General features: G+C 51.8%; 40 protein-coding genes (1 of these 40 only partly in view). 34 read left to right on the top strand and 6 right to left on the bottom strand.

Annotation, left to right across the window (positions count from 1 at the left end):
• The 26 genes from AADEFJLK_RS11435 to AADEFJLK_RS11310 all read left to right on the top strand — a co-directional run.
• Positions 1-532, top strand: partial view of an NAD(P)H-dependent oxidoreductase subunit E gene (locus AADEFJLK_RS11435; protein ID WP_103974348.1) — the end only. Its footprint begins 1,256 nt before the window's first position; 532 of the gene's 1,788 nt are visible here — the last part of the coding sequence; the start codon falls outside the window, past its left edge; it ends in the stop codon at positions 530-532.
• Positions 525-1,241, top strand: coding sequence for a 2Fe-2S iron-sulfur cluster-binding protein (locus AADEFJLK_RS11430; RefSeq protein WP_088617712.1), 717 nt, complete (start codon positions 525-527; stop codon positions 1,239-1,241). The genes AADEFJLK_RS11435 and AADEFJLK_RS11430 overlap by 8 nt, the downstream gene beginning before the upstream one ends.
• Complete coding sequence (locus AADEFJLK_RS11425; protein WP_103974347.1) at positions 1,231-1,770, top strand: NADH-quinone oxidoreductase subunit B family protein; 540 nt, start codon at positions 1,231-1,233, stop codon at positions 1,768-1,770. Before AADEFJLK_RS11430 ends, AADEFJLK_RS11425 begins: the two co-directional genes overlap by 11 nt.
• A 31-nt stretch (positions 1,771-1,801) precedes the next feature.
• The gene (locus AADEFJLK_RS11420; RefSeq protein WP_103974346.1) at positions 1,802-2,026 is read left to right on the top strand and encodes a hypothetical protein; all 225 of its coding nucleotides are present in this window, start codon (positions 1,802-1,804) and stop codon (positions 2,024-2,026) included.
• Positions 2,019-2,444 carry a type II toxin-antitoxin system VapC family toxin gene (locus tag AADEFJLK_RS11415; protein WP_211299200.1) on the top strand — a complete coding sequence of 142 codons (426 nt, stop codon included), beginning with the start codon at positions 2,019-2,021 and terminating at the stop codon, positions 2,442-2,444. Before AADEFJLK_RS11420 ends, AADEFJLK_RS11415 begins: the two co-directional genes overlap by 8 nt.
• A gap of 62 nt (positions 2,445-2,506) precedes the next feature.
• A complete protein-coding gene (locus AADEFJLK_RS11410) occupies positions 2,507-4,000 on the top strand; it encodes a Ni/Fe hydrogenase subunit alpha (RefSeq protein ID WP_103974345.1) in 1,494 nt (497 codons plus the stop codon).
• Between the two features lie 197 nt (positions 4,001-4,197).
• Positions 4,198-4,638, top strand: a complete 441-nt coding sequence (locus AADEFJLK_RS11405; protein ID WP_103974344.1) for a cupin domain-containing protein — start codon at positions 4,198-4,200, stop codon at positions 4,636-4,638.
• A gap of 41 nt (positions 4,639-4,679) precedes the next feature.
• Positions 4,680-5,159 carry a hydrogenase maturation protease gene (locus tag AADEFJLK_RS11400; RefSeq protein WP_103974343.1) on the top strand — a complete coding sequence of 160 codons (480 nt, stop codon included), beginning with the start codon at positions 4,680-4,682 and terminating at the stop codon, positions 5,157-5,159.
• Between the two features lie 33 nt (positions 5,160-5,192).
• Positions 5,193-6,368, top strand: a complete 1,176-nt coding sequence (locus AADEFJLK_RS11395) for a GTPase family protein (RefSeq protein WP_103974342.1) — start codon at positions 5,193-5,195, stop codon at positions 6,366-6,368.
• A gap of 1 nt (position 6,369) precedes the next feature.
• Entirely contained in the window at positions 6,370-7,896 is a 1,527-nt protein-coding gene (locus AADEFJLK_RS11390; protein WP_103974341.1) for a GTPase family protein, read from the top strand.
• A 68-nt stretch (positions 7,897-7,964) separates the two neighbouring features.
• Positions 7,965-8,840, top strand: coding sequence for an aldo/keto reductase family protein (locus tag AADEFJLK_RS11385; RefSeq protein WP_103974340.1), 876 nt, complete (start codon positions 7,965-7,967; stop codon positions 8,838-8,840).
• On the top strand, positions 8,837-9,568 hold the full coding sequence (locus AADEFJLK_RS11380) for a retropepsin-like aspartic protease family protein (protein WP_103974339.1): 732 nt from the start codon (positions 8,837-8,839) through the stop codon (positions 9,566-9,568). The genes AADEFJLK_RS11385 and AADEFJLK_RS11380 overlap by 4 nt, the downstream gene beginning before the upstream one ends.
• A 38-nt stretch (positions 9,569-9,606) precedes the next feature.
• The gene (locus AADEFJLK_RS11375) at positions 9,607-10,353 is read left to right on the top strand and encodes a TorF family putative porin (RefSeq protein ID WP_103974338.1); all 747 of its coding nucleotides are present in this window, start codon (positions 9,607-9,609) and stop codon (positions 10,351-10,353) included.
• An 86-nt stretch (positions 10,354-10,439) separates the two neighbouring features.
• Positions 10,440-11,021: an RNA polymerase sigma factor gene (locus tag AADEFJLK_RS11370; protein WP_103974337.1), complete on the top strand. Its 582-nt coding sequence runs from the start codon at positions 10,440-10,442 to the stop codon at positions 11,019-11,021.
• A 14-nt stretch (positions 11,022-11,035) separates the two neighbouring features.
• Positions 11,036-11,716 (top strand): anti-sigma factor family protein, encoded by a 681-nt coding sequence (locus AADEFJLK_RS11365; RefSeq protein WP_170065090.1) that lies wholly within the window; start codon positions 11,036-11,038, stop codon positions 11,714-11,716.
• Between the two features lie 7 nt (positions 11,717-11,723).
• Complete coding sequence (locus AADEFJLK_RS11360; protein ID WP_103974335.1) at positions 11,724-12,959, top strand: S8 family peptidase; 1,236 nt, start codon at positions 11,724-11,726, stop codon at positions 12,957-12,959.
• Between the two features lie 790 nt (positions 12,960-13,749).
• Positions 13,750-15,438, top strand: coding sequence for a hypothetical protein (locus AADEFJLK_RS11355; protein ID WP_088621458.1), 1,689 nt, complete (start codon positions 13,750-13,752; stop codon positions 15,436-15,438).
• Between the two features lie 559 nt (positions 15,439-15,997).
• Positions 15,998-17,677 carry a hypothetical protein gene (locus tag AADEFJLK_RS11350; RefSeq protein WP_103974334.1) on the top strand — a complete coding sequence of 560 codons (1,680 nt, stop codon included), beginning with the start codon at positions 15,998-16,000 and terminating at the stop codon, positions 17,675-17,677.
• A gap of 380 nt (positions 17,678-18,057) precedes the next feature.
• Complete coding sequence (locus tag AADEFJLK_RS11345) at positions 18,058-19,668, top strand: ShlB/FhaC/HecB family hemolysin secretion/activation protein (RefSeq protein WP_088621457.1); 1,611 nt, start codon at positions 18,058-18,060, stop codon at positions 19,666-19,668.
• A gap of 9 nt (positions 19,669-19,677) precedes the next feature.
• Entirely contained in the window at positions 19,678-30,198 is a 10,521-nt protein-coding gene (locus tag AADEFJLK_RS11340; protein WP_103974333.1) for a filamentous haemagglutinin family protein, read from the top strand.
• Between the two features lie 56 nt (positions 30,199-30,254).
• Positions 30,255-32,150 (top strand): DUF2341 domain-containing protein, encoded by a 1,896-nt coding sequence (locus AADEFJLK_RS11335; protein ID WP_103974332.1) that lies wholly within the window; start codon positions 30,255-30,257, stop codon positions 32,148-32,150.
• Positions 32,147-32,551 (top strand): ExbD/TolR family protein, encoded by a 405-nt coding sequence (locus AADEFJLK_RS11330; protein ID WP_088617694.1) that lies wholly within the window; start codon positions 32,147-32,149, stop codon positions 32,549-32,551. Before AADEFJLK_RS11335 ends, AADEFJLK_RS11330 begins: the two co-directional genes overlap by 4 nt.
• Before the next feature lie 6 nt (positions 32,552-32,557).
• On the top strand, positions 32,558-33,232 hold the full coding sequence (locus AADEFJLK_RS11325; protein WP_103974331.1) for an energy transducer TonB family protein: 675 nt from the start codon (positions 32,558-32,560) through the stop codon (positions 33,230-33,232).
• A gap of 95 nt (positions 33,233-33,327) precedes the next feature.
• Entirely contained in the window at positions 33,328-35,124 is a 1,797-nt protein-coding gene (locus tag AADEFJLK_RS11320) for a putative porin (RefSeq protein ID WP_249028024.1), read from the top strand.
• 12 nt (positions 35,125-35,136) lie between these two features.
• Complete coding sequence (locus tag AADEFJLK_RS11315; RefSeq protein ID WP_211299199.1) at positions 35,137-35,811, top strand: hypothetical protein; 675 nt, start codon at positions 35,137-35,139, stop codon at positions 35,809-35,811.
• A 19-nt stretch (positions 35,812-35,830) separates the two neighbouring features.
• On the top strand, positions 35,831-37,084 hold the full coding sequence (locus AADEFJLK_RS11310) for a hypothetical protein (RefSeq protein WP_103974330.1): 1,254 nt from the start codon (positions 35,831-35,833) through the stop codon (positions 37,082-37,084).
• On the opposite strand, the gene rtcA is transcribed toward AADEFJLK_RS11310, so the two are convergent.
• Together rtcA and AADEFJLK_RS11300 are read right to left on the bottom strand one after the other, a co-directional pair.
• Positions 37,067-38,116, bottom strand: coding sequence for an RNA 3'-terminal phosphate cyclase (gene rtcA / locus AADEFJLK_RS11305; RefSeq protein WP_103974329.1), 1,050 nt, complete (start codon positions 38,114-38,116; stop codon positions 37,067-37,069). The two genes, AADEFJLK_RS11310 and rtcA, sit on opposite strands and share 18 nt — an antisense overlap.
• Positions 38,103-39,332 (bottom strand): RtcB family protein, encoded by a 1,230-nt coding sequence (locus AADEFJLK_RS11300; RefSeq protein WP_088617689.1) that lies wholly within the window; start codon positions 39,330-39,332, stop codon positions 38,103-38,105. The genes rtcA and AADEFJLK_RS11300 overlap by 14 nt, the downstream gene beginning before the upstream one ends.
• A gap of 263 nt (positions 39,333-39,595) precedes the next feature.
• Here AADEFJLK_RS11300 and rtcR point away from each other — a divergent pair, with 263 nt between their 5' ends.
• Positions 39,596-41,197: an RNA repair transcriptional activator RtcR gene (rtcR, locus tag AADEFJLK_RS11295; protein ID WP_103974328.1), complete on the top strand. Its 1,602-nt coding sequence runs from the start codon at positions 39,596-39,598 to the stop codon at positions 41,195-41,197.
• Positions 41,198-41,312: 115 nt separating this feature from the next.
• Here rtcR and pncB read toward each other — a convergent pair whose 3' ends face one another.
• Positions 41,313-42,494, bottom strand: a complete 1,182-nt coding sequence (gene pncB / locus AADEFJLK_RS11290; protein WP_249028023.1) for a nicotinate phosphoribosyltransferase — start codon at positions 42,492-42,494, stop codon at positions 41,313-41,315.
• A 9-nt stretch (positions 42,495-42,503) separates the two neighbouring features.
• Positions 42,504-43,334, bottom strand: a complete 831-nt coding sequence (locus AADEFJLK_RS11285; protein ID WP_103974326.1) for a cysteine hydrolase family protein — start codon at positions 43,332-43,334, stop codon at positions 42,504-42,506.
• Between the two features lie 166 nt (positions 43,335-43,500).
• Between AADEFJLK_RS11285 and AADEFJLK_RS11280 the strand changes: the two genes are divergently transcribed.
• Both AADEFJLK_RS11280 and AADEFJLK_RS11275 read left to right on the top strand, forming a co-directional pair.
• Positions 43,501-44,169 (top strand): NUDIX hydrolase, encoded by a 669-nt coding sequence (locus AADEFJLK_RS11280; protein ID WP_088617685.1) that lies wholly within the window; start codon positions 43,501-43,503, stop codon positions 44,167-44,169.
• A 65-nt stretch (positions 44,170-44,234) separates the two neighbouring features.
• Positions 44,235-45,116: a LysR substrate-binding domain-containing protein gene (locus tag AADEFJLK_RS11275; protein WP_103974325.1), complete on the top strand. Its 882-nt coding sequence runs from the start codon at positions 44,235-44,237 to the stop codon at positions 45,114-45,116.
• A 20-nt stretch (positions 45,117-45,136) separates the two neighbouring features.
• On the opposite strand, the gene AADEFJLK_RS11270 is transcribed toward AADEFJLK_RS11275, so the two are convergent.
• Positions 45,137-45,976 carry a peptidylprolyl isomerase gene (locus tag AADEFJLK_RS11270; RefSeq protein ID WP_103974324.1) on the bottom strand — a complete coding sequence of 280 codons (840 nt, stop codon included), beginning with the start codon at positions 45,974-45,976 and terminating at the stop codon, positions 45,137-45,139.
• A 284-nt stretch (positions 45,977-46,260) separates the two neighbouring features.
• Positions 46,261-50,172, bottom strand: a complete 3,912-nt coding sequence (locus tag AADEFJLK_RS11265) for a DUF3683 domain-containing protein (RefSeq protein ID WP_103974323.1) — start codon at positions 50,170-50,172, stop codon at positions 46,261-46,263.
• 661 nt (positions 50,173-50,833) lie between these two features.
• Between AADEFJLK_RS11265 and AADEFJLK_RS11260 the strand changes: the two genes are divergently transcribed.
• From AADEFJLK_RS11260 to AADEFJLK_RS11240, 5 genes are read left to right on the top strand one after another with little or no spacing between them, the layout of a single operon-like run.
• On the top strand, positions 50,834-53,785 hold the full coding sequence (locus AADEFJLK_RS11260; protein ID WP_103974322.1) for an ABC transporter substrate-binding protein: 2,952 nt from the start codon (positions 50,834-50,836) through the stop codon (positions 53,783-53,785).
• Positions 53,786-53,812: 27 nt separating this feature from the next.
• Entirely contained in the window at positions 53,813-55,048 is a 1,236-nt protein-coding gene (locus AADEFJLK_RS11255) for an STAS domain-containing protein (RefSeq protein WP_103974321.1), read from the top strand.
• A complete protein-coding gene (locus AADEFJLK_RS11250) occupies positions 55,045-55,980 on the top strand; it encodes an ABC transporter permease (protein ID WP_103974320.1) in 936 nt (311 codons plus the stop codon). Before AADEFJLK_RS11255 ends, AADEFJLK_RS11250 begins: the two co-directional genes overlap by 4 nt.
• Positions 55,977-56,822, top strand: coding sequence for an ABC transporter ATP-binding protein (locus AADEFJLK_RS11245; protein WP_211299198.1), 846 nt, complete (start codon positions 55,977-55,979; stop codon positions 56,820-56,822). The genes AADEFJLK_RS11250 and AADEFJLK_RS11245 overlap by 4 nt, the downstream gene beginning before the upstream one ends.
• A gap of 23 nt (positions 56,823-56,845) precedes the next feature.
• Entirely contained in the window at positions 56,846-57,232 is a 387-nt protein-coding gene (locus AADEFJLK_RS11240; RefSeq protein WP_088617678.1) for a response regulator transcription factor, read from the top strand.
• Positions 57,233-57,671 lie beyond the last annotated feature (439 nt).

Raw genomic sequence — 57,671 nt, 5'->3', positions numbered from 1 at the left:
TAACGACTGCGGCGCGGACGACGTGTTGGGCGTACAAGTCGGCGGGCCGTCGGGGACGTTCATTTCCGCCCAAGAGCTGCACCGTCTGTTGGCGTTTGAAGATTTGGCGACGGGCGGCTCGTTTATTATCTTTAACACCCGCCGTAACCTGCTTGATATTGTCAATAATTTCACCCACTTTTTCGCCCACGAAAGCTGCGGCTTTTGTACGCCCTGCCGGGTCGGCACGTCTTTGCTGAAAAAACAACTGGATAAAATTGTTAGCGGCCATGGCTCGGCGGGTGATGTGGTGGCTTTAGAAGAGCTTTGCCAATTGGTCAAAAACCAGAGCCATTGTGGGCTAGGACAAACCGCCGCCAACCCCATTTTAACGACCTTGGAACGCTTCCCCGAAGTCTACCAAAGCCAATTGAAAAAAATCAGTTATGAACCGGGCTTTGATCTGGATGCGGCCTTAGAGACCGCCCGGCGCATGGCGAACCGCAACGACCCCGCTGCGCATCTGGCACAAATAGAGGCAGAACATGACTAAGACTATCACTTTGGACGGAAAAGCCATTCCGTTTGCAGACGGGCAGACCATTATGCAGGCGGCCACCGCCGCCGGGGTTTATATCCCGCATTTATGCCATCATCCTGAATTTACCCCGCACGGCAGTTGCAAGCTTTGTACCGTCAATGTCAATGGGCGTAACTGTTCTGCCTGCACTTTCCCCGCCGCTGAAGGCCAGGATGTGTTGAACAACACCCAAGAGCTGAATGCCGATAGGCAAAAAATCACCCAAATGCTCTTTGTCGAAGGCAACCATTTTTGCCCGTCTTGCGAAAAGACCGGCAACTGCCAATTACAGGCCGTGGCTTACCATCTGAATATGCTCGACGACCATTTTCCGCTATTTTATCCCCACCGCCAGATGGACGCATCGCACCCCGATGTCCTGATTGACCATAACCGCTGCATTTTTTGTACCCTGTGCGTGCGGGCCAGCCAACAGCACGACGGCAAAAATGTCTTCGCCATCAGCGGGCGCGGCATTAACAAGCATCTGATCGTCAATGCCGAAAGCGGCTTGCTGAAAGATACCGATTTGGCCGTCACCGACAAGGCCACGCATATCTGCCCGACCGGGGCGATTATCAGCAAGCGCACCGCCTATCAAGTGCCGATAGGGCAACGTGTTTATGACCATCAGGACATTGATGCCGTCAGTTTGGCAACGGAGCAAGCGCATGGCGAATAAAATTAAAATAGCCACCACTTCACTGGCGGGCTGCTTCGGTTGCCACATGTCGTTTTTGGATATTGACGAGCGCATTATCCAACTCGCCGAATTGGTTGAGTTCGACCGCTCGCCCCTAACTGACATAGAGCATTGTGGCCCTTGTGATGTCGGCCTGATAGAAGGCGGCGTGTGCAATTCCGAAAACGTCCATACCCTGCGCGAATTCCGCAAACAATGCAAAATCCTGGTTGCGGTCGGCGCTTGTGCTATCAACGGTGGCTTACCCGCCATGCGTAACTTCATCCCGTTAGAAGAATGTTTGGCCGAAGCCTATCTGGACGGCATCGGTGTAGAAAACCCACAAATCCCCAACGATGTTGAACTGCCGCTATTATTGGATAAGGTACGCCCGATACACGAGGTGGTGAAGATAGATTACTACCTACCCGGTTGCCCTCCCTCAGCGGATGTGTTTTGGGCGTTTTTGACCGATTTGTTGGCGGGCAGGGAGCCGAAATTGGATTATGGGTTGGTGCATTATGATTAAGCCACATTGTTTTTAATAATCAGGTGAAAATATGAATATTACCATTGACATACCCGACGAAATTAATCGGCAGTTATCAGAAATGAATAATATAAATGCCTTTGTCGTCAGTGCCTTAGAAATGGCTTTGACAATGCAAGCACAGACGGCTACTGATGACCCGTTGTTACAGCTTAGCGGTATGTTAACGTTTGGGCCGGGTGATATTGGTGAAAATCATGACGATTATATTGGGCAATCTATAAGAAATGACTAGACAAGCATTGTTTATGGATACTTCAGGTTGGGCTAATTACCTGATAAAAACAGAACCCTTTCATGTTCAGACTAGCCAATTGCTACAGCAATGTTTTATGAATAAAGCCGGATTAGTAACCAGTAATTATGTCCTTGCAGAGCTTATCGCTTTGCTTTATAGCCCATTACGGATAACTAAACCGCAGCAGATAAAAATCATGGAAACGATTAAGGCCGCATTTTGGGTAAAGGTTATCCATATCGATCAAGTGAAGGAACAGCAGGCTTATCAATTGTGGAAATCGCGGCCTGATAAAAAATGGAGTCTGGTTGATTGCAGTAGCTTTGTCCTAATGCAAGACGAACGGATTACGGCTGCAATAACATCTGACCATCATTTTGAACAGGCCGGATTTATACGGCTTTTGAAAATGTAATGATAATAGGCTGGGTTTTGCCGAACTGAGCCATTTTTCGAGATATACCATCGGGATAAACCATGTACGAACATTTAGAAACCGCCGAAAACCGTGACAGTCTGAAACGTGTCGTTGTTGACCCCGTGTCCCGTGTCGAAGGGCATGGTAAGGTCACTTTATTGCTCGATGCCGACAATAAAGTCCAGCAAGCACGGCTGCACATTGTCGAATTTCGTGGCTTTGAACGCTTTATCCAAGGCCGCCCTTATTGGGAATTGCCCGTCTTAGTGCAACGCCTGTGCGGCATTTGCCCGGTCAGCCATCATTTGGCGGCGGCGAAGGCGATAGACCAATTGGTCGGCATTGACCCTGAAAACCTACCCGTGTCCGCCGATAAGTTGCGCCGTTTGCTGCATTTCGGGCAGGTGCTGCAATCACACGCGCTGCATTTTTTCCATTTGTCCAGCCCCGACTTATTGTTCGGCTTTGAAAGCGACATCGGCAAACGTAATATTATCGGCGTGTTGGCGGATTATCCCGATATTGCCGTGCAAGGCGTTAAGCTGCGCAAATACGGGCAAGAAGTGATCCGCATGGTATCGGGTAAACGCATACATGGCACGGGGGCGATTCCGGGCGGCATGAACAAGGCCTTGAACAAAGCCGAGCGGGATTATTTATTGGCGGATATAGACCAAATTATCAGTTGGTCTGTCCAAGCTGTGGCCTTAGTCAAAAAAGTCCATTGCGCCAATTTGCCGTATTATGATGAATTTGCCACCATCCGCAGCAATTATTTAGGCCTGATTAAACCGGACGGGGCTTTGGAACTGTATCACGGCGGTATCCGCGCCAATAACGCGGCGGGCGAAGCCATTATGGATCATGTCGATTATTGCCGCTATAACGAATTTATCCATGAAGAAGTCCGCTCATGGACGTATATGAAATTTCCGTATCTGTTGGCGTTGGGTAAGGAGGCGGGTTGGTATCGCGTCGGGCCCTTGGCGCGGGTCAATAATTGCGATTTTATCAACACGCCCTTAGCCGAAGCGGCTCGGCTGGACTTTAAGGCGCACAGCCCCGAAGCCATGGTGCATAGCACTTTGGCTTTCCATTGGGCGCGGCTGATTGAAGCGCTGCATTGTGCGGAAAGCATTAAAGAGTTGTTGCACGATGCTGACTTGTTGGGCGGCGAATTGGTGGCGCAGGGCGAAAAACGTTACGAAGGCATAGGCGTTATCGAAGCCCCACGCGGCACCTTATTCCACCATTATCAAGTCGATGAAAATGATATTGTCACCAAAGCCAATTTAATCGTCTCCACCACCAGCAATAACCAGGCGATGAACGAATCGGTGCGGCAAGTGGCGGCGGAGTATTTGTCTGGGCGGGAATTGACCGAACCCTTATTGAACAATCTGGAAGTGGCTATCCGTGCTTACGACCCCTGCTTGTCCTGCGCCACTCATGCGGTCGGCAAAATGCCCCTGCAATTGGAATTGCTGGATGCCGAAGGGCGGTTGCTGGATAAGCTAGTGAAGCATAGCGACGGCGGTATCGAACGGGTTTAGTGGGTTGTTCAGGCATTATTAAGCGCTCAGCGTGGAGTGCAATGGTCTTTAGCCATTGCACGATGCCCTAGTAACCTGCCATTTGCTTAATGCTGGGTTCTATATGCGCTGCACGTCTGGCTCAAAACACTGCTCGCCATGATGTAAAAAGCGTGTTTCAATGCGCCTTATCCTTATTAACCTACCCTACCCTTTTCATGTCCAAGCCTTTTTTCCCATTAGTCGCCGCTTTTGTATTGAGCGCTTGCGCGACTACTACCCCAACCAACCCGCCGATAAAAGTCACCCCGATGATTAAAAGCAGCCACACTTGGGACGGCAAGGCCATTGCCTATCCTAACGGCACTGCCGAAGTGACCGGGCTATTAATAGAAATTGCCCCCGATGCCGAAACGGGCTGGCATTATCATCCGATGCCGTCTTTTGAACTGCTGATTGAAGGCACCTTGGAAGTGACCTTAACAGACGGCACGAAAAAACGCATCGAAGCGGGCGAAACCTTTTTTGAAGTGGTTAACACCGCGCATAACGGCAAAAACATCGGTACTGTTCCGGCAAAAATCTTGGCGTTTTATGCGGGTACGGTTAATATGCCCGTTTCCGTCAAAGTACCGCTAGCGGCTCCGGCGAGTAAATAATCGGCTTACTTTAGCTAAAGCCCTGACAGGAATAAACCTTTATGCCCAAACCCGTATTAATATTCGGCTATGGCAATCTTAGCCGTGGTGATGATGCCTTAGGGCCTTTGGCGTTGGCGTATATTGAAGGTCATGCCGATTTGGCTTCAGTGGACTTGCTCGATGATTTCCAACTCCAGATTGAACACGCGCTGGATTTGGAACAGCGGGCTTTAGTGTTATTTGTCGACGCTTCGGTCAACTGTAACGGCGCTTTCGCGTTTGCCGAACTCACCGCCGCTAAGGATGACAGTTATACGACCCACGCTATGAGCCCGGCGGCGGTATTAGCGGTGTACCAAACCATTAAACACCAACCGCCCCCGCCGTGTTTTTTGCTCAGCATCAAAGGCGAGCATTTTGAACTGGGCGAGGGCTTAAGCGCGGAAGCGGACGGGCATCTGGCGGAGGCCTGCCAGTTTTTGCAACGCTTATTGGCGGATTTAGACGTGGCGGCTTGGCGATGCTTGTTAAGCCCTTAACTCGGTAATAACTTTTCCATTCAATCAATTCCCATGACAATACTCGGTAAGTGGACGTGGCAAGGCTTGGGCGACGCGCTGTTTAGCCCTAAGGCCGACGGTGTGGAGGTGAAAATCAACGCGGTCAGGCAGAGTTTGCCGATTCCGGTATTTTGGCTATTGGGTAAAACCCAAGCGGGGAAAAGCTCGCTGATCCGAGCCTTGACGGGTAGCGATAAGGCGGCTATCGGCAATGGTTTCCAAGCCTGTACCCCACGTTCGCAGTTTTATGATTTCCCGTCCGCCAGCCATCCGTTGCTCAGATTTTTGGATACGCGCGGCTTGGGCGAAACGGCTTATAATCCCGAAGAGGATTTAGCGTGGTGCGCTAATCAGGCGCATTTGCTGATTGTCGTCCTCCGCGCTTTGGATATGAACCAAGCGGAAGTGGTCGCCACGGTGCAAGCCATTCATAAGCAACACCCTGATTGGCCGATCATTGTCGTGCAAACCACTTTGCATGAAGCCTATCAAGGTGATGCCGGGCATTTGCAACCTTACCCTTACCTGCAAAGCCCTTTCCCGCCGCAAGTGCCGCACGCTTTAGCGCAAGTCTTGCTATATCAGCGGAGTTGGTTTAACGGCTTGCCCGCGCATTTTGTCGCTGTGGATTTCACCTTGCCGGAAGACGGTTTCGAACCTGCCGATTATGGCGGGGAGGCATTGTGGGATACGATTGAAACGGTCTTACCCAAGGGGGTGTTGGGCTTGTTACGCGGCACGGAACACCATAAGGCATTACTGGATTTTCATGCCCAACAAGCCCACCCGCATCTGATCGGTTACGCACTGTTAAATGTCGGCATGGGCGCAGTGCCGTTGGCGGGTTTGCCTTTGGTGCTGGCGGTACAGGCCAAGCTGTTCCATAGCATCGCCTCGATTTATGGCTTGGAGCTGACCCGTAGGCTGTATGCCGAATTTACTAGCCTGATAGGCGTGAGTGTCGGTCTGGGGTTATTAGGGCGCGAGTTGCTGAAATTAGTCCCGGTGTACGGCTCGGCGGTGGCGGGTGTGTATTCAGGGGCGATGACCTATGCCTTAGGCAAAGCTTTTTGTGTGTATTTATACGGTGTCGAGCGCGGTGCCTTACCGACTGCCGAAACCATAAAAGCCACTTATAACGAGGCGTTTAGCCAAGCCCGGCACTTTCTTAAGCAGAAGGATAGCTGATATGCCGGTCTCCATCACCCGTTTTGGCATTTTTGTCGCCGTTTTGGCGTTACTGCCCGTGTTGGGCTTGGTCGGTTTGGGGGGCTATTGGTTATGGCAACAGGGCTGGCTTTATCAAGGCATGGTAGCGTTATCGGCTAACTTCGCTTTGATTTATGCGCTGTTGTACTGGCGTAGCCATGCCGCCCAGCCGATTATTGTCGACGCGTTCAGCAACCCCGCCAATCCTAATTGGTCAGATACCGCGCAATCGGCTTGGCAAGCCTTGGAACCCTTGACGCAACGCTGGCAAAGCCAAACCGATGTGCTGACCGATCCCCGCCAAGCCCTAAAGCTAAGCAATGAAGTGTTGGCCGTGGTTGCCAGACACTTTCACGCCGATTCTAAGTATCCCGTGTTAGAGTTTCCCTTGCCGTACTTGCTCAAGCTGATTGTGTTGGTTTGCGAAGACCTTCAGCGTGAGGTGTTGGATAAAATTCCGGGTAGCCATGCCGTGCGGGTCGGCGATCTGCTCCGCCTGCAACAGGCGGCGGTTAACCTGAATAAATTCAAAGCGGTTTTTAATATCGGTAACTGGTTGTTCAATTGGTCGGGGGCGGCTCTGGCGGCGGCGCGGGGGGTATTAGTCAGCAAGGGTGTAAGTACCGTCACCAAAGAATTATCGCAACGCCTCATCACGGCGTATATTAATAAACTGGGCTATTACGCCATCCAACTGTACAGCGGCCAGATCAGCTTGGATGATATGGTGACGGTTGGGCAGTTAACGCCCGATTCCAGGGCAGACCTTGCCGAAACCGCCGCCCAGGTGCAAGCGCTGGAGCCGTTGCGGTTTTTGGTGTTAGGGCAAGTCAGCAGCGGCAAGTCCAGCCTGATTAACGCCTTGTTTGGGGAAATAAAAACTGCCGCCAGCTTATTGCCCAGCACCAGCGAAATCACGCCTTATGCGTTGGAACGCGATGGTTTGCAACAAGCCATTATTCTCGACAGTGCCGGGTATGCCGGATTGGCGCACCCCGAAGCCCCGATGGCGTTACTGCACGAATGGGCGAAAGTCGATGTGATTCTGTTGGTCTGCTCTGCCACCCAAGCGGCCCGCGCCGCCGATGCCGGGCAATTGGCTAAGATACGCCGTTACTTTCAGGAGCAACGCCCACACCAAGCCTTGCCTGTGATCCTCGCCGTAGTGACCCAAATCGACCGCCTCCGGCCTATCCGGGATTGGCAACCGCCGTACAATATCCAGCAGCCGGATACCCCCAAAGCTCAGCACATCCGTCAAGCTTGCGAAGCCATTGCCGAGGATTTGCAATTGCCGTTAGCGTCTGTCGTGCCTGTGTGTTTGGCGCCGGACAAAGCCGTTTACAATATTGAAGACGGCCTAATACCCTTGCTGCATGAGCATCTCGACCAAGCCCAGCGGGTGCGGTATTTACGTTGCTTACGCCACCAACAAAGCCAAAGCTATTGGCAACACTGGCGCAAGCAGGCCATACAAGCGGGGCGGCTGGTGTTGGATAGGCTTTAAGGCTATTGCCAATTGGCCTTTAATCATAGAAACTGTTGTCTATCTTTCAGACCTCAGCGAAAACTGTCATGAGCCAACCACAATTATCCATCAGCCCGCTTATCGACCATAGAGGCGTAAGCGTTCCAACCTTCCTGTACGGTACGGCCTGGAAAGAGGAGCGCACCGAAGCGTTGACATACCAAGCGCTTAAGGCAGGATTTTTAGGTATCGACACCGCCAACCAACGCCGCCATTATTATGAAGCGGCGGTTGGCAAGGCCGTCCAACAGGCGGTGGTGGATGGGTTGTGCCAACGCAGCGGGCTGTTTTTACAAAGTAAATTCACGTTTGTCTCCAGCCAAGACCACCGTTTGCCTTACGACCCTAAGGCGGATTACAGCACCCAAGTCCGGCAATCGCTGGCCAGTTCTTTAGAGCATTTACAGACCGATTATCTGGACGCTTTCATCCTGCATGGCCCGGCGGCGCGGCAGGGTTTGGTGGATGCGGATTGGCAAGTGTGGCGGACGATGGAAAATTTATGCCACACAGGCGTTGTGAAATTATTGGGCATTTCTAATGTCAGTTTCGGGCAATTGCATAGCCTGTTGGCGGAAGCCGAGATTAAACCGGCTTTTGTCCAAAACCGCTGTTATGCGCGTAGCCAATGGGATGCGGAAATACGCGCTTTATGCGAGGCTAATGGAATATGTTACCAAGGCTTCTCGTTATTAACGGCCAACTCGACCGAACTACAGCAAGCCCCGATACTTAAGATGGCGCAACGCTTAGGCTGTACGGTAGCGCAACTGGTGTTCCGCTTCGCCTTGCAAATCGGCATGATACCGCTGACCGGCAGCAGCAACGCGCAACATTTGCACGATGATTTGGCCAGTTACCGTCTGCCCGAATTGAATCCGGCGGATAGGGCAACTATCGAACAGATAGGCGTGCAGCCATGACCCTGTTTAGCGGGCTTAACCGCCCCCATAACACGTTGCGTTTGCTGGCCGTTATCAGCTTAATGGGGGTAGTTTTAACGGCACGGGCGCAAGCCACGCTGGAAGGTGACGATCTGTTTGGGCAAATCCAGTCGCTACAAGAACAGATGCACATCGAAGTCAGCGGCTTGGAACGCATCCAGAATGAAGCGAAAGTGCGTGCTTATGGCAATTTAGACCAGCAACTGACCCAATTGCTGGTGGGGTTTAACTATATCACCAGCCGCAACAAGCAAGGTAAATTGGCGCACATTGCTATTATCAACAAAAAAACCGCCCGCGAAAATCGGGGCATTGTCTTGCCGACCCGTCAGGAAGGCAAGCATCTGATGGTTTCCGTCGCCCTTTCCGGTGATGGCAGGCTATGGCAAACGGTGGATATGCTGATCGATACCGGAGCCGATTTGGTGGTCTTACCCGAATCCATGATCGCCCCTTTAGGCCTGAGTGAGAACCAATTTACGCTACAAAAAATGCAAACCGCCAATGGCCTGAGCGATGCCAAGATAGGGGTGTTGCAGGAATTGAAAATTGCCGGGGAGACCGTGTTTAATGTGGAAGTGGCCTTTGTCGCTGATCGGCTGTTAGGCAATACCCGCCTGTTGGGCATGAGCGTGTTAGGCCGTTACCAAATGGCGATTGATGATAATTTACAGGCGATTACGCTAATAAAAAAGGCGGCGCGGTGAGCGCGGCTGTTCTGGTTTTTAAGTAAGGCCAGACCTCCATGAAACTGACGGCTACGTTGGGAAAACCGCCACAACATCTGTTTTTGTGGTACTTAGGCTTGTCGCTTTACCTGCCGCCTGTTGGGGCGGAGTGGCACGGTAAAGTGCGCCTGTTGAGCGACTATGTGTATCGGGGGTATTCTAAAAGCCGAGGGGATCCGGTTGGCCAAGGCCAATTCGATTACCAAAACCAGAGCGGATGGTTTGCGGGTTTGGGGGTATCGCCAGTCGCCTTGAGTAGCATTTATTATAAAGGGACTGCCGAGTTTGAAGCGAGGCCTTATACGGGTTGGCGGTTGCCAATTACTACAGATTGGCAAATGGCGGTAGCGGCGACAGGTTATATATACGACGGGACAGTATTTGCCCAAACCGCTGACTATGCGGAATATTCCGCCGCCCTGCATTATCAGGACAGCATCAGTGCGAAAATTTCCGTGGCGCCAAATGCTTACCAACGTCATGCCACAACGGTCAATTATGAATTGGACTACCGCCGGGATATTGCCGATACTGTGCAGGTGTCGGCGGGTCTGGCTTATGCCCAAATGGGGCAATTGCTGGGGCAGGACTATTTTTATTGGAATGCAGGCCTATCTTGGTTTGTGACCAGCTCTTTGAGCCTCGATTTGCGCTATGTCGATACCCAGTTAGGCGGTAACTATTGGGCAAATTACCACTATGGCTGGTTCCAGCCCTCGCCTATGGCGAACCAGTATTTGCTGTCAATGAGTCTGGGGTTTTAAGAAATTATTAGCGGCGATTGAACCTTTAGCCGATTTATCAGGATATAGGAGAGAAGCAAACCCAGATTAGCAAAGGAAAAGTGGCAATGTTGCGTTTAGTGCGAACCCGCGAAAAACCGCCGATACCGGAACCCAGCCCGGCCGAAGATGAAAACACGCTGTTCCAACGCCTTAAGGCGGGCGATATGGCGGCCTTTGAGGCCTTTTATAAGCTCTATTACCCCCGGTTGTTCCGTTTTATCCAACGCATTAGCCGCCAACCCGAAACCGTTGAGGAAATTATCCAAGAAACGTTATTAGTGGTTTGGCAAAAACCGGAGGGGTTTAACTATACCAGTAAACTGTCCACTTGGGTCTTTGGCATTGCTTACAATAAGACCTTGAAAGCCCTAGACCATAATGCGCGTAACGCCCATGCCGACAGTGACGATTGGCTGGCGGAAGTGGCCGATCCGGCCGCTAATTTGGCGCAACGCCATGAAAACGAAGATTGGCTCAATTGCGCCCTTGCCTCGTTACCGCCAGACCAACGGGCGGTTATCGAACTGGCTTTTTACCATGGCTTGCCTTACCAAGACATCGCCCATATCCTCAACTGCCCTGAAAATACCGTGAAGACCCGTATGTTCCATGCGCGTAAAAGGCTTCAGTCATTTTCAAACAACTAATGGAGCGTAATGACATGAATACAGCCGACTTATTGGCAAAAGAACCACACCAAGCCTTAGCGGAGCTGTTGCCTTGGTATGTCAACGGCACATTGGCGGCAGACGAGCGGCAACAAGTCGAACGGCATCTGCGCACTTGTTTGGTATGCAAACAGGAATTGCAGTTTTTACATAAATTGGCAGATACCGTACAGCAAACCAAGGTACTGGATATTGCCGCCGAAGGCTCTTTTGCCAGTTTACGGACAAAATTGCAAACTGGCCCAGTAGCCGCACAGGCCTGTCCGCAACAACCCGGCTTGGTGGTGTTATCGGCTAACCGTGGACGGCGCAGGCGGTGGCGGTGGGTCAGCGTGCCGTTGTCCGCCGCTCTGCTGCTCCTGTTAGTGCTCATACCGCAAGGGACACAGACGTGGCGGTTGGCACCTGCCGATTATTACACTTTATCTGCCGCCCCCCCTGTGTCTATTGGCGGCACCAAGCTGCATGTCGTGTTTGCGGATAAGCAAGCCGATCTGCGTATTAACGCTTTGTTGGCGCAAATCCACGGGCAACGGATCGGTGAGCCGAATAGTGTCGGCGCTTATACCGTCCTTCTGGAAGTCGTACCGGACAGCCCCGATATGGCGGCTGCTTTGGCAATGTTACGCGCCCAGCCTGATGTGTTGTTCGCCGAACCCATTATCACCCCCTGATACCGCCATGTCATTATTTCTTAGCCGCCTTGTTTTGCTGAGCTTATGGCTGAGTTTGGCGGCTTGTTCCCATATTACCGACTTTAGCCGGGTCGGCGACAATGCCGCCGATCAACGCCGTTTGCTGGTGACGTTTGTAGACCAGACCATCGGGCGTACTGTGTCCGGCAACGCGCTTGACAATTACCCTACCGGCGGCCAATACCAAAACTCAGGTTGGAGCGGGCGGGTGGCGCGGGCGTTGGCGGAACGCCACCATTTACAGGTTGTCGCCCAATGGCCGGTTACGGAATTAGGGGTTAGTTGCGTACTTTACGAAGTCCCCGAAGGTTTGCCATTATCTGCCGTCATGAGCGCCCTGAATAAAGACCGCCAAGTAGCCGCAGTACAAGCCCTACAGCATTTTCGGGTACTGGGCGGCGACCCTGTGCCAATGGCTTCCGACCCTTATGTGCATTTGCAGACTGGTTTCCAAGCCTTAGGCATCGCCGAGTTACACCGCACCACCACCGGACGGGGTGTGCGTATCGCCTTGATCGACACGGGTGTTGACAGCAGCCATCCTGATTTACAAGGACAAATCAATTATTCGGAAAATATGGCGCCAGAACCTGCCGACCATAATATGGCCGATCTCCACGGTACGGCGGTAGCGGGGGTGCTGGTGGCACGTCCTGACAATGGCATCGGCATAGCTGGTATCGCCCCTGATGCTAAGCTGTTTGCTTTTCGGGCTTGCTGGCCTAGCAAGCCTCAGGCCTTGGCGGCGAGCTGCAATAGTTTTACGTTGGCGTTCGCGCTCAACCAAGCTTTGCGCATGGGTTGCGGTATCATTAATCTTAGCCTAAGCGGCCCGGATGATCCGTTATTACGGCAATTAGTGGACAAAGCTTTAGCGCAAGGCACGTTGGTGGTCGCCGCCATGCCGAAACTAGGCCAAATCGGCGGTTTTCCGGCCAATGTTAAGGGTGTGATAGCCGTCGGCGAAGATGACAGTAACCATCCCGCCATTGTCGCCCCCGGCAAAGACATCCTGACGACCGTACCCCAACAAAGCTATAACTTCATGAACGGCAGTTCCTTCGCCGCCCCCCACGTCGCCGGGGTCGCGGCATTAGCGATGCAACTGCACCCCGACTGGCGCAGTGCCGACATCCTGCACCTATTGCGTAGCAGTTCCCACAACTTAGCCGCCCAACTACCTGCCATCACCGCCGCCCTTAGGTTAGAGAGTAGCCGATAGGCTATAAGCCACAATCAGCAATATACCTGTCATTCCGGCATACCCTTAGGGGCAGAGATTCGCTATTATCGCGTACTCGTAGGCCAAGCAAGAGAATCCAATTCGCAGGAATGAGCGCATTAATCTCACAAGAAAACTGGCGGAAATTGAATAAAATCCGATCATTTTCAACGGTACGAAATTGACAGATGGCATCCGTGGCATCTGGATTTACTGACATGATAACGGCTTGGGCAATCCTTTGTAAGCATCTTATGGGATGCCCGTCTGGGTGCAATAGTTGCCAACCCTTTAAATCTCATAGACGCAGTCATTGGTATAGATTATGGTGATTATCTATATCAGTTTTGAAATAAAAATAATTTTTACACCTTTAAAGTGAAAAATATATTTTATTTTTGGTGCAGTTTGAAATGAGAAGCCAGCACGATGTGGGAAGAAAAACCATAAGATTGGACAGGGTGTGTAGCAAAAAGACGATCAGGCTGTTTTGTCTTCTGCAACAGCGGACTACCATCAATTTTTGGCCGGCTATCAGAACACATCCAAAGCATCATGGTTTATGAAGGCAAATGATGCGGCTGGATAGCGCAACTGTTTTTAAAAATACACCACACCAACAGCACCCTGTTTGTCTGCCAACACCTCTTTGAAACTTTAAAAATAAAAATCATTTAAAATCAATAGATTAAATATTGGCACAATGAGTGCAATAGCTTATTCAGCAGAATCCTTCCCTGCAAGCTATCTGCATAACGCTTGGCTTTTAAAACTAAAAAAGGTGATTTTTATGAATAAACTAAACACATTGGCACTGGCGGTCTCTTTACTGGCGGGTACACAGGCAGCTTACGCCCTTACCCCTTGGACAAACGGCACACCCGACCTTACCGTTTACACTTCAGGCGGGGCGGCGCAGGATAAGGCCTATGGCTTAGTGGTCGCCAACACACTGGCTGCATCAGGCACAGTTGACACCTTCGCTGATGTCGATCCGGCTACTGGCACTATTGGTGGCCGTTGGACGGCGTATTACTTTACCGGCAACGCGAATTTAGGTGCAGGTTTAGCGGGCAAGAAAATTTTGTTAGAAAAACGTATCTATGGGGCGGCCGGTTATGGGGTTGTGCCTTTAATCGCCAACTCAGGCAATGGTATTGCCCTTGAGCAATTAAAAGTGATAGGGCTAGGCTCTACCGCTTGGGTTGCTAACGGCGCTAAGCAATGGAAACAAACAATTAGTTCTACCAACGCGACCAAATACTTGATTAAAGCAATTTCTGATGGTGGTTTCTTGGGTGTTGACCCCGATATATTGCTAAAACCCAATACCCAAAACTATCCGTTGCCCGTCAACCAACTGATTACTGGCCTACCTGAAGGCAATTGGTCTTTAGCATTAACGTCAGTACCGAAAACAGGAACTAATGCCTTTACTGTCGTACCGACTGGCGGTTTGGTTTATGGTGTGGCGGTCACTTTGGATTTGTATAAAGTCTTACAAGCTGCGCAAAAACGTGCCGGATCATTGCCCAGCTCTGTGGTTATCGGCAACTATGACGAAGCCAGCCTGCCTAACCTGAACCGTAATGTTCTGGCTTCTATACTGGCGGGTAAAATCCAAAACTGGGAAGAAGTCAAAATTGTTGATAAAACCGATAGCAACACGGTCAAAACTTTGCTGGACAGCAGTATTCTGGCCGATGCCGGTGTCACCGCACCTTATAAAGAAACCACTACGGGCAATAACCTGACTCCGGTAGCGGTAGGCAGACGCAACAACGGCGCGGCTATCGGCGCGGTGGCTTATGCGAAATTCCTTAACTATCCTAGCACCGCCAATTCTTTCCCACCTGCCAGTACCGTGGCTAATACGGCAGTCGATGAAGATGCCAGCTTGCCTATCGTTAAATCCCCTGGCGGGGCGGCTGATACCGGCAATTTGTTAAAAGATTGGCAAAATGGCACTAACGCGACGGGCTTTAACAATGTTCCTGACGGTTCTGCCTACGCCAAGCGTTGGGGTGTTGCCATCAACAGTGCCGACCGCAATAATGCGGTGACAGCCACCGGAACAGGCGGCGACCCTTGGCGTTATATCAAAATCGATGGCTACGCCCCGACCTTAGAAAACGTCGCAGCAGGCGATTATCCGCATTGGGCGGAGGGTGCAGTATTGTACCGTACAGCGAAAAGCACCGATGCTTTATGGGCGACTAAGGTCAAACTGTTGAAGGCTTTAGCGGATGACTTGGGCAGTCCGACCGTTGCCAGTTCAGTTAACACCACCCAAGCGTGGGGCAAAACTGGCATTTTCGCCACAACTGCCGATCCGCGCGGCTTTACCGCAAGCATTCCTTTCAATACCAGCAACCCTGTTGTGGCATTGACGCATAAAAACGGCGTTTACCCACATGCTGACATTGTGCCTGTTGGCGACACGAATGCCGCTGGCGGTTTTGCCATCCAATTGAAATAAGCTTTTGCCTTAACGGGCCGGACACACTGCTGCCCGGCTCGTCTTTTGCGCCGTTGCAATAACGGCAAGCCCTAAAAAGCACTGGGCGACAGATAAGACCACGGATTTTACAGAGATTCACAAAAGACCCTACAGCCTATACAGATTGCCCCTATCTTTGGCTCAGCATCTGCCCTCCCTAAACCCAGTCGCTTGTAAGCTACTTGTTGCAAGCGACTGAGGATTCTGCCCACTCCATCATGTTACCTATCACTACGTTACGCTATTTTCAGAGCTTTCGCAGGCATCAGCGACTCTGTATTGGTGCGGCTATCTTGTCGGTTTTACGCCAATAATCCAACTGGCCTTAACGTATTTTGTCGGCTTTATGACATTAAAGCGTTCTGCACAGGCTACAAAAATAATCCTCATAACCCGTTAATGCTTGCTTTATTTATCGTTATATAGTTAAGTATATATCGTATTGAAGTGGCATGATAACTGCCTCAACCAATACGTTACCTTACTTATTTGTAACATTATACACAAGCGTTCATTTACCCTTATTAGGAAAGCGGCTATGAAAAAACTCTCTACCTCCCTCGCTATCGCCGTGTCATTATTCGCTGGCCCGCACACGGCACAGGCACTGACACCTTGGACAAACGGCACACCTAACCTTACTGTCTTTATTTCGGGGGCAGTAGCCCTAACCAATGCATACACCCAAGTGGTCACCACCACTTTGGCTGCATCTGGCACCGTCGATACCTTTAATGATGTCGATCCGGTCACGGGTTCTAAAGGCTCGCGGTGGACAGCGCATTATTTCACGGGTAACGCCAATTTAGGCTCTGGTTTGGCGGGTAAAAAAATCCTTTTGGTCAGACGTACCGCAGGTGGGTCTGGCTATGGGGTCATCCCTTTAAACAGCAATATTCCTCTTGAGCATCTCAATATTGTCGGCAAGCCGGCATCCGCTTGGATAGCGGACGGCACGCAGGCTTGGAAACAGACAATCAGCGCAACCAATGCCAGCACCTACCTGATCAAACACATTTCTGATTGTGGCTCTATTGCGGTTGATCCGGCAATTTTGTTAAAACCCGGCACAGCCAATTATCCCGACCAACAAAACGAACTGATGACGGGCTTGCCTGAACCTGGTTGGCCATTGACGACCATACAAATTCCGACCACAGGTACGAGCGCGTTTACCATAGTGCCTACAGGCGGCTTGGCGTACGGAGTGGCGGTGACGCTAGATTTATATAAGGTACTGCAAGCGGCGCAAAAACGCGCAGGCACCTTGTCCAGTAGCGTGGTGGTCGGCAATTATAACGAAAACGATATGCCCAGCCTTAACCATAACCTGTTGGCTTCGCTGATTGCAGGCAAAATAGGTTCATGGGATCAGATAAAAATTGTTGATAAAACGGACAGTAACAAAGTCAAAAGTTTGTTGGACAGCAGCATCTTGGCTGATGCAGGTGTCACCGCCCCTTACAAGGAATCGACAACAGGTAATAACTTAACCCCAGTGGCTTTGGGTTTAAGAAATAACGGTGCCGCCACCAGTGTCATTGCCTATTCGGTATTCCTGAATTATCCGGCGACCAAAAATGCCTTTAGTCCGGCTACTAAAACGCCTGATAGTGCCGTCGATGAAGATGCCTCTTTGCCTATCGTTAAGGAGCCAATTATTGTTGCCGATACCGGTACCTTGCTGAAGGACTGGCAAAACGGTACTAATGTCCTGGGTTTTAACAACGTGGCCGATGGCAGCGCCTATGCCAAACGTTGGGGTATCGCCGTCAATTCGGCCGACCGCAATAACACCGTTACGGTTACAGGTACGGGCGGCGACCCTTGGCGTTACATTCGGATTGACGGCTACGCGCCGACGCTAGAAAACATTGCTGCGGGAGGCTATCCGTACTGGGGCGAGGGTGTTGTACTGTACCGTACCAGCAAATCTTGGGATGCAAATTGGGCGTTAAAAACCAAACTCATGAAAACCCTGGCCGACAATTTGGGCAGCCCAACCATTATAGGTGCGGTTACTACCACCCAGCCATGGGGTAAAACCGGGGCATTTGCCACCACCGCCGACCCGCGCGGCTTTACTGCCAGCATCCCGTTTGCTTCCAGCAGTCCGGTCGTACCGTTTTCGCATAAAAACAACGGCACGGTACATACGGAACTGGTGCCCGTGGCAGATGCCAATGCCGCAGGTGGCTTAGCGGTACAAATGAAATAACTCAGGAAATACGGATATTCTCAGCTAAGCTGCAAGCGGCGTTTGCTGTTTAGCAAGCTATATGCCACAAAGGGTGTGGCCAGATTTATGGCTAACAAGGTCACGCCATTTGTGGCGAATTGCTTTCGGCACTATCAATTTCTGGTTGCCTGGGGAGAAGTTATTGTCTATCTGTTGAATTATCAACAGCAAATCAGCAATGGCTGTTGATAATTCAACAGCCATTCACTAGCAAAGCCATTATTTTCTATTATGAATCAATAGCGTAAATATTGGCATGCTATCTGCATTAAGCATAACTCATGTACTTATAAACCCTTCTCTTGGCGCGGAAAGCATTGGGTTTTTCTAATGCAGCGTTGCCGATTATCTTATTTTTTATGAAGCAGTTAGCCCAATACGCCTTAATAAGCACTAGCGTGTGGTTTTTTTCATCAGGTGCAGCGGCGCAGCAAGTTACCGCCACGCCTGCTGCCCCTACCGAAGCTTTACCTACGTTTGATATGTTGGAAATGCAGGTTGACGGCAATACCGTATTAGCACAAACCCTGGTTGAAAAAAAACTCTATCCTTTTTTAGGGCCTGCCAAAACCGTTGATGATGTCGAAAAAGCCCGCCAAGCCTTAGAAGCCTTGTACAAAGATAATGGCTATCCGACTGTATTGGTGGATATTCCCGAACAGGATGTGGTGAATGGCTTAGTGCGGCTGAAAGTCGTTGAAGGGGCGGTGGAGCGGCTGAAAGTAACAGGGTCGCGGTATTTTTTCTTAGGCAAAATTCGGGACAAAGTACCTGCTTTAGCGACTGGACAAGTACCGTATATGCCCAAAGTACAAGAACAGGTAGCCGATTTGGGCAAAGAGTCGGCAGACCGCCAAATCACGCCGATTTTCCGAGCCGGATCTACACCCGGCACCACTGAAGTGGAATTGCGTGTGAAAGACCAATTACCCTTACATGGCAGCCTCGAAATGAACGGGCGCAATTCCGAACACACCTCCCGTTCACGCCTGATCGGTTCACTACGTTATGACAACCTATGGCAACGTTTCCACAGCGCATCATTACAGTATCAGGTGTCGCCGGAAAATTCAGATGAAGTGGATGTCTGGTCGGGCACTTATGTCTTACCTACCCATTGGGCGGATAGCCGTTTGGCGCTTTACGGTATCGGCATCAGTTCCAATACCCAATTGGGGGCGAGTGTCGGCGGCTTATCAGTAGTCGGTAGCGGGGCAATTTATGGGGCGCGTTTGGTCACGCCCTTGCCTGGCATTAACAACTATGGCCATACCTTAAATTTAGGGGTTGATTATAAAAGTTTTAATCAGGGCATTAGCCAGCAGGGTCAAGACCTACAAACCTCGCCGATCAGCTATGTGCCTTTTTTAATCGGTTATGATGCCAATTGGCGTTCTTCAGGCGTACTGACAACGCTCAATTCCGCCCTGCACTTTTCGTTGCGTGGATTCGGTAGCGACGATCAGGAATTTGAAAACCGCCGCTATAAGGCGAAAGCCAGCTACGCCTATTTCACCACAGAACTTAAACATCTGCGCGAATTGCCGTGGGATATGCGTTTGGCGGCCCGCGCGTCAGGACAGATTACCAATATGCCTCTTATCAGTAACGAGCAATTTGCCGTCGGCGGCCCGCAAAGTGTGCGCGGTTACCATCAGACCCAACAATTGGGTGATGACGGGGCCAATTTGTCGGTGGAATTGCAAAGTCCGCAACTGAAACGGCGCGATTGGGAGTTTGCCCAAAACCTGCGCCTGCACGCATTTTTTGATTATGCTTATTTGTGGATTGACCATGCCATAGCACCGAACCCCCAGTATTATCGCCTTGCCGGCACAGGGGCGGGGGTGCGCCTACAGTTTTTTAAGCACTGGCTGGGCGAATTGGATTGGGCTTATCCGCTGGAAAGGCAAGGTACGGTCAATGTCGGCACCCAACGCGTTGACTTTCGCATGGCTTACGAATTTTAGGGCGGCAATATGATGACGCAAACGCATTTAACTACACCTTCCCCGCTAGTGTTAAGGCCTAGCCATCCGCTTAGCCCTAAGCCTTTGGTTGTGGCGATCCGCGCCTTAATCGCCGGGGGCTTGGCGATGGGCGCGGGTATATCGGCGGCTTACGCGGAACTGCCTGTGCCGGTTAATCCCGTCACCTTATCCGATACCCCAGTGGATATTGCCAGCCAAGGCCACGCAGCGGCTTCGGTGTCGGGTACAGCCATGACGATTAACCAAAGCACCGATAAGGCCAGTATTGATTGGCAAAGCTTTAATATCGGCGTTGACAATAGTGTGCATTTCGACCAGCCCGCCACCACTTCCGTGGCCTTAAATAATATCCACCAAGCTGATGCCAGCCGCATCATGGGGTCTTTAACTGCTAATGGCCAAGTTTATCTGGTCAACCAAAACGGCTTTGTCTTTGGGGCTAATTCACAAGTTAATGTCAATACCTTGGTTGCCAGCACGCTGGGCGTAAGCGAAACCACCTTCCAAAATGGTCTGACTAAAGCCTTCAATACTGATGGCTCGGCAGCCTTACAAGGTAATGGTGAGGTGTATCTTAAAGATAGCCAAGGCCATATTATCCATGATCAGAATGGCGATAAAATCAAAATCCAGATTTTTATCGAGCAAGGGGCGCATATTAAGGCTAATGCTCCGGGAGGCCGCGTCATTATTGCCGCCCCGGTCATTAATAATGCCGGGACTATAGAAACGCCGGACGGGCAAACTATCCTCGCCGCGTCTACAGATAAGGTCTATTTGCAGGAAGCGGGCAGCGATTCGGATATCCGTGGCTTGTTGGTTGAAGTGGGTACGGGTGGTGAAGTCAATAATATGGGCAAAGTGTTGGCGGAACGCGGTAACGTCAGCTTAATGGGCTTCGCTGTCAACCAAGAAGGCACAGCCTCGGCGACGACTTCGGTTAGTCTCAACGGTTCGGTCAGGCTACTAGCGCATGAAGGCATTCAAGATCCGTCCGGCACAGGCGGTAAGCTTTTGCCTAAAGCCACGGTTAGGACGACTGATTTGGATGACGGCTTAGGCACTAAAGCCACCGTACATTTGGCGGCAGGCAGTATCACCAGTGTCGGCTTAGATAGCGACAAAACCACCACGGCGATAGATGCCCAAGCCCAAAGCCGCTCACAAATAGAAATCAGCGGCCACGATGTGTATTTGCATAAAGGCTCTACAGTACAGGCGAAATCCGGCGATATTAGCATAAAGGCCGTTGATGACCCTACCGACAGCACAGTGAAAGGCAATGCGCGGATTTTCTTGGAAACGGGTAGCGTCGTCGATGCTTCAGGGATGAAAAACGTCAACGTGGCGATGGAGCGTAATGTCGTTAAAGTCGAATTGCGTAAAAACGAATTGCGTGATGCGCCGTTACAGCGTAACGGTGTCTTGTACGGGCAAACTGTTTCGGTGGATTTGCGCGACGCGGCAATAAGCTATAACAGCGACGGCACAGTCAACACCGCCACTATTCCGGTCGCCGACATTAAAGGTGCGGTCGACCGCATCGCCCGCAATATTGATGAGCGCAGCACTTCCGGCGGTACGGTCAACCTACAATCCAGCGGCGATGTCATTACCCAGACCGGCAGCACCATTGATTTTTCCGGCGGTTCGGTAGTGTATCAAGACGGTTATATCAGCACCACTAAACTGGTGGCGGATGGGCAAATTTACGATATTGCCCAAGCGGATGCCAACCGCCATTACGACACGATATTAGGCCAGATCAGCGACAGCCATCCGAAATGGGGCGTAACGGAAACGTGGTCGATTCCGGGCTTGGCGGTTAAGTATTTTGAAGCTGGTTATACCGACGGCAAAGCGGGCGGGACTTTAAATATCAGCGCTTATGAAACCTTATTGAACGGCACGTTGGACGGCTCCACTGTGGCGGGTACTTTGCAGCGCACAGCAGATAGCCAAGCCACTGGCAGCACCTTAAATATTAATTTAAGCAATAATAATTTATTGGGCAAACAAGATGTGGTGTTCAATAAAAGCGAACATTTAGCCGATGTGGGCTTTACTGATGCCTTGCCCAGAACAGCGGACAGTTCTACCGACGCGGCGGCGTTACAATTGGATGCCCAACTATTTAAAGGCTCCGGCATCACTAACGTCAGCATCAAAACCAACGGCTCGGTCAGCTTACAAAAAGGGGCCAATTTGGATTTGCCTGTCTATGGTAACCTTAATTTAGCCGCGAGCGGTTTTGACATCCAAGGGACAATTACCGCCCATGCAGGTACGGTTAAGCTCAACCCGATCAGCATTAACGATGCCTTGCAGCCCAGTACGGTAAACCTCGGCAGTTCGGCACTGATTGATGTATCGGGGCTATGGGTAAACGATGTCATTGACGGTAAGCCTGGTCATACCTTGGGCTTGATTGCCAGTGAAGGCGGTTCCGTCACCTTGGTTTCCGAACAAGGTGATTTGTCCTTGGCACAGGGCAGCCAAATTAATGCCAACGGCGGCGCATGGCTCAATAGCCAAGGCAAAATTACGGCGGGCAAAGGCGGCTCAATCAGCCTGACCGCCGCCACCCATGACGGCGGCGGCGTGTCTTCCAGCCTGCTGATGGACGGTAGCGTGACCGCGTTTGGCATTAACGAAGGCGGTAGCCTAAGCCTGAACACAAATGAAATCGTCATCGGCACCGCCAGTGATGTGCCTACCCATACAGGCGCGACCACCACACCGCTGGTTTTAGCTCCGGATTTCTTCCAACAAGGCGGCTTTGCCAATTACAACCTCACCGCTAACCAGCATGGCCTAAAAGTCGCCGATAACGTCCACCTGACTGTCCGGCAAAACAATTGGCTAGTGGATACTACTGCCATCACCCAAGCCTCAGGTAGCCAGCTGCAAGATTTTACGGCCATCACCACCTTACCTGACAGCGAAAGGAATGCCGCGAATCTGAGCTTGACCTTTAGCGAGTTGTTGACGCAAAACCGCGCCGAAGCCCTCAGTATCGGTACAGGGGCGTTAATCCAAACGGATGCGGCAGGCTCGGTAACACTGTCTTCCGACACTTCCATTTTTGTGGACGGCACAATCAGCACACCCGGCGGGGCGATTGCCCTGAACATCAACACACCGACCAGTGGCGACAAAGGTTTTTATGCCTCGCAAGGCATTTGGTTGGGGGCAGACAGCCGCTTATTGGCGAAAGGCGTGTTTAAGCCCGAAGTGAGCAACTATGGCCTGAAAACAGGTGAGGTGTTGGCGGGTGGCAGCGTCAGTTTGACCGCCAATCGCGGCTATATCGTCAGCCGAGCCGGCTCGGTCATTAACGTGTCAGGCACCTCAGAACAACTGGATTTTCAACAGACCAACCTCAGCACAGGTAAGCCGGAAACCGTCTCCAAAACCATTACTTCCGCAGGCGGCAGCATTAATTTTAAAGCAGGTGAAGGTATTTTAGCGGATGGCATATTACGCGCCCATAGCGGCGGCGGCACTGCCGCTGGCGGTACGCTTAGCGTTGAACTTAACCGGGGCTTACGCAATAAGCCGGTGTTGCCGATCAGCGGCGGTCTATTTCCTGATGATATAAACCCTGCCCTACCGCGTACGATTGTCATTGCCGAAACCGATACTCAATTTATCCCTAAGGATTTGGCCGAAGGTGGCTCTATCGCTTCTAACACCTACAGTGGCCGGGCTTTATTTAATGAAAAGCCGCTTAATAATGGCGGTTTTGATAGTTTGCTGTTGACAACCGATGTCTTGGGGGCAAACGGCAAATATGCCGGCGCTATCGAATTTCAAGGCAATGTCAGCTTAACCGCCCGCCAGCAAATCGTCTTGGATACGCCGACCCTGAAAACCACTGACGGGCAAGTGACGTTGAACACCGCTTACGCCAAGTTGGGTTCCAGCCAAAGCCGGGTCGATACGGATTTGGGTGACGGCACCTTTTCCAGTACCTTAGCACCCGCCGCTAAAACCGGGGTTGGGCAATTGACAGTCGCCGCCAAAGGCATTGATTTGGTTGGAGGCCTAAGTTTTAATGGCTTTAACAAAGTCAATTTGGACAGCCAAGGTGATGTCCGTGCTATTGGCATCCGTGTCCGTAGCGATACTAAAGATTATCTGGGCGAATTAAAATTGGCGGGGGATTTAAACATTACCGCCAGCCAAGTCTATCCGGCGACTTTAAGCAATTATAAGATTTCTGTCAGTGGCGGCGACCATACCGTTACCATTAAAAACAGCGGCAACACGCCGGGTGCGGTTTATTCCGCCGATGGCAGTTTGACCATCAATGCCCCGAACATCAACCAACAGGGGGTAGTGAAAGTGCCGTTTGGCACTTTGGCCTTGAATGCCAGCCAACAATTGACCTTAGCCGCAGGTAGCCTGACTTCGGTATCGGGCGATGGTCTGACGGTATTATTCGGCCAAGGTTCCGGTGGCTTAAATTGGCTGTACCCGTTAGACAGCACAGGGAATACCAATATTGTCATCAGCAATCCGCCTGAAAAACGCCTGACCCTGAACGGTAAGAATATCGCCTTAAACAGCGGCGCCAAGGTCGATTTATCGGGCGGCGGCGACCTCTACGCCTATGAATTTATCACTGGCCCCGGCGGTTCCACTGATGTGCTGGATGCCAATACCAATGGCTTTACGCAAAAATTTGCGGTCATTCCCAGCTTGGGCAACTCCCTCACACCTTATGATCCACAAGAATTTGCCGCTTCGGGTTTAAGCGTCGGTGACAGCGTTTATCTCAGTGCCGGTTCCGGTTTGGCCGCTGGCTGGTATACCTTATTGCCCGCCCATTACGCACTGTTGCCTGGGGCCTATTTGGTCACACCACAAACGGGTACGCAAGACATGCAGCCCGGAGTGACGGTGACTGATTTGGCCGGAACCACCATTGTTGCCGGCCGTTACGGAGTGGCCAGCGCCGATACCGCTAACAGCCGTTGGCAAGGTTTTACCGTGGAATCGGGCAGCATCGCGCGGACTTATTCGCAATACACCGATTATTTTGCCAACAGTTTTTTCACCGCCAAAGCCGCAACTGACGGCACAGTCGTGGCCGCTTTACCACAAGATGCCGGAAGCTTGGCTATCAGCGCCCAAACCGGGTTGTCACTGGGAGCGGAACTGGCGGCGGCGCCGGCCAATAATGGCCGGGGCGGACAAGTTGACATCAGCGCCGACCATTTGGCGATTGTCGGGCGGCGCGAAGAATTGGCGGCGGCAGGTTCAGGTACGGTCAGCCTGTTAGCCGAGGATTTGAATAATCTGAATGCCCCCAGTTTACTGTTGGGCGGTATCCGCAGTAAAACCGCCACTGGGCAGCGCGTCAGTGTGTCGTCAAAAACCCTGAGCATTGCCGGTGATGCCGATCTGCAAGGCCAAGAACTGTTGTTGGCAGCCAACCAAGAAGTGCGCATAAAATCCGGTGCCGTCGTCGAAAGTACGGGCAAAACTAATGCGACAGGCGTAGCACTGACCGTAACCGAAAAAGGTAAGGATAACAGTGATGGGGCATTGGTGCGGTTGTCTTCGTCGGCACAGGCGGAAGTGACCCGCGATAAGGCAGTATCTGGCGCAATCGGTACATTGGTGGTGGAAAGCGGTGCGCATCTTAAGTCCGGCCATTCAATGTTGCTGGATTCGACCAAGGACACAGTATTTGCAGGCTCAATTGATATGCAGGGCGGTTCTCTGGCCTTGGCTTCCAGCAAAATCAGTTTTGGCCCGGCACCTACAGGTACATCGGGTTTGGTGTTGGCCTCCACGCAGTTTAGTTTGGATGAATTGACGCTGACCAGTGCCAGTGATTTTAATATCTACGGCGGCATCAACGTCAATGCCGGGCTGATCAACATTAATGCTGCACACATCAATGGCTTTAATAATAATGGGGCTACCGCCAACTTAAGCGGGGACACCATTAAGCTAAGCAATACCCAGGCGACTGCGGACAGCAGTGGTACGGGTACGGGCATATTGGCACTGAATGCTAGGCAAATCGAGTTGGGTAGCGGCAGTTATGCGCTGACGGGGTTTGCTACGGTCAATTTGAATGCCAGCACCGCTATTAAAGGTTTAGGGCAAGTCTTAGCCAGCGGTACCGGGCAAAGTTCGTTGCTTGCTGCGGGCAATCTGAGCGTGGCGGGTGACTTAAACCTCAATGCCGGACATTTTATCGGTGACGCAGGAGCGACGACAGCCATTGATGCCAGTGGCCACCAAGTCAATATTACGGCGTTGGGGGCGGTTGACCCGACGTGGACTAGCGGGCTGGGTGTCAGTTGGTCAATCACGGGCGATGCCATCACCAGTAACGGACGTTTTGACTTGCCGTCCGGCATTGTCAAACTCACCGCCTTAAAAGGCGATATTGCCCTTAATAACGGGGCGCGTCTTGACGTCTCAGGCCGGACGCTCAACTTTGCCGACGTGGTCAAATATTCCGCCGCAGGCAATGTGTCGCTGACGGCCAACCAAGGTAACATCACCTTGGCAAACGGTGCCGGCATCAATTTGGCCGGAGCGGCCAATGGCACACAACAGGCCAGCGATGCCGGAACTTTAGACATCGCCGTTACTCAAGGCCAATTCAACTGGCAAGGTAATATAACGGCATTGAATGGTGCCCAAGCCAATAGCGCGGTCAAACAAGGCTCTTTCCATCTGAATGCCAATACCTTGGGGGAGGGCGGCTTTTCGGCGCTGAACAGCCAATTGGCAGCCGCCGGATTCACCCAAGCCTTGACGGTTGAGCAACATACGGGCGACTTGACAGTCGCCGCCACCGATACCGTCACCGCCCAGCAATTGGCCTTGCTGGCCGATCAAGGCAATGTTGCCATCAACGGCACACTTAATGCCAGCGGCAAGCAAGCGGGCAGCGTATCGGTTTATGGTCACAACGGCATTATCTTGGGGTCAACAGGCCATATCATCGCTTCAACAACCACTGCCGGAGCGGCTGGCGGCAGTGTCATACTGGATACTGTCCATCGTGATGACACGGGCAGCGGTTTGCTGGACTTATCGCAAACGGGCGGGACAATTGACGTATCCGCAGGCTCTGGTGGTACGGGCGGTTCGGTGCATTTGCGCACAGGCCGCGACGATACTTTACATACCGTAAACGCGACGGCGATCCATAGCCATATTATCGGTGCTGATGCGACCCGCACCGCGCTGGAAGCGACCCGTGTTTATGATGGGCAAAGCACGATCAAAGCCAGCAATATTACCGCTTGGCAACATGACACCAGCAGTTTCATGGCCTCCGCGCCGAGTTTGGTGAATGATTCCGGCACGGCGATTGACTTGTTGCCCGGCCTTGAAATCCGCAGTACGGGTAATTTGAGCCTGAACACTACTTGGGATTTTCTCAACTGGCGTTATGCCGACAGCCAAGGCAACAAGACCCTGCCGGGCTTTTTGACCTTACACGCAGGCGGCAACCTTAATGTTAAGGCCAGCATCACTGATGCGTTTGCCACAGCCTATTTACCCGGACAATCGTCAATGAAGCTGCAAGATGTGCTGCAAACAGGACGGTCTTGGAGCTATGATTTGTCTGCTGACGGCAATGTCAATCTGGCGAACAGCTATCTGGCGGCTGACCCTTACGGCACAGGCACGCAAGTCAGTACGCAAGTGATGGTCAGGACTGGCACGGGCAGTATTGATATTAATGCGGGCGGGAATATCCAATTTGTCGCTGACCCGAATGACAGCACTGCATCAGCAGCCGTGTACACCATGGGGACAACCGCCGAATATACGCGTGGGCAACTGTTAAGCGGGTCGGTACCGGGGGTTCCGGCAAAACTGACGGGAGAAACCGATGCCGAGTATCTGAATCGGCTAGACCCCGTGCAAATGAACACCTTATTGCGCTACGGTTATTTTGACGAAAGCCGCTTAGGTCTGGTGTTCATGGTCGCAGAGTATCCCACGCAAGGCGGTGCTATCGGCTTACATGCGGGCGGCAATATCAACGGCATCTATACCGGACAACAAACCAGCGATTGGCTGGTGCGTAGCGGCTCTATCAGTGATAACAGCCGTCCTACCGCTTGGGGGATTAATATCAGCGGCGACCGCACCAACCCGGTTAACGGCATTTCCTCAAAAGGCAAGCATTACTTCAACCAAAACATCGGCTCTTTAGCGGGTGGCGATGTCAACATCGAAGCGGGCGGTTCCGTCAACAATTTGTCCGTGATGCTGCCGACCACAGGCAAGCCGTTTGGCCAACTCAGTGAGGCGACTAACCAATGGACGCAAACCGGCACGGTAGTCAACGGCGGCGGTAATTTGCAACTCAAAGCGGGCAATGACATTGTCGGCGGCGAATACTATATAGGCCGTGGTGCGGCAGAATTGGATGCTGGCGGCAGCGTCAGTAAAGCAGCCAACGGCTTGGGGGCGATTTTAGAAGAGGGTGACGGCAGTTTTACTGTGCAAGCCCGCCAAGATGTCGTGATCGCCTCAGTGCTGAACCCCACTGTTATCAAGCAAAATAATCCTTTGCCATTAGCGGCAGGCGGCGACTCGCTGTTTTTCACTTATAGCGACACCAGCGCAGTTAATCTGTTGGCGACAGCGGGCAATATCGTTTTAGAAAACGATGTGGACGGCATCAGAAACTCGAAAAATGTCGATACCAGCACCTCCTCAGGCTTTGAATACGCCGTCTATCCGGGCAGTTTAAGTGCGGTTGCCTTTTCAGGTGATATCCGCATCGATAACTCCATGACCTTAATGCCTTCGGCACAAGGTACCTTAGCATTATTGGCTTACCGCAACATCGGCACAGATAGCGATGCCGCGCAGCTGATTAATGTCAATATGTCCGATGCCGACCTCAGCTTTTTACCCGGCGTAAACAGTCCTGCCCAACAACTTGAAGGTAGCCTGAGCGATGGCCTGATCCGGGCACGCGAACGTTTAGACCCATCCACGCCAGATGCCACGTTAATCCATGCCGCCACACCAGTACATAGCGGAGCTAGCGCTAAACCGAAAATTATCGCCCAAACGGGGGATATTGGATTTTCTTCCAACTCGGAAGTGACGTTTTTCCTCCCGCAAGCCGCCGATTTTATTGCCGGGCGCGACATCTCTAACCTTAGCCTGTTCGGCCAAAACCTTTCCGTCAACGATGTGACACGGGTTGTCGCGGGTCGGGACATTACTTTTGACGCGCTTATCAGTACCGATGGTATCGTCCAAGCGAATGATAAAGGTATTGAATTGGGCGGCCCAGGGCAATTGCAAATCCAAGCCGGGCGCGATATTAGCCTAGGTGGCTCGACAGGCATTAATACCATAGGCAATACAAAGAACACTAGCCTATCGGCGACTAACGGCGCGGACATTAATGTCTTGGCGGGCATTTCCGACAAGGTCGATTATGCCGGCTTTATCAACAAATATTTCGCGGTGGGCAGCAGTTACCTCAGTAACGCAAAACTGCTTGATGACAATGGCAACGACCAACTGGCTGGTTTATCACCCGCGCAAAAATTGGTGGTGCTTGAACAACTGCCTGATGCCCGCAAGCAAAAGTTGTTACTGGATGTGCTGTTTAATGAAATCAAATTGTCCGCCGCCGCAGCGGCGGTGGCGCCTGAATCACAGCGCAAAGCCCTCTACCAACAAGGTTTTGATGCCATTGCGGCATTATTTCCGGGTAGCAAATACCAAGGTGACCTGTCTTTAGTATTCAGCCAAATTAAAACCTTAGCGGGCGGCAGTATTGATTTGGCGGTACCAGGCGGGGCGGTCAACGTCGGTTTGGCGGGTACAGTGGGCGGCATTTCCAAAGGTGCTGACCAGTTGGGTATCGTCGCCCAACAAACGGGTGATATTAACGCCGTCAGTAACGGTGACTTTAACGTCAATCAATCGCGGGTCTTCACCATGGGCGGCGGCGACATCGCCATCTGGTCATCGACGGGCAATATTGATGCGGGTAAAGGTGCGAAGTCGGCGATTTCTGCCCCGGCACCGATTACTACTGTCGATGCCAAAGGCAATATCGTCACCACCTTCCCGCCTATCGTATCGGGTAGCGGTATCCAAACCATCAATCCGCAAGACAAAACCAAAAAACAAGGCAATGTCTACCTTGCCGCCCCAGTCGGGGTGATTGATGCGGGCGAAGCCGGAATCAGTGGCGGACAAATCATTATCGCTGCCACAGCGGTAGTCGGTGCGGCGAACATTTCCGCTTCCGGCAGTACATCCGGTGTCCCTACCGCCGTAGCAACTCCGGTTGTTCCTTCAGGGGCTTCCAGTGCCGCCGCCAGTGCCGCCAAACAGGCCACCACTACGAATGAAGAAGATAACAACGCCGCCAACGGCGATGGCGACAAGAAAAAAACTACCGTCAGCCTACTGAGTGCCGATGTCGTCGGTTATGGTGATTGTAGCGTGGCTGATGTCCGTGACGGTAAAAAAGGCTGCGGCGGTTAAGTGACCCATTATTTTGGGCAACAGCTAAATTATTTTTAATCAACCCAAGCTAAACCATGAAAAAAACTACCCGTAATTCTCTTAAACTGGCCTTGCTGCTGTCTTTGTTACCTACCGTGGCCTTGGCTTGGTGGAATAACGATTGGTCTTCACGCAAACCTTTAACGGTAGATGCCGGCGCAACAGGGGCGGACATCCAAGAGACGCTGAGCGACGTGCCGGTTTTGTTACGCCTGCATACCGGCAATTTCGGTTATTTTGCCGAGCTGGCCGAAAATGGCAAAGACTTGCGTTTTATGTTGGATGACAAAACGGCACTGAAATATGCCATCGAAAAAGTCGATCCGCTGGCCGAAGTCGGTTTGGTTTGGGTAAAACTGCCGACAGTACGCGGCGGTGTCAGTACCGATGTGTTCACTCTGTATTATGGCAACCCCAAAGTTGCCGATGCTTCAGACCCGCAAGGCATTTACGATGTCAACCAAGCCTTAGTCTACCATTTCAATGATGGCGAAACCTTGCCGCAAGATGCCACGGCCTATAGCCTCCATGCCTCGGCTTCCAAAGCCACTATCGACCCTGCGGGCTGGATAGGGTCGGCGGCTAAATTTGACGGGCAAGGCGGTATTAGCGTTAACGCCGCCCCGGCACTTGCCATTACGCCAGACAGCGGCTGGACATTCACTACTTGGGCGAAGATTGACCAAGCCCAAACCAACGCTGTATTGGTACAGGCCAAAGAAGGTGCGGCTGAAATCACCTTAACGCTACAAGGCTCGGCTATCACCGCCAGCTATCAGGGCGTAGGCGGCGGCGTTAGCCAAACGTTACCCGCCAACCTGCAATTAGGCCAATGGCAACAAATTGCCTTAGTGGCGCAAGCGGACCGTTTGACCTTATACCTGAACGGCCAGGCCGTCGGCAACACCGCCATCAAACTCGCGGCCATGAATCCGTCGGTCAGTATCGGGCAAGGTTTAACTGGCTTGCTTGATGAAGTGCAGATCGCCAAACAGGCGCGTAGCCCCGATTGGCTTAAACTGCAATTCCGTAGCCAAAGCCCCGATTTTAGCGTCCTGAATTTGGGTCAGGACGAAACCGGAGGTTCCGCCGAAGGCCCCAATTATTTCGTCATTATCCTGCAAAGTTTGACGGTAGACGGCTGGGTGGTCATCGCCTTGTGCGGCGTGATGTTAGTCATCAGCCTGTTAGTGATGATCGGTAAGGGCTTGGCTTTACGGCGGGCAGGTAAGGATAACGCCGCTTTCCTCAAGCAATACCGTAATGTCGATGCGGCACATTTGGATGCGTTGGATCGGGAAGAAAACGAAGACGAGCAAGAAGTCAACGACTCTGATTTTCTCGCCGCCATCGTCGGCAAGCATGACCATTTCCAAAGCTCGCCGATTTATCACATTTACCATGCTGGCGTGCATGAGTTGAAAGTGAATTTTGGTGATGGCATGGGCGTTACCCCGCTGACCGCCGAAGCCTTAAACTTGGTGCGTACCCGCTTGGATGCCGCTGTTGTGCGGGAGAGCCAAAAACTCAACAAAAATATGGTGTTGCTGACCATAGCCATTTCCGGCGGGCCGTTCTTAGGTCTGCTAGGTACGGTTATGGGGGTAATGATCACCTTTGCGGTAATCGCCGCGACAGGAGATGTCAATATCAACTCGATTGCCCCAGGTATCTCCGGTGCTTTGGCGGCTACAGTTGCCGGGTTGGCGGTGGCTATCCCCGCCTTGTTCGCTTACAACTATTTGCTCACGCAAATTAAGGACATCACCGCCGACATGCACGTTTTTACTGATGAGTTTTTAGCGATGATCGCCAAACGTATCGCCGACCGCCAACGCGGCGAACCGGATTTAAAAGTTGTGTTCACTGAAGAGTTCATCAACATTATTGCCGGGCGCATCGCCGCCAAACAAGAGAGGTTAAGCTCATGAAAGTCGGGGAAGAAGGCAAAGTCTACGATGACATCAATATCACCCCCATGCTCGATGTGGCTTATGTATTGTTGTTGATCTTCATCATTATGACCACGGCGACTGTACAGGGCATCACCGTCAACCTGCCCAAAGCCAGCAGTACGCCGTCGTTGTCGAAACCAAAAACTAAAGCCATTTCCATCACCAAAGACGGTACGGTGTATTTGGATACTTACCCGATTTCTCTGGCCGATTTGGAAACACGCTTAGGGCAATATAAAGCGGCGACACCGGATTTGCCCGTGGTAGTGAAGGCTGATGCCGCCGTACAGTATGAAAAAGTCATTGAAGTGTTAGATATTGTCACCCGGCTGGAAATTAGCCAACTGGGTCTGGTGACCCAAAAACTGGTCAAGTAGGCGGTTATGGAGAAATACCAACGTTGGTTACGCAACTTGCCGCTGATTATCGGTATTGTTTTAGCCCTGCTGATCGCCGTCGCGGTGTATTTTCTACAAGGCATGTTTCAAAAACCGGCGCAGGCGAAAAAACAGATGCAGCAAATTACCATGATCCAACCGCCGCCTCCGCCACCCCCGCCGCCGCCTGAGCAAAAACCGCCGGAACCGGAGCCTGAGCCGGAAAAAATGCCTGAACCGGAACCGGAAAAAGAACCTGAACCCGCCCCCGAAGCGGCGGCTGAACCCGCTGGTGAAGAACTGGGCGTAGATGCCGATGGCGGTGCAGGTTCTGATGGCTTTGGCCTAATCGGTAAAAAAGGTGGGCGCGGCTTGTTAGGCGGCACGGCAGGCAGTGCCGCGATTTGGTATGGCGGGCAAGTAAAACGCGGTCTGGAGGAGGAATTGCAACGCCTACTGACGGACAGCCCGGCGCGTAAGGCGGCTTATAGCGTGCAAATGAATGTCTGGGTCAATGCCGACGGCAGCGTCAACCGCGTTGAATTAGCCAGCCCCAGCGGTAAGCCGGAAGTCGATCAAGCCATCCGCGCCGCCCTGCCGACCTTACGTTTCAGCTTAGCCAAACCGCCGCCCGAAACGATGCCGCAACCGATTAAGCTGCGCGTCACCTCAAGGATTTAGGGCGTGTCCGCAAGCTTTTGGGCGGATCGGCAATGTTGTTTGCCCTAAAGGGCAATGCCAATAGAATTCAAAATACCGTAATGAGAGTAACGATAATGACCAAAAAAACCTTGGCGGCCCTACTGGCAAGCTCGCTGGTAACGCCGATTATGGCGGATGAAAAAGAGGATTTGCTTAAGCTCAAGCAAGAAATTGCGGGTGAGCGTGAGGAACTGCTTAACTTAAAAAACACTGCCGTCAATCTGATTGATATTTTTGTCCAACAAGGCTTATTAAATAAAGAGAAGGCAGAAAGCCTGATGAAAGCCGCCAAAGCGAAAGCGGCGCTGGAGGCCAAACAGCCCCCTGCTGTGCCGGACAGCACCGCAAGCCAAGACGCTGGCAAACCAAAAGATGCCAAAAGTATCCGTTTTGCTTATGTGCCTGAATTTGTCAAAGAAGAGATCCGCCAAGATGTGATTGCCAATATGACGGGTAAAGTAGTGAGCGAAGTGAAAGCGGATGCCAAAAAAGAACAATGGGGCATACCCGCCGCGTTGCCGGAATGGTTAAATAACATCAAAATTTCCGGTGACATGCGCTTGCGCGCCCAAGATGACATTTTCGGCTCGGCCAATAGCTCAAGCTCCTATCTGGATTATCTGAATATCAATCAAGATGGCGGCCAATTGGCGGCGCAAAGCAGAAACCAGCAATATCTCAACACCACCGAAGACCGTTTACGCCTACGCGAACGCTTTCGCCTAGCCATTGATGCGAAAATCACCGACGGCTTAAAGGCGGGTTTGCGCTTGTCTACCACTAACCAGTACAGTCCGGTCTCCAGCAACCAGACGCTCGGCAATACCGGGCAATCGTTCCAACTTGCCATTGACCGTGCCTTTGCGCAATACGATTTTGTCGACAGCCAACATAATGACTGGTTTACCCTTTCCGGCGGGCGGATTGCCAACCCTTGGGTATCCACCGAAATGGTCTACAGCCCGGATTTGAGTTTTGAAGGTTTTGCGGGTACGTTCCGTTGGCATACCAACCAAGAGCAAGACCGTGTCAAATACTATCAGCCCGCCCAAGCTAATAGCCGCTTCGGCTTGCAAATGGGGCCACAGACCCCCGATTCATTATTTGTCACTTTAGGCGCGTTTCCGATTCAGGAAGTCAACTTTTCCACTGTCGACAAATGGCTGTTCGGCGGGCAAATCGGTGCCGATTGGCTGGTGCATAACGATTCGCGCCTGAAAGTCGCCGCCGCATACTACGATTATGAAAATCTCCGCGCCCGCAGCAATGCCAGCGACAGCTTTACTTATGATTGGACAGCCCCGCAGTTTATCCAAAAGGGCAATACCTTAGTGCCGATTAACGTCAATAACGGCAGCAATAGCCGCTGTACCGATAGCCAAAGCCTACAAGGCCAAGGCTGTTTGTTTGGCTTGGCCTCAGACTTTAAAATATTCAACGCGACGGTGATGTACGATTTTGCCGACTTTGCCCCGACCCATGCCTTAGTGTCATTCGATTATGCGAAAAACTTAGGCTATGATGCCGCCCGCATCGAGCGCGAATTTCCTGGCTATTTGGGCAGCAACAACCGGGCAAGGACGGATGCCTTCCAAATCCGCTTGGATGTCGGTAAACCGGAAATTAAATACTTTAAAGATTGGAGTACCATTATCGCTTACCGTTACATCCAACGTGACGCTATTTTAGACGCGTTTACCGACAATGTTTTCCATCAAGGCGGTACGGATGCCAAAGGTTGGATGCTAGGCGGCAGTTACGGTGTGGCCAAAAATACTTGGCTGATGTTCCGTTGGTTCAGCACCGAGGCCATTGACGGCCCGCCATTAGATATTGACTCGGCGGTATTGGATTTGAACATGCGTATATAGGCGGAGACAAAAATGAACCCAAAATCCACTCTTTATAGCGGTTTGCTGTTAGCTTGCCTGTTAAGTGTACCCGCCTTGGCCGCACCTAAGCAGGAATCCGCCGGACAACTGGCTTTAAAAAAAGCCCAAGGTGCCGTCCGGCAGTTGACGGAAGAAAAGCAAGCCTTAGAAGCGGAAAAAACCGCTTTAATCGACCAAGTTAAAAAACTAGAAGGCACTGCCCAACAGTTAGGGCCTTTACAAGCCGAATTGGTGCTGCATAAAAGCCAAGAAGAGGCTTTGCACACCAGCAACAGCACCTTGGCGGTACAACTGCAAGGCGAACGTGACAAACTGCAAAACTTGCACAATAAACTGAAAGATATTGTTGCGCAGGCGAAATTAATCCAAAACGATAACCAATTGCTGGTCGCCGCTGTCAAGGAACGTGAGCAGTGGATAGGCCAATGCCGTGATAAGAACCACCAATTGCTGGAGGTCAACCAAGCGTTGGTCGGCAAATACCAAGACAAAGGTTTTTGGAGTAAAGCGGCGGAATTGGAGCCATTTACCGGTATCGGTAAAGTCGAAACCCAAAACACCGTGGAAAGCTATCAGTTTAAATTGGCGGACCTTAAAGTCACCGAATTTGCTGAGGCGAGCCATGCACAGTCAGCCGAAGCGGATGCCGCCGCGCCAAACCCATAAGCTAATTACGAGGCCCATCATGTCCAAAACAACGCCTGAACGTCTTATCATTGGCCCGTCGCATGTGGTCAGGCTCCGGCACGCGCTGGCAACCCGGCAACTGCCGGAACTGACGCTACCTAGCCGCCTGATTGGGGTCGGTGGCTTACCGATTTGGAGTCCGCGCATCACGAAAGAACTGGCCACCGCCACACCGGAGTCAGAAGTTTTTGTGATCGTCGGCGATTTCAGGTTCGGCAATCCGGTCTTGAATGATCCGACGTTTACGCCGGACTATCCGCAACCGAAAGAGTATCTCTCCATTGAGAAAGATTTGATTAACGAAACCAATGACCAACGTTTGTTCGCGTTGTCGTTAACGGCTCTGGACGCGCTGAAGCAACAGCTTAATGGCCGTTTGCGCCTGTTATTTTGGGATTTGTCGATACGCGAATACCAAAACCGCAGCACCGGACGTTACTATCAAGAGAGCGGAGATTATCGGCATCCGGTTTGGAATCTGGACGCGGTGTTGGCGCAATTTTCCGATATAGCCATTGATAGCCGCGTCATGCTTAGCCACGGCGAACAGCTATTTATCGACTCCAGCGCCCATCCCAGCCTGATCGGCTGGCTTTATATCAACCGCTATTTGCGCGGTGCTACCACTGTGGATTTATCCGCCGTACTACAAGCATTTGACCAGGCTTTAACGCAGTTACTGGCGGCGGTGCTGACAAAAGAGGCAGTGCTGATTACTGGCGATTCGAAATTTACCCGTTTATTGGCGTTATTTGTCAGTAACCGACAATTCCTTCTACCGGATAACTGGCAAATACTGCCGTTATCAAAAGCCTATGAAGCCCAAGGCTTTGACCGTTGCTTATATTTTCCGGGGCTTTGCACCTTTGAGCTGGATGAGGCAGGTATCGCCGAAGGCATCGGCAAAGTTAAGAGAATATCCGCCCGCCTGACCGCCACCCACAAGCAAGTGTCTGTTTTGTATTATGATAACTGGGCTTATGAAGCCATATCCAAACGCTCCGGCTACCAGAACAAATTTGTCTCCCGATATGACAGCGGTTTGACTGCCCAATTAGAGGCGGTGACTTGCCCGCCGGGGCAAGCCTATAAAATCACCGACAGCACCGACTTTGAAGGTATGATAGAACTCAACGCCACCTTGTTGCCCAGCGTGTTGGGTATCGTCGAGATTCTGGCCAGAAGCACCCGGCAAATTAGCCATGAACAGGTGCTGGCGGCTTATCAGGACTTTTTAACGGCGTGTTTGTGAGTTTACGTCCACCGTAACCCTCCAGCCTTGCGCCACTTCTTCCGCATCAATTGACACCGCCAACAGTTGCCGGATAACATTCATATTCGTCCGGCAATGCTCGGTCAATTTTCCGGTAATAAACGAACCACCTGCCCCTAAAGCCAAAGGCAACAACAATTGGTCGGCCAGATAATGCCCGACCGGGGCGGAACTGCTTTGGTAGCGGCGTAAGGCATCAACGGCACTATCGGCGACTTTTTCGGCACTGATATTCAACGCCCCGTGACTTGCCACCAACTCAGTAATATGCGCATAATCCATTTGCACAATGACACTATTGCCCGGCCCCAAGGAGTCGATTTGCGCGGTGCTGATGCTCTCTTCCGGCCATTTCAGGCGGCGCAATAAACGGTCTTTTTCCCTGACTACAATATGTCCGGGAATTTTCGCGCTCAGACAACGGGCGTGGGCCGTCACCAACTCGCCGCGCGTTTCCAAACATAAGCGGCGGTAAGCGGCGGCGGGCTTAACCGTTACCGTCCATTCCCCCGCCCCGACCGGATAAAAACCGTAGCGGTGCAATTGGCAGGTAAATTCGCCGCCCTGTTGGCGCAAGACCGGCAAAAACGCCTGCTCGATAAAATCAAAACTGGGAGCCATCGGGTTATGTGTACCGCCGACCAAAGTCAGACGTGAGGGTTGCCCCGCCATCAGCAAAGCAGGCAAGACGGTTTGGAACACCAAGGTGCTGCTACCCGCCGTGCCCACCGCGAAGCGGTAATCCCCCGCCCTGATAGGGCCGGGGGTAAACGCTAGCGCCGTCGCGCCGATAAAAGCCCCTTTTACCTCGGCTCCGCAAACATCGGCAATGGCCTTGACGCAAGCCAGATGCTGGCGCATCAGACCAGGGTTTTGGCGGCCTTGACGGATGTTACGGATATGCACAGGCACACCGCGACATGCCGATAAGGTTAAGGCGGTGCGCAAAATTTGCCCGCCGCCTTCACCTTGGCTACCGTCAATTTCAATACCCTCGCTAACCTTTGACACAAACCACCTGTTTTAATGTGTGCATAATTTCCACCAAATCGCTTTGCGCCGCCATCACTTGCTCTATAGGTTTATAAGCGGACGGGGTTTCGTCGATGACTGATTTGTCCTTACGGCATTCCACGCCTTCCGTGGCGGCGACATGTTCTGCCACCGAGACATTTTTTATGGCGGCGGTTCTGGACATCACCCGCCCGGCACCGTGGCTGCAACTGCAAAAACTTTCTTCGTTACCCAAACCACGGACGATGAATGATTTCGCCCCCATACTGCCGGGGATAATCCCCCATTCCCCCAGCCCGGCCCGCACCGCGCCTTTGCGGGTCAGCAGCACGTCTTTGCCGTAGTGGTGCTCACGGCTGACATAATTATGGTGACAGTTGACCGCCGCCACTTGGGCATTGAAATTCAGCCCCAAGCTCAGTGACAAAGTGCTTAAGACCCGTTGCATCATCATATCGCGGTTCAGTTGGGCATAGCGTTGCGCCCATTCCACCGCTTGGACATAATCGGCAAAATACTCGGAGCCTTCCGGCAAATAGGCCAGATCACGGTCAGGCAATTGGATAAACCAGCGCTGCATTTCTTTTTGTGCCAGTTCGATAAAATGCGTACCGATACGGTTGCCGACCCCGCGTGAGCCGCTGTGCAGCATCACCCAGACCGCATCGCTTTCATCCAAGCACACTTCGATAAAATGGTTACCTGTGCCTAAAGTGCCCAGATGTTTGGCATTATTGGTGTTTTTTAGCACCTTATGTTTTTCGCACAACTGGCTAAACGGCTCCGCTAGTTGTAAATTCCACACCTGGGCAATCTCTTCGGGCAAGTCATGCCAAGACCCCTTATCACGGCGACCCGGATGCATATCCCGCCCGTGCGGTACGGCGCGTTCAATGGCATGGCGGACATCGCGTAACGAATCCGGCAATTGCTCGGCGCGGATTTCGGTTTTTACCGCCATCATGCCGCAACCTATATCCACCCCCACTGCCGCCGGAATAATCGCGTTTAAGGTCGGCACGACACTGCCGACCGTCGCCCCCTTACCTAAATGCACGTCAGGCATCGCGGCTATCCATTTATGAATAAACGGCAGGCGCGAGATGTTAATCAATTGCTCACGGGCCTGTTCTTCAAAAGGTACGCCGCGTGTCCAAGTTTTGATCGGCACACCGCCGCTGACGTGGGTCACTTCATAGTTAGGTTGGCTCATGGTTTATCATCCTTAGGTTTGGCTTTGGCAAAATGCCGGCAATGTAGCGTCTTCGCTTACGTTTAGGAGAAGCTTATCCCCAAGCCTTTATATACAATAGTTTATAAAAGCTTTACTTACACCATTGCAAAGGCCGCGCCAAGTGTCCAACTATAATATAATGATAAATTTATCAAGCACTTATAGTAAATAGTGGCTTTTTGCCAAAAAGTCACTATAGTAAAAACTATCTAAATAAATAACAGCCTATCAAAATAGATATTATGAAAACCGTTGTCATCAGCCTGCTCGGCACGTCTTTAGACAATCGCGGCTTTAATTACAAACGCTGGGAACGCTGGCGGCCTACTTTGTCCTTATGCCAGCATGACGATTTGCTGGTTGATAGGCTGGAGTTACTGTTCCAAAGCCAATACCAAAAGATTGCCGAAAACCTCACCGAAGACATCCGCACCATTTCCCCAGAAACCGAAGTCAGGCGGCATCTTATAAATCTGGACGACCCTTGGGATTTTCAAAGCGTCTATGCCGAGTTATTGGATTTTGCCCAAGGCTACGCGTTTAATAGCGAGCAGGAACAGTATCTCGTACATATCACCACGGGTACACATGTCGCGCAAATTTGCCTGTATTTGCTGACTGAAGCCCGCTACTTGCCGGGGCGTTTGGTGCAAACGTCGCCACCCTATAAAAGGGAGACTGTGCCGGGACATTATCAAATCATTGATTTGGATTTATCCAAATACGATCAGTTGGCATCGCGTTTTGCCAAAGAGCATCAGGAAGGTGCACATTACCTGAAAGGCGGTATCGAAACCCGTAACCCGGCTTTTAATAAAATGATCGAGCAAGTCGAAAAAGTCGCCATCCGCTCGCAAGAGCCTATTTTGCTGACCGGCCCGTCCGGTTCCGGCAAATCGCAATTAGCCAAGCGCATTTATCAATTGAAGAAAAAACGCGGGCAATTTCCTGGGGCATTGGTGGAAGTCAATTGTGCGACTTTGCGCGGCGATAATGCCATGTCGGCTCTATTCGGCCATGTTAAAGGGGCGTTTACCGGAGCGGTTATGGTACGCAAGGGCTTACTGGCCGAAGCCGATAACGGGCTGTTGTTTTTGGATGAAATTGGCGAACTGGGTTTGGATGAACAGGCCATGCTGTTACGCGCTATTGAAGATAAACGCTTTATGCCCTTAGGCTCGGATAAGGAGACCAGCAGCCGCTTCCAATTGATAGCAGGTACTAACCGCAATTTATTTGCGCAAGTGGAACAAGGGCGGTTTCGGGAAGACTTGCTCGCGCGGATTAATTTGTGGTCTTACCAATTGCCGTCCTTAAAACAGCGTTTGGAAGACTTGGATGCCAATATAGACTATGAGCTGGAAAAGTACAGCCAGAAGACCCGCACCTTGATAGGCTTTAACAAACAGGCCAGGGAATGTTACCTACAATTTGCGAAAGCCCCGGAAGCGACGTGGAACAGCAATTTCCGCGACCTTAACGCCAGCATTACCCGCATGGCAACCTTGGCGGATGGCGGGCGCATCACTTTAGAAGTGGTGGCCGAGGAAATAGACCGTCTGCGCCATGCTTGGCGGCAAAACCAAGGCGATAACGCCGCAACGGATTTGGCAGGGTTATTGGATGCGCCCGTGGATTTGTTTGACCAAGCGCAATTGGCGTATGTCATCCGCATTTGCCAAACTTCGCACAGCGCCGCTGAAGCAGGCCGCAAACTATTTAACGTCAGCCGTCAACAGAAGGCATCGGGTAACGATAGCCATAGGCTAATCCAATTTCTTAGTAAATTTGGTTTGGATTTTAAGACGGTTAAGCACTATACAAAAAATTCGGCTGAGCTATAAACACCTCTCTGCCTTAAATTGAGGGCGGTTTCTATGTTATTGAAATAAAATACTAAAACTGGCATTTGCTTGCCTGCACCAAAAGCACAGCGGACAGAGCCAACATGGGATCATTTCAAACAAAATGGTTAAAAACATGGCGTAAATAAGCAATAAAGGCCGCGTCTTGGCATAAGGTTTTACCGGGCGAGTCTGACAGTTTAGCGACTGGTTCGCCATTACAACGCATCAGCTTCATGACAATATTCAAAGGCTGCACCCCCAAATCATTCGTTAAGTGGGTGCCGATACCAAAACCCAGTTGGATACGTCCGCCAAACTGCCGATACAGGGCGATGGCTTTGCTTATGTCCAGACTATCGGAAAACACCAAGCGTTTGCTGTTCGGGTCAATGTTAAGTTGCTGATAATGGCGGATTGCCTTTTCCCCCCAAGCGAACGGGTCGCCGGAATCATGGCGCAAACCGTCAAACAGCTTGGCAAAATACAAATCAAAATCACGCAGAAATGCCTCCATGCCGATAGTGTCGGTCAGGGCAATACCCAAATCGCCGCGAAACTCTTGCGCCCAATCTTCTAGGGCGACTCGCTGGAAATCCCGCAAACGCACATGGGCTTGGTAAGATTGCACATATTCGTGCGCCATTGTGCCGATGGGCGTTAAGCCCAGTTGCTTGGCCAAATAAACGTTGGAAGTGCCTTTCAGTAGAGTCGGCACTGTTTGCTGTAGGGTGGTGACCACTTCCTCTTGCCATGCTCCCCAAGCCCGGCGGCGTAAGCCGAAATCAAAAAACTCGAACGGATGCCGTAAGGCGGGTTCGGCGGCAAAGGTTTTCAGTACGGCGATTTTCTCATGGAGCCGACGGCGGCCTTCCGCTAACAAAACGGCGGGGTCGAAACGCCGGAAATACAGTTCCGAAACGATATACAAGCAGAATATTTCGAAATTCATGATTTGTATTTGCGGGCCGACGGCGCGGATTCTGAGTTGTCCACTCTCGGCTGATACTTGCAGATAGTTTGCCTGGAAACAGAATCCCGCCAAAAAACCGATAAAATCCGCTTTGAGAAAAGGCAAGCCCGCCAGATAATTTAACTCATCATCGGTAAAGCGCAGGCTATACAGATGCGCCAACTCCGCCCGGACATCCTTAACCAAATCGGCCAGCGGATAAGCGGGGGTGTTGCGGCAGACAAATTCATACTCGGCCAAGGTTTCAGGCCGTTTGTGCAGCATAGTTTGCCACATTGGGAACTTATACAGGTCATTTTCCAATAAGCTTTTAACGATAGGCATAGTCATTCCTTAATCGGTAAGTTCGGCAAGCAGATCGGCACTGCTGGCTAAGCGTACGCCGTGTGCCTGCATATCGGCGAAAAATTGCTGAGCAATGTTTTCAAAACCCGGCACCGGGCTCATGCAATCGGTCAACAAAACCAATTTGTCGCGCAAGGCAGGGGCATAACGCAATAGGTCTTCCACCGTTTCTTTCACACAATGGCTGCTTGCCTGGCCCGCCACCAAAATCTCCGTTTGGCGTGCCAATAAAGCCAATAAATCTTGGTTTAATTGGGTGGATTCGTCGTCAGGGTACGGAAACACGGCCTTTAGGGCGGAAAAGCTCTCCGTCCAGATATTTTCGCCTTTCTGGATAAATGTGATGGGTTTTAAGCGCTGTAATGACCACTGCCGCAATGCGCTGGCAATTTCAGGGTGCAGATTATGTCCGGGCGTACCGATCTGGCAATGCTCAGGCCAAAGGGTCAATGTTCGCCCGGCTTGTTCCAACGCGTCAAAATACGCCCCCAGAAATTGGCCACCGTCTTGGGCGGATACCCCAATGATAGGCCGATAGTCGCCGTTACGCACCTCAGCGGCAGTGATTGCTGTGAAGGTCGGCACATTGCCGCCGTACCTATCCCGCCAACAGACCGCGTTAGCCAAGTCTAATGGCTGATGCGAATCGAGCGTGGCGATGATGCCGGAAATGGCTAAGCCGCCTTGTTGGATCAGCCGCGCCAATCTGAGGCAATCGTCATGCGCCCCCTTAACCGCCAAAGCTGGCGAATAGCTATAGGTAGGCAAAGCGCAGAAATCGTTTTGGGCATCAATAATCAGCAGTTGTCTGTCAGGCATTAGGGAAGCCATTGGTAAAAATAAGTAATGTGCAGTTAGTGTAAGCCTATTAGTTACAAAATGCAACTAAGTATATTGCTGATAAGCCAATAAGATTTAATGGTGTTGTGTAGGGAATATCTTCGGTAAACTAAGTCAAACACCCGAAAACCAACTTTTAAAGCCCATGCATCAAGCTGTCATTGCCACTGTCGATATTGTTTTTTTGACCATCCATAACGGGCGCTTAGGTGTCGCCTTATCCAAACGTGATAAAGAACCTTTTCAAGGTGGTGATGCCTTACCAGGCGGTTATATCCATGCCCAAGAAGACCGTGATTGCTTAGATGCCGCCGTGCGGATACTACATGAGAAAACCGGGATTTTGCCGCCTTATCTGGAACAATTGCAAACTTTCGCGGGCGCGGCCAGAGATCCGCGTGGCTGGTCTGTATCGGTGGCCTATTTTGCTTTGGTGCATTACCGCGTCATCGAATCCGCACACCATCCCGATGTAGCGATTTTCCCGGTTGATGCCTTACGCCGCCTACCGTTCGACCATAACGACATTATCGCCACAGCCGTCGATAGGATACGCAATAAGGCGCAGTATTCCTCATTGCCGTGCCATTTGGCAGGGGAAACGTTTACCTTGCCCAAACTGCAAAAAGTCTATGAAGCCTGTTTGGGGGAAGCCTTAAACAAGGTCAGTTTCCGCAGAAAAATGCAGGAATTAGCCGTATTGGAAGCTGTACCCGGACAAATGGAAACGGAGGGTGCCCATAGGCCCGCCCAGTTGTATCGGTTGAAAGCGGAATTTAAAAACGGCTTAAAATCATTGGCGAGGGGATTATAGTTGGCTAGCTGCGGCATAATGGCTTATCTTTATGGCGACAAGATAAATTTGCCGGACGATAACCTATGAACCTAAGGGATTTGCATTATTTGATCGCGGTTGCCGATTTGCGCAGTTTTGTGCAGGCGGCGGAGCGTTGCCATATCAGCCAACCGACCTTAAGCACCCAGATCAAAAAAGTTGAAGACAGTTTGGGTGTGCAGATTTTTGAGCGCACCAATAAAAAAGTCTTGCCGACTGAGTTGGGCGAGCAGATTATCGCTTCGGCGCGGCGGATTTTACAGGAAGTCGGGCATATCAACGAATTGGCGCGGATCGCCCAAGACCCTTTGGCAGGTAATTTGCGCTTGGGGGCATTTCCGACCCTAGCCACTTATATCTTCCCCCAATTAGTGCCGCTGATTAAACAGGCTTTACCCAAAGTACGGCTGATTTTGGTAGAAGAAAAAACCGAGCAATTGCTCCAGCAACTGAAACAGGGGCAAATAGACGCGGCTTTATTGGCGTTGCCGATTATTGATGATTATCTGGCGACGGCAGAATTGTTTGCCGACGAGTTTTTTTTGGCTGTTGCCGCCGACCATCCGTTGGCAAGTAAAGCCACGGTTAACCCCGCCGATTTGTCCGGGCAAGCTTTGTTATTGCTGGATGAAGGCCACTGCCTGCGCGGCCATGCCTTACAAATATGCCAGCTCAACGGCTTACAGGAGCAACAAGATGTCCGCGCCACCGGGCTGGAGACGTTGCGGCAAATGGTCTGCGCGGGTACGGGCATCACTTTTATGCCGCGCGTCGCCATCCGTACCTACGATGAAGGTATTTGTTACCTGCCGTTCGCCCCGCCCGCCCCCAGTCGCACCATCGGCTTGGTATGGCGCAAAACCAGTCACCGGGGCGACTTGCTTAAACGCTTAGGAGAATTAGTCCAAACCTTGTCTTGGGAATAACCCCCTCCCCTTTGCAGCCGCTATTGGGCAACTGTCGAATCTTTGGTAAATGTTGCCATACAATTATGGTTGCCTTTTAAGGTATCTAAGGTAATCGTCCGGTTAAAGCCTTGGCAATCGCCTGTCCAACCCGTAAAAGAAAAGCCGCTGATGGGAGTCGCCGTTAAAATCACCTTACCTAATACAGGTTGGGATAACACACAAGCCGTGCCGCAATTGAGACCGGCTGGCGAACTGGTGACCGTACCCGAACCGTTTAAGGTAATGCGGGTAAGCGAGACATTGCTGTTAAGCGCGTAGGAACTGAACACATTTTGGATATACACGAGACTGGGGAAACCCGTAAAAGGCAGGTCATTATAAGTCGCTGAATTGGCTATTTTTCCCACTACATCCATCCCGTCAATCACACTGCCGAAAACCGCGTAACCCGGACTACTGGCACTGGCATAATCTAAAAATAGGTTATCGGTGAGGTTAACAAAAAACTGCGAAGTGGCGGAATTAGGGTCGGAAGTCCGTGCCATAGCGATGGTGCCGGTTTTATTGCTCAAACCATTGTTTGATTCGTTAACAATAGTGGCCAAGGTTGTTTTCAGCTTACCATCAAATCGGCTGTAACCGCCTCCTTGCACCACAAAGCCCTTAATGCTGCGATGAAAGAGTGTGTTTTTATAAAAACCGCTTTGAATATACTTGTAGAAATTATTGGCGCTGATAGGGGCTTTTGTGTAATCAACCTTGAAGGTTATAGTCCCGACATTAGTTTGCAATTCGAATATCGACGGTGGCGTAGCGGCAACTGCCGCTTGCTTGAATGAGGCCAGACCAAGGCACAGTAAAATAGCTAATCGACGCATAGGGGGATTCCAGAAGTTTAAGTGAGAGTGGGCAGGCTTATTATCCGAAGAAGAACGGGGAGATTGCAAGCTTGGCGTACGGTTAAGCAGCTAAGAATCTGTCTGGTAACAGTTTAGGTCTATTAATGTCTCCGACAATACCTTTTTCGCGTATGCTCCATATCAATCCTTGGGTGTAACAACACTCGAATAGTAATTAAAGCCGATGGGGAATTAGCAATAACATTGGCCTTTCAGGCTTGCAAGCCTGAAAGGCCTTAAGCGACGCTTCAACTTTTGGTTTTTTACAACAAAACCCGCTCAATCCCGCCATTACCCGCTTGGCCGATATAGTTTTTCAACCAATCCGCACCCAGTTTGTGGCGAGCGATTTCTACGACGATATAATCCACTTCCAACTGTTCCACATCATCGGTAAAGCGCTGTAAACCTTGGACGCAGGAGGGGCAGGAGGTGAGCATTTTAATCGGCCCGCTGAAACCGTCGGCGCGGATGGCGGCGGCGTTTTCTTGTAGTTCGGCATTTTTCCTAAAGCGCACTTGGGTTGACACATCAGGCCGTGCCACCGCTAATGTACCCGATTCGCCGCAACAGCGTTCGGATTTGCCGACGGTTGTGCCGATCAGGGCGTTGACGGTTTTCATCGGGTCTTGTTGCTTCATCGGGCTGTGGCAAGGGTCGTGGTATAAATAACGGTTGCCGTTAATGCCGTCCAGTTGTACGCCTTTCTCCAACAGATATTCGTGGATGTCGATTAAGCGGCAACCCGGAAAAATCTTCTCAAATTCGTAATCGAGCAATTGGTCCAAGCAAGTGCCGCAACTGACCACGACGGTCTTGATGTCCAGATAGTTTAAGGTATTGGCTACCCGATGGAACAGCACCCGGTTATCGGTGGTGATTTTCTGTGCCTTGTCGTATTGTCCGGCGGCGCGTTGCGGGTAGCCGCAACATAAATAACCCGGCGGCAATACCGTTTGTACGCCAATCTCGTACAACATGGCTTGGGTCGCCAGACCGACTTGCGAGAACAGGCGCTCGGAACCGCAACCAGGGAAGTAAAACACCGCTTCGGAGTCGGCGCGGGTTTTGGCGGGGTCGCGGATAATCGGCACAATCTGGTCGCTTTCTATGCCTAATAAGGCCCGCGCGGTTTTTGACGGGACTTTATCGGGCATTTTCCGGTTGGTGAAGTGCAAGACATATTCGCGTAACTGCGGTTGTCCGGTCGAAGACGGCGGCTGCACCAATTGTTTACGCGTCCACGGTTTGAGCAGGACATTGCCCCAGCGCTGGGCTTTATAGGCCCATTCAATCAGCAATTTACGCATGACTTTAATGCTGTTGGGATGTCCGGTGGAGAGAAAAGCGATAGCCGCTGTTTTTACGGGGTTGAAGCTTTGCTTGCCCATTTTGCGCAACAGGTTGCGCATGTTCATCGACACTTCGCCGAAATCAATATCGACCGGACAGGGGTTAAAGCATTTATGGCAGACGGTGCAATGGTCGGCAACATCTTCAAACTCTTTCCAATGGGTGATGGAAATGCCGCGCCGGGTCTGCTCTTCATACAAAAAGGCTTCGATCAACAACGAGGTGGCGAGGATTTTATTGCGCGGCGAATAGAGCAAATTCGCTTGCGGCACATGGGTGGCGCACACGGGTTTGCATTTGCCGCAGCGTAGACAATCCTTGATGGAATCGGAAATCGCCCCGATGTCGCTTTGTTGCATAATCAGCGATTCATAGCCCATCAGGCTGAATGAGGTAGTATACGCTGTGCTAAGATTGCCGCCCGGCATCAGTTTGCCACGGTTGAAACGGCCTTCGGGGTCCACTTGCTGTTTATAGGCGTGGAAATCGGCCAGTTCGGCTTCGCTGAGGAATTCGTACTTAGTGATACCGATGCCATGCTCGCCGGAAATGACCCCATCCAAAGAACGCGCCAAGGCCATAATGGCGACCACCGCCCCGTTGGCTTCCTGTAACATCTCGTAATGGTCGGAGTTAACGGGTAAATTGGTGTGGACGTTACCGTCGCCCGCGTGCATGTGCAAGGCAATAAACACCCGCCCGCGCAAGATGTCCTTATGCACCGCCTCAATACGTTCGATGACAGGGCGGAAATTGTCGCCTTCAAAAATTTCTTTCAATCTGGGCAGCAATTCCTGCTTCCACGACACGCGCACTGAGCGGTCTTGCAGGCGATGGAACAGGGTCGGCTGTTCGGTGCGGTTAGTCAGCGCGTCGGCTTCGATACCGTAGTCGGCGAACAGGGCTTCCGCCGCGCTTAACGGTAAGTCCAGATGTGTGTACAGCCACTGCCAGCGGGTTTGTACGGTGGCTAAGGCTGATAGGGCTAGGTTACGGCGGTCGCCGATCAGCTCGGTTTTGTCGACGCTGTCTTCATAAGAGCGCAGCGGCAAATCGCCGGACAATAGCGTTTGCAAAGCGGCGCACAAGCGCAATTTATTGCGTAGCGACAGTTCGATATTCAGGCGTTCGATACCGTCGCAATAATCGCCCATGCGCGGCAGCGGAATCACCACGTCTTCGTTGATTTTAAAGGCGTTGGTATGCTTGGCGATAGCGGCGGTACGCGCCCTATCCAACCAGAAGGTTTTGCGGGATTCGGGGCTGATGGCGATAAAGCCTTCGGCATTGCGGGCATTGCATAAGCGCACGACTTCGGAAGCCGCGAGGGCGACTTGCTTTTCGTCATCGCCGACAATATCGCCGATCAGCACCATTTTTGGCCGCCCATGATGCTTGGCTTTACTGGCATAACCGACCGCTTTGACATAGCGCTCGTCCAGATGCTCTAGCCCCGCCAGCATCACGCGTAACGGGCCTTCTTTCGGCAAAGCCGCCAGATAATCGCGGATTTCCAGAATGGCAGGCACGGCCTCGCGCACTTGCCCGAAGAATTCCAAGCAAAACGTCCGGGTATGCGCGGGCATTTTGTGTAAAATCCACTGCGCCGAGGTAATGATGCCGTCACAGCCTTCTTTTTGGATACCCGGCAAACCGCCGAGAAATTTGTCGGTTACGTCTTTGCCTAGCGTCCCTTTGCGGAACGCCGCCCCAGGGATGACCAGCGACTCTTCGGCCAGTAACTGTTGGCGGGTGGCATCATAGCGTTTTAACAGAAAGGTGACTTGTTCCTGTTCATGGATTTTGCCGAGGTTGTGGTTGAGGCGTTCAACTTCCAGCCAGTTACCATCCGGTGTCACCATCCGCCAAGACCACAGGTTATCCAACGCCGTACCCCACAGCACGGCTTTTTTGCCGCCTGCGTTCATCGCGACATTACCGCCCACGCACGAAGCATCGGCGGAAGTGGGGTCGCAAGCAAACACCAGCCCTGCCCGTTCCGCCGTTTCCATGACCCGGCGTGTCACCACGCCAGCCCCAGTATAAATGGTCGCGTAAGGCTGCCCGGCTCCCGGCAATTGGCTGGCCGGATCAACCCGGCCTATCTCCACCAATTTTTCGGTATTGATGACGGCGGCATAGGGGGTCAACGGTACGGCGCCCCCCGTATAACCTGTACCGCCGCCGCGTGGGATAATGGTCAGGCCGAGCTTGATGCAGTCGCGCACCAAATGCCCCACTTCGTCTTCGCTACAGGGATACAGCACCACAAACGGGTATTCAACCCGCCAATCGGTGGCATCGGTGACATGGGAGACGCGGGCAAAGCCGTCAAAACAAATATTATCTTTGCGCGTGTGTTTGGCTAACAAGGCCAAGGCCTTACGGCGCATGGCGTGGGTACGTTCAAAATGGGCGGCAAAATCATCCACGGCCTTATGCGCGGCAGTGAGCAACACTGCCACCCGCTTCGCCCGCTCGGCATTTTCGCCTTCATGGTCGGCATGGCGTTTTTCCATTTGCCCCAGACGATGGCGCAAAGCATCCAGCAAGGCCTGACGGCGCTTGCGGTTATCCAGTAAATCGTCTTCAAGGTAGGGGTTACGCTGTACCGCCCATATATCGCCGAGCACTTCAAACAGCATCCGGGCGGAGCGGCCTGTCACCCGCTCGCCACGCAAGGATTCCAAAATTTGCCAGCTCTCGGCACCTAATAGGCGGATGACAATTTCGCGGTCGGAAAAAGAGGTATAGTTATAAGGGATTTCGCGCAACCGTGTCGGTGACGCTTCGGAAAAAAGGGAGGGCAGTTTTGAGTCCACTACTATTCTGTGTTACGGATAATTGACAAAGCCCATTGTATCACTAGCTGACGGGGTGAAAAACCGAAAGTGGCAATAAGCAGGGCAAGCGCAGAGACATTGGCAAAGAAATGCGCTGAACTTTAACCTTTTAAAAGCCGTGTAGCTTTTGTTCAGCAAGCGATAGCCGTCTGTTTGACAATGGCAAAGCCTCCTTATCTGAATCGATGGACATTTTAGTCAAAGGGCATTCGGTCAGCTCAAAAAATGTTGTGTAGAGTAAAACACAGCGGCTTTTTAAACTGCCGCACAATCAATATGCCGCATGGAAATCGGCATTGATTGGGGCTACTTATTCTTATATCCCATTGATTAAAATGTCTTTAACTTTATATACGCTTACCCTAAAACAATAAGTGTGCTTAAGGATTGGGTGTGCAACAGCAGCAATGAAAAATTGCCGGATATTTTTGGAGACGCTGATTAATTCATCTATCGGTCATTTTCTTGTGATATGCGATACTATATAACTGCATGTCCACCCGCAAAAATGATTGTTAACCCCATAGTTATCGCTAAGGCTAATGACCTTGAAAAAAAGGTGTCGCCTTTGCAAACCATCCGGCAAATGGGCGGCGGCTCCTTTGCCCTATAACAGAGTATTTCGACCTAGCGACTGATTATGACCGAAGCCACTAAGCGCCTTGCCTTTTCCATCTTGCTGATTGTTCTTGCCGCTGCCCTGCAACTATGGTCTGATCGGCATAACCGCCACCAAGGCCAAGCGCGTACAAACACGCCCGTGACCATCATCCCCATCGCCATTTTGCAGCATAGCTCCAACCCGATGATGGAAGAAATCCACGCCGGGATTTTGGCTGGCCTGCATAGCAAAGGTCTGGATGACGGGAAAAATCTGGCAATCACGACTTATAACCCTGAAGGCGATTTGCCCACGGGTAATCTGATGGCGCAAAAAATCACGGGTGGCGATTATCGCCTGGCCGTGTCCATTTCTACCGTGATGTTACAGGCCTTGGCCAATGCTAACCGCAACGGGCGGGTCGGGCATGTATTTGGGGCGGTGACTTCGCCCGTGGCGGCGGGGGTCGGCATCAAAGCCTTGGATAGCTTGGATAAGCCGCCTCATTTAACAGGCATAGGCACCCCGCAACCGGTTGCGGACATTTTCCGGTTGGCGAAACAACTTAACCCGGCCTTAAAAACGGTCGGTGTGGTCTGGAACCCCGCCGAAGTGAATTCGGAATTTTGTACCAAACAAGCGCGGGCAGTGGCCGGAGAGCTGGGGCTAACCCTCTTGGAAGCCCCGGTCGAGCAAGCCAAAGATGTGCGTGAGGCGGCCGAATCTTTGGTGGCGCGGGGCGTGGAAGCCTTTTGGACAGGCGGTGATGCCACTGTAAACGCCACCGTGGATAGCCTGATAGAAGTGGCCCATAATGCGCATATCCCCGTTTTTTCCAATATTTCAGGCCATGCCAAACATGGCGGCTTATTTGATTTAGGTGCCGATTATCACGAAGTCGGTGAGCAAATAGGCCGTATTGCCGCCGATGTCTTGAACGGGGCTAATCCAGCCACTTTGCCGGTCAAAGATTATGTGCCTAAGCGTTTATTGCTCAACGAAAAAACCCTCAGCAGCTTGCGTGATGCTTGGCAATTCAACCCTGCCCTGTATGCCCAAGCCAGCCTTGTTATTGATAAAAATGGCGTGGAAACCCCGCTTAAACCTGCTAATGCCGCCTTGCCTTTACCAGCAGTTGCACCAATGGCCATGGCTTTACCAGCAGGGCGGACATATAAAATCGGCGTGGCATATTTTGCCCCTGAACCGGGCATTGATTCGGTCATGGCAGGATTGCGTGAAGGCCTGAAGGCGCTAGGCTTGGAAGAAGGCCGCAATCTTAGCTTCCAGACTATGCACGCACAAGCGGAAATTGCCCAAATTCCGACTATCGGGCAAGTGCTGGACAACAGCGATGTCGATGCCATTGTGACCCTGACCACACCCGTGCTGCAAGGCGTGGGCATGATGGCCAAACATAAGCCCGTAGCCTTCACCTATGTCACCGACCCGCTGGCGGCGGGGGCGGGGAAAAGTTTTACCGAGCATTTGCCCAATCTTACTGGTATCGGCTCTTTCCCGCCCGTCGCCGATATGTTGGAATTGACGCGCAAGGTTTTGCCGGGTGTCCGTTCGTTGGGTACATTGTATAACCCTAGCGAAGCCAATTCTGTGAAAGTCGCCGCCGTATTGCGGGAGCTGTGCCAAAAAGCGAGCATCACCTTAGAAGAAATCCCTATCAACACCACTGCCGACGTAGTGCAAGCGGCACAAGCCGCCGTGGCGCGTAAGGTCGGGGCGATAGTCGCAGTAGGTGACAACACCATGTATCAAGGTGTGGATGCGATTGCCAAAATCGCCAAAGATGCCAATATCCCACTAATCCTCGACCAACCGGACTTTATCGGTCACGATGCCTTAATGGTTGTCGGTGTCGATTACAAAGAAAGTGGCCGTGCCGTTGCCGAACCGCTGGTACAGTTACTGGCAGGTATCAAACCTGCGGGGATTCCCTTCCGCAATGTCAGCAAAAAATCCATTGTGCTTAACGAAGCCAGTGCCCAACGCTTACATATCACCTTCCCTGACGAACTACGCGCCTTGGCGGTTGCAGCTACTGACACTGCCCCGACACCGCCCGCCAAACCTTTAGACCATCTTTGGAAAATCAAGCGGATACTGTATGTGGAAACGCCCCCTGCCGAAGAGGCCTTGCACGGTATTGACGAAGGCTTTAAGGCGGCTGGCTTGCAGGCGGGACGCGATTTTGTCTTAAGCGACGCGTCAGCACAAGGCGATATGACCGTCTTGTCCGGCCTTGCCGATGCGGCGGGCAGTGACGGTACTGAGCTGTTAATGACCTTGTCCACCCCCACCTTGCAGACGGTATTGCACAAGGTCAAAAAAATCCCCATTGTCTTCACCTTTGTGGCCAACCCAATCATTGCCGGGGCGGGTACGGACGATACCCACCATCTGCCGAATGTCACGGGCGTTTATACTCTCGCCCCTTTCCAAGAAATGGTGGCATTATTGAAACAGTATTTTCCACAGCTACGGCGGGTCGGCACTTTGTTTACCCCTGGGGAAGACAATTCCGTTTACAATATGGAAGCTTTTGAAAAAGCCGCGACGGCACAAGGGCTGTCGGTAAACAAAATGCCGGTCAATTCCGCCAGCGAACTGCCTAACGCCGCCTTGGCAATGGCTAGCCAACCGATTGACGCTTGGGTGCAAATATTGGACAATCAGATAGTTTCCGGCTTCACCGCCATTACCCAAGCCGCGACCCGCGCCAAAAAGCCCTTGTTTACCTTTACCGAGTCGGGAGTCAAGCAAGGGGCCGCCGTCGCCTATTCTATGGATTATTATCAAGCCGGTTTTGATGCCGCCCTCAAAGCCGCCGACATCATGCGCGGTACGCCGCCAGCGGCCATCGCCTTTTCCAAGCCCAGCAAAATCCGCCTGATTATTAGCGAAGCACATGCCAAGGCCTTACAACTGCCGCTACCCGTCGGGCTGGTCAATAAAGCCGACCTACGCCTCCCCTAGCCCCCACCATCCTAAAGGAGCAAGCCCATGGAAATTATTACCCAACTGGAAGGTGACGAAATGCACATCACCTTGCAAGGACGGCTTGATGCCGCTTGGAGCCAGTCGGTCAGCAAAACTTTGCAGGATATTATCCACGATGGTGCCCACCGTATTGCTTTGGACTTGGCGCAAGTCAGTTATCTGAGTTCAGCCGGCATCCGGGTGCTGGTGCTATTGGTCAAAAACCTGAAAACTATCGGCGGGGGCTTACGGCTTATTAACCCCTCCCCTACGGTCAGTGAGGTGCTGAAACTGGTCGGTTTTAACCAACTGTTGGATAGTACACCCGTAACAGTAGGTAGCCCCACACCTCATACGCCCTCCGCCATCCCTACCCGCTCCTGCCGACAAAGCCACTTGGCAGGACAAGACTTTTCCGTCTATACCCTAGATGCCGCCGCCCAGCAGCACGGCACAGTGATAGGCTCCGCGCAGGCTTTAGCCCAACAGCCGCAGACTATCGCCGTCAGTGCAGACCATTGGGTAATCGGCTTAGGGAACTTAGGGGCCGCCCATAATGCCGACCATGCCGGGGAATTGCTCGCCGTGGCGGGATTAGCCATCAGCTTACCCGGCAATGATCCCGAACATCCCGACTGGCTACAGCAAGAGGGCGGGCTACAGCCTGAAGTCAGTGTCTGGCACGGCCTGCAAGCCAGCGGCCCGTTCCGTTATCTGTTACGGTTTGGCGAAACCCCGGCAACGCCGCCGATATGCCTGAGCGACTTGGCGCAAGCGGCATTAGAGGTCTGTGCTAGCCCCATTGTCTCATGGGTTTTGGTCGCTGAAACGGCCCATCTGATCGGCGCGGCCTTACAACTGCCGCCAACACCTTTAGATGCGGACTTTTTTAGCTTTCCGGGTATCCGCGACCGTTTGTTATTTACCGCCGAACCGGCGTATGCTGAAGAGACCTGCTTAATTGTTGGGGTGGTCGCGCGTAACCCCGCCTTACCATTAGCCGCCCAACTGCACCCCAGCGCCGAAGACAGCGATCTGTTTATGCACGTCCATGCCAGTGTCGTCCCCTTCACGCCAGTGCGCAAAGGTTTTGTTGAACTGTCCGAAAGCTTGGAGCGGTTGATGGACGCACAGACCCTACGCGGGGTATTGCATTTGCTCAATGATGACCGTGAAGGCATCGGGGCGGGCGAAAGCTATTTGCGGCGGGGGGCGTTATGGTGTGCCCCCGTCCATTTCAACGCTGAGGATTCCTTATGACATTATTAATAGGCGCGTTAACGCTAGGCATTATCCTTGCCCTACTGGCTCTGGGCGTGTATGTCTCTTACCGCATTTTTGACATTGCCGACATTACCGTTGACGGCTCGCTGACCTTTGGCGCGGCGGTCGCCAGTGTCTTACTGGTCAGGCATGGTATCCACCCGCTCTGGGCGTGTTGTGCCGGATTTGCGGCCGGGGCAACAGCGGGCTTGGTCAGCGGCATCTTACAAACCCGTTTCCGCATCAATTCCTTACTGGCGGGCATCTTGGTGATGACAGCCCTGTACTCGGTCAACCTGCATGTCATGGGGCGCAGTAACATCCCTTTTTTAGGCACTGTTACTGTCGCCACTTACTGCGAACAATTAGGCGTTGCCTGGTTTGGCGCAGCCGAAACGGATTTATGGGGTTGGACAGTGTCCAGTGCCGACCTGACCATGCTGTTGCTGATGTTTGCCTTGGTCAGTTGTGTGGCCTTGGCCTTGTGGGCGTTTCTGCGCACCGACATCGGCACCGCCATGCGCGCCTCCGGTGATAACCCGCAAATGATCCGCGCCTTAGGCGGCAATGTCGAAAACTACCGTATCTTTGGGCTGGCGGTGGCGAATGGCCTGGTCGGCTTGGCAGGCGCCTTATGGGCGCAATACCAAAACTTTGCCGACGTACAAATGGGCATCGGTATGGTGGTCTGGGGCTTGGCGAGCGTCATTATCGGCGAAGCCTTAACGGGGGCAAGCAGTGTCGGGGTCGCCATTGTCGGCACGATTGTCGGTTCTATCCTGTTCCGGCAATTGGTGGCGATTGCCTTGTCGTTCGGCCTCAACCCCAACGATCTGAAACTGGTGACGGCGGTGTTTGTATTCGCTGCCTTGATCTTACCTGATATGATGGGCAAGCTGAGCGCCCGCAAACAGCCGGGGGCCGCATGAACACTAGCACCACCTTGGCCGCCGCCCCTTTGGTACGCTTAAGCCAAGTCTATAAAACTTTTCATGCGGGTACGGTTAATGAAGTCCGGCCCATGCGCGGCATCAACCTTGACATTGCCGAAGGGGCTTTTGTCATCGTCTTAGGCGGCAACGGCTCCGGCAAGTCCACCCTACTGAATGCCATTGCCGGCAGCTTTGCCATTGATGCCGGACGTATAGAACTGGATGGGCAAGATGTCAGCACTTGGCCGGAACACCGCCGTGCCGCCTTGATTGGTCGGGTATTCCAAAACCCGTTTTCCGGCACTGCCCCGAACATGTCGATCTTAGATAACTTCTCATTGGCGGCTAAACGCGGCAAATTCCGCGGTTTAAGTTGGGCGCATTCGCGGCAGTTGCGTGACGAATTAAGCGACCGCGTCCGCGAACTGAAAATGGGCATGGAAGACCGTTTGGACAGCGCCATCGGCTCCTTGTCGGGTGGCCAACGCCAAGCTTTGACCTTATTGATGGCGACTTGGCTTAAACCCAGATTGTTACTGCTGGACGAACACACCGCCGCATTAGATCCCAAAAGCGCCGACCAAGTGATTGCCCTGACCGATAGAGTCATCCAACGCGAAGGCCTGACCACCCTGATGGTGACGCATTCCATGCAGCAAGCCGTCAATCTCGGCGACCGTATTATCATGATGCACCGTGGCAATGTCTTGCATGACTTTAGGGACGCGCAAAAACAACGACTGCGCGTTGATGATCTGCTGGCGCATTTTGAAAACGTACGCCGCCGCGAATTGCTGGATGAAAGCGCGGCGGATATGCTACGCTCACGTTATCTTTGACCTTTACCTAACCCGATACGATTATGAACAAAAAAATCCTGATTACCGACGACGAACCCCATATCCGCATGTTGCTGGAACAAACCCTAGAAGACTTGGAAGATTACGATGTGGAGTTTTTCCTTGCCGAAAATGGTGAGGAAGCGTTGGCGATTATCGAAGAGGAACGTCCTGCCCTGGTTCTGTTAGACGTGATGATGCCGAAGATGAACGGCTTTGAAGTCTGCCGGATCGTCAAGCAAGACTGGGCATTAGATGACGTGTTTATTATTATGCTGACCGCCAAAGGCCAGGAATACGATAAGGAAAAAGGCAAAGAAGTCGGTGCTGATATGTACATTACCAAACCTTTCAACCCTGATGAGATTATGGCCCATGCGGTTAGGGTGTTGGGTATTGATATGGATTGAAGACGACAACACCACCATGTTTTTTGGCCCATGTGGGCTACTACTGTGTCTCTGAATTAACCGTTCGCCTATATCTTGATTCTGTATTCCTATAAGGGCGAGAATCCCCAACTGATTTCGGGAGGATAGGAAAAAGCCTGTGACTCAGATTGATCCCCTGAGATTATCGAAGGGGAATCCGTTCATAATTTGACAAGCTCCACCACAAGAGAGGCTGAGGACATGCGAACGGCTTAACCTTACCGCAGCTTTAAATTAATAGTGTTCATTACGTTATTGAAAAATCATTAACTTAAAGTCCGTGAGGCAAGGCGGGTAAACCTTAATACTCGATCATCAAGTTTTTAATATTAGAATAAGCAACTTAGCCATTAGATATTGGATTAGTATCTTAATTAAGTACAAACAACAAGTTGCAATGGAATCCGTCCCCCTCCCC

The sequence above is a fragment of the Methylovulum psychrotolerans genome (genome assembly GCF_002923755.1).
Lineage (GTDB): Bacteria > Pseudomonadota > Gammaproteobacteria > Methylococcales > Methylomonadaceae > Methylovulum > Methylovulum psychrotolerans.
The sequence above is the reverse complement of the archived record's forward strand: the minus strand, read 5'-3'. Positions and strand labels throughout refer to the sequence as shown.

Coding starts and splice junctions, on each gene's coding strand:
- AADEFJLK_RS11430 (WP_088617712.1), top strand. CDS start 525: ATGACTAAGACTATCACTTTGGACGGAAAAGCCATTCCGTTTGCAGAC.
- AADEFJLK_RS11425 (WP_103974347.1), top strand. CDS start 1,231: ATGGCGAATAAAATTAAAATAGCCACCACTTCACTGGCGGGCTGCTTC.
- AADEFJLK_RS11420 (WP_103974346.1), top strand. CDS start 1,802: ATGAATATTACCATTGACATACCCGACGAAATTAATCGGCAGTTATCA.
- AADEFJLK_RS11415 (WP_211299200.1), top strand. CDS start 2,019: ATGACTAGACAAGCATTGTTTATGGATACTTCAGGTTGGGCTAATTAC.
- AADEFJLK_RS11410 (WP_103974345.1), top strand. CDS start 2,507: ATGTACGAACATTTAGAAACCGCCGAAAACCGTGACAGTCTGAAACGT.
- AADEFJLK_RS11405 (WP_103974344.1), top strand. CDS start 4,198: ATGTCCAAGCCTTTTTTCCCATTAGTCGCCGCTTTTGTATTGAGCGCT.
- AADEFJLK_RS11400 (WP_103974343.1), top strand. CDS start 4,680: ATGCCCAAACCCGTATTAATATTCGGCTATGGCAATCTTAGCCGTGGT.
- AADEFJLK_RS11395 (WP_103974342.1), top strand. CDS start 5,193: ATGACAATACTCGGTAAGTGGACGTGGCAAGGCTTGGGCGACGCGCTG.
- AADEFJLK_RS11390 (WP_103974341.1), top strand. CDS start 6,370: ATGCCGGTCTCCATCACCCGTTTTGGCATTTTTGTCGCCGTTTTGGCG.
- AADEFJLK_RS11385 (WP_103974340.1), top strand. CDS start 7,965: ATGAGCCAACCACAATTATCCATCAGCCCGCTTATCGACCATAGAGGC.
- AADEFJLK_RS11380 (WP_103974339.1), top strand. CDS start 8,837: ATGACCCTGTTTAGCGGGCTTAACCGCCCCCATAACACGTTGCGTTTG.
- AADEFJLK_RS11375 (WP_103974338.1), top strand. CDS start 9,607: ATGAAACTGACGGCTACGTTGGGAAAACCGCCACAACATCTGTTTTTG.
- AADEFJLK_RS11370 (WP_103974337.1), top strand. CDS start 10,440: ATGTTGCGTTTAGTGCGAACCCGCGAAAAACCGCCGATACCGGAACCC.
- AADEFJLK_RS11365 (WP_170065090.1), top strand. CDS start 11,036: ATGAATACAGCCGACTTATTGGCAAAAGAACCACACCAAGCCTTAGCG.
- AADEFJLK_RS11360 (WP_103974335.1), top strand. CDS start 11,724: ATGTCATTATTTCTTAGCCGCCTTGTTTTGCTGAGCTTATGGCTGAGT.
- AADEFJLK_RS11355 (WP_088621458.1), top strand. CDS start 13,750: ATGAATAAACTAAACACATTGGCACTGGCGGTCTCTTTACTGGCGGGT.
- AADEFJLK_RS11350 (WP_103974334.1), top strand. CDS start 15,998: ATGAAAAAACTCTCTACCTCCCTCGCTATCGCCGTGTCATTATTCGCT.
- AADEFJLK_RS11345 (WP_088621457.1), top strand. CDS start 18,058: ATGAAGCAGTTAGCCCAATACGCCTTAATAAGCACTAGCGTGTGGTTT.
- AADEFJLK_RS11340 (WP_103974333.1), top strand. CDS start 19,678: ATGATGACGCAAACGCATTTAACTACACCTTCCCCGCTAGTGTTAAGG.
- AADEFJLK_RS11335 (WP_103974332.1), top strand. CDS start 30,255: ATGAAAAAAACTACCCGTAATTCTCTTAAACTGGCCTTGCTGCTGTCT.
- AADEFJLK_RS11330 (WP_088617694.1), top strand. CDS start 32,147: ATGAAAGTCGGGGAAGAAGGCAAAGTCTACGATGACATCAATATCACC.
- AADEFJLK_RS11325 (WP_103974331.1), top strand. CDS start 32,558: ATGGAGAAATACCAACGTTGGTTACGCAACTTGCCGCTGATTATCGGT.
- AADEFJLK_RS11320 (WP_249028024.1), top strand. CDS start 33,328: ATGACCAAAAAAACCTTGGCGGCCCTACTGGCAAGCTCGCTGGTAACG.
- AADEFJLK_RS11315 (WP_211299199.1), top strand. CDS start 35,137: ATGAACCCAAAATCCACTCTTTATAGCGGTTTGCTGTTAGCTTGCCTG.
- AADEFJLK_RS11310 (WP_103974330.1), top strand. CDS start 35,831: ATGTCCAAAACAACGCCTGAACGTCTTATCATTGGCCCGTCGCATGTG.
- AADEFJLK_RS11300 (WP_088617689.1), bottom strand. CDS start 39,332: ATGAGCCAACCTAACTATGAAGTGACCCACGTCAGCGGCGGTGTGCCG.
- rtcR (WP_103974328.1), top strand. CDS start 39,596: ATGAAAACCGTTGTCATCAGCCTGCTCGGCACGTCTTTAGACAATCGC.
- pncB (WP_249028023.1), bottom strand. CDS start 42,494: ATGCCTATCGTTAAAAGCTTATTGGAAAATGACCTGTATAAGTTCCCA.
- AADEFJLK_RS11285 (WP_103974326.1), bottom strand. CDS start 43,334: ATGCCTGACAGACAACTGCTGATTATTGATGCCCAAAACGATTTCTGC.
- AADEFJLK_RS11280 (WP_088617685.1), top strand. CDS start 43,501: ATGCATCAAGCTGTCATTGCCACTGTCGATATTGTTTTTTTGACCATC.
- AADEFJLK_RS11275 (WP_103974325.1), top strand. CDS start 44,235: ATGAACCTAAGGGATTTGCATTATTTGATCGCGGTTGCCGATTTGCGC.
- AADEFJLK_RS11270 (WP_103974324.1), bottom strand. CDS start 45,976: ATGCGTCGATTAGCTATTTTACTGTGCCTTGGTCTGGCCTCATTCAAG.
- AADEFJLK_RS11260 (WP_103974322.1), top strand. CDS start 50,834: ATGACCGAAGCCACTAAGCGCCTTGCCTTTTCCATCTTGCTGATTGTT.
- AADEFJLK_RS11255 (WP_103974321.1), top strand. CDS start 53,813: ATGGAAATTATTACCCAACTGGAAGGTGACGAAATGCACATCACCTTG.
- AADEFJLK_RS11250 (WP_103974320.1), top strand. CDS start 55,045: ATGACATTATTAATAGGCGCGTTAACGCTAGGCATTATCCTTGCCCTA.
- AADEFJLK_RS11245 (WP_211299198.1), top strand. CDS start 55,977: ATGAACACTAGCACCACCTTGGCCGCCGCCCCTTTGGTACGCTTAAGC.
- AADEFJLK_RS11240 (WP_088617678.1), top strand. CDS start 56,846: ATGAACAAAAAAATCCTGATTACCGACGACGAACCCCATATCCGCATG.